Consider the following 57,671-nt stretch of genomic DNA (forward strand, 5'->3'; position numbering starts at 1 on the left):
CACGCGGGCGGAGGCGGCGCCGGGCGGCTATCGCTTGAACGGCCACAAGATCTGGACCTCGTTCGCCGACCGCGCGCAATGGTGCTTCGTGCTGGCGCGCACCGATGCGCAGGCGCCCAGGCACAAGGGGCTGAGCTTCCTGCTGGTGGACATGCGCAGCCCGGGCGTGCGGGTCGAACCGATCCGGCAGATCACGGGCGAGGCCGAATTCTGCGAGGTGTTCTTCGAGGATGTGTTCGTGCCTGAAGACTGCCTGCTAGGTGCGCCGAACCAGGGCTGGAAAATCGCCATGGCCGCGGCCAGCTTCGAGCGCGGCACCTACTTCATCCCGCGGCTGGTGCGCTTCGCGCAGGAACTGCGCCAGGTGCGCGAACTGGCGTTGCGCGCCGACGCCTACGGCCACGTTCCGGCGTCCTCGGCGGCGGTGCGCCATCAGTGGGCGCGGCTCGCGGCCGACAGCCATGTGCTGGCGTTGAAGTCGCAGCGCGCGCTGGCCGGCGCGATGCGCGGCGATCCGCCGGGGCCCGAGGGGTCTTCCACCAAGATCCATTGGAGCGAAGCGCATCAGCGGCTGCTGGAACTGTCGCTGCAACTGCTGGGCGAGGATGCCTGCCTGGCGGACGACGCGAGCGACGCGCATGCCGCCGAACTGACGCATGCCTATCTGTGGTCGCGCGCCGAAACCATATTGGCCGGCACCTCCGAAATCCAGCGCAATATCATCGCCGAGCAGATGCTCGGCCTGCCCAAGGCTTGAACCTCATGGATCTGCATCCGACCGAAGACCAGCGCATGCTGGACGACGCGGCCCGGCGCTTTCTGGCCGACCGCCATCCGCCCGCCACGGCACGCGCCGCGGCCGGCAAACCCTATGAAGCGCGCCTGGCGCAATGGCGCGAGATCGCCGCCCAGGGCTGGCCGGCGTTGCTGGCGCCGGCCGCGCAGGACGGACTGGGGCTGGGCATGCGCGAAGCCTGGATCGTGGCCGAAGCCGCCGGGCGGCACCTGTTGAGCCTGCCGCTGGCGGCCAACATGGCGATACTGCCGACCCTGTGCGCGGCGGGGCCGGCCGCGGGATGGGCTGCCGCCGTGATGGCGGGCGACACCTACTTTGCTGACGCTGCCGTGCGTCCCGACGGATCGGTCTTCATCGAAGGCGCGGGCGAGGGCGTGCGTGCACTGGCCGTGCGGCGCTTGAGCGCCACCGCCCTGCGCCTGGAGGCGCTGGCGCCCGTATCCGGCGAGGCGCGGCTCGATCCCACCATGCCGGTGGCGCGTGTGACCCGCCCGCAATTGCTGGACAGCGTCGATCTGGAGGTCGAGGCGGGAACCTGGGAGCGCCTGCGGACGCGCCTGCGCCTGTTGCGTTCGGCGGAGCTGCTGGGCGCTGCCTCGGCCGCGCTGGACATGGCGGCGGCCCATGCACGCGAACGCCGGCAGTTCGACCGCGCCATCGGCGCCAACCAGGCGATCAAGCACCGGCTGGCGGAAGACTGGATGGCCCTGGACGACGCCAGGCTGGCGGGCGTGGCAGCGGTTGCGGCGCATGACGCGGGCGCGGCTTCGGCGGAACGCGACAGCCTGTTCGCGCCATTGCTTGCGGTGGAGGCGGGCCGGCGCGCGGCGCAGAACGCCATCCAGGTCCACGGCGCGTTGGGCGTCACCTGGGAGTGCGATGCGCACCTTTACCTGAAGCGGGTGCTGCGGCTGGCGGCCGGCCTGCAAGCCGAAACGTCCCGCGCGGAACTGCTGGAACGCATCTGGGAGAGCGGGGACGGCCGGCTGGCCGCCTGACGCAGAGGCGGCGTCCGACCTACAATCGCCGCCATGCATAAATCGAACTTTCCTTCCGAGCTGGACCAGCCGACCCTGTCCGAGGTGGACGGCGTCCGCTATCTGCACTTCAACACCGTCTGGGTCCAGGGCGCCATGCGCATCAAGAACCCGTCGGAGCTGGTGCTCGAGTACACCGCCCAGATGATGGCCTGGCTGCTGTTCCTGGAGCCGCCCAAGGACGAAGCCATCGGCATGCTGGGCCTGGGCGCCGGCTCGCTGGCGCGCTACTGCGTGAAGCACACGCGCAGCCCCTTGCTGGCGGTGGAATGGAATCCGCGGGTGACGGCGGCTTGCCATATGTTCTTCCGCCTGCCCGGCGCGAACCGCCTCGAAGTCGAACACGCCGACGCCGGCGCCTGGGTGGCCGATCCGCTCAACGCGGGGCGTTGCCCGGTGCTGATGGTGGACTTGTACGACGCCATGGCCGAGGGACCGGTGCGCGACAGCGTCAAGTTCTACCGCGACTGCCGCCGCGTGCTGGGCGAGGTCGGCGTGCTGGCGGTGAACCTGTTCGGCCGCCACGAGAGCTTCGGCAAGAACATCGACAACCTGTCCAAGGCCTTCGACGATCGCATCGTGCTGCTGCCCGAGGTCGAGGCGGGCAACCAGATCGTGCTGGCGTTCTCCGGCCCGCGCCTGGAAGTCACCCCCGCCGAGCTGTTGGCCAGGGCCGAGGTGGTGGAGGCCAAATACGGCCTGCCGGCGCGCCGCTGGGCCCGCTCCCTGACCCGCCACGCGGTCGATGGGGTGCTGCACTTCTGATTTTGTCCCCTTTTTTCGGGATGAATCGAAGGGCCTCCGGATGCCGGAGGCCCTTTTTATTCCTAGGGTAGCTACCGAGGAGCAAGGGGTTTTCTTTTTCCCGCATCCAGCACTATCATGGTCTTATTCATAATTATGAATTACGGTGCAGTCCAGGCCGCTGACCCATGACCCTTCCCATCGTCCGGCAAGCCCTCTACCTGGAAGTCGCGGATCGCCTGCGCGGCATGATCCACGCGCGTTCCCTGCGCAACGGCGAATGGATAGACGAATTGCGCCTGGCGGGCGAGCTGGGCATCTCCCGCACCCCTTTGCGCGAGGCGCTCAAGGTGCTGGCCACCGAGGGGCTGGTGCGGCTGGAGCCGCGCCGCGGCTGCTTCGTCAATGAACTCTCGGCGCAAGACCTGGAAGACATCTTCCCGCTGATGGCCATGCTGGAAGGGCGCTGCGCCTTCGAGGCCGCGCGCAAGGCCAGCGATGCCCAATTGGCCGAGCTTGAACCCCTGCACGCGGCGCTGGCGGGCCATGCCCAGGCTGGCCGCATCGATGCCTACTACAAGACCAACTACCTGATCCACGAAGCGGTGCAGGCCCTGGCCGGCAACCAATGGCTGTCGGACATGGTGGGCAATCTGCGCAAGGTGCTGAGCCTGTCGCGCCACCGCAGCCTGTCCCAGCCCGGCCGCATCCAGCAGTCCTGCGCCGAGCACCTGGCCATATTCGAAGCGCTCAAGGCGCACGACAGCGAGGCCGCGCAGGCGCTCGCGCACAACCACCTGATGCGCCAGCTGGAAGCGCTGCGCGCATTGAGCCATGCGGACGCCGCCGATGCGGCGCCGTCCGATCCCATCGTCATCGAGGAGCCCGCCCATGTCCGCACCCGCCAATCTCGCGCCCGCGCGCGGCGCACGCACGCCTGAGCCCGAGGCCGAGGCCATCGATGAAGCGGCCGCCGCCGAAAGCGCGGGCCTGATGTCCCGCCTGGGCAAGCTGTGGGAACGCGGCCGGCTGCCCAGTGAATCCGAAGTCCGGCGCTTGTTCGAAGCGCGCCTGACCGACGTGGCCGCCAACAAGCTGGCCCGCCGCTGGTGCGAGCAGTACAGCGCCGCGGACGGCAAGGACCGCCGGCTGATGCTGACCGCGCTGGCGCAGGCGCGCGGCAGCTACGCTGGCGAAGGCGGCGAGGGCGCGCGCCTCTTCAAGCGCTTCAATGCGCAGCCCCAGGGCCTGCGCTTCCTGGTGGAGCTGCGCGCGGACATGCTGCGCTGGCGCAAGCAGGTGGCGGGCATTCAGATGCTGGACAAGGACCTCGAGGGTCTGCTGTCCGCCTGGTTCGACGTGGGCCTGCTGGAACTGCGGCCGCTGACCTGGGATTCGCCTGCATCGCTACTGGAAAAGTTGATCCTTTACGAAGCCGTGCACGAGATCACCTCCTGGGACGACCTGCGCCGCCGCGTTTCGCCGGACCGTCGCTGCTACGCCTATTTCCATCCGCAGATGCCGGGCGTGCCGCTCATCTTCGTGGAAGTCGCCTTCGCCAGCCAGATGGCCGACAACGTGCAGGTGCTTTTGGACAGCACCCTGCCGCCGCAGGACCTGGACAAGGCGCGCTGGGCCATCTTCTATTCCATCTCCAACACGCAACCCGGCCTGAAGGGCATCAGCTTCGGCAACTTCCTGCTCAAGCGCGTGGTGGAGCAGCTGCTGCATGAACTGCCCAAGCTGAAGTCCTTCGCCACGCTGTCGCCCATCCCGGGCTTCGCCGACTGGCTGGGCAAGCTGGACGCCGAGGCGGTGGAGGCCATCGTGCGCGAGGACAAGGTGCGCGCCAAGGCGCGCAAGCGCGAGGGCGTGCCCGACGGGCGGCGCTGGGTTGCGCGCCTGGCCAAGGCGGCCCAGGGCAAGGCCGCCGACGTGGTCAAGCGCGCGGGTTTCCGCCTGACAGCCAATTATCTGCAGTCCATGAAGAACGGCATGCCGGTGGACGCGGTGGCGCGTTTCCACCTGGGCAATGGCGCGCGCATCGAACGGCTCAATTGGGCCGCGGATACCTCGCCCAAGGGACTCAAGCAGTCCTGCGGCTTGATGGTGAACTACCTCTACGACCTCGACGAGCTGGATGACAACCTGGCCCGGCTGGGCGAGGGCAAGCCCCAGGTCAGCCGCGGCGTGGGGCGGGTGGCATAGGCGTCGCGCCCGCGGCGCAACTACATAAGAAAGAGGGCAGGAGACATGACGGACAACGTGGCCGGCCGCGTGCTGCTGGAACGCGAGGGCGATCTGGCGCGGGTGACGCTATCGCACCCGGGGCGCCTGAACGCGATTACCGTGGGCATGTGGCATGAACTGCGGGACGTATTCACGCGCATTGCGCAGGACGATACCGTGCGCTGCGTGATCGTGCGCGGCGAGGGCGGCAACTTCGCCGCCGGCGCCGACATTCGCGAGTTCCCCGCGCAGCGCGGCGACATGGCCGGCGTGCAGCGCTACCACCGCCAGGTGCTGGCGCCTGCCTTGCAGGCGGTCGCCCTGTGTCCGCATCCGGTCGTCGCGCAGATCGAAGGCGTATGCGTGGGCGGGGGGCTTGAGATCGCCAGCCAGTGCGATCTGCGGATCGCGGGCGAATCCGCGCGTTTCGGCGTGCCGATCAACCGCCTGGGATTTCCCATGGCGCCGGACGAAATGAGCGGCCTGCTGGCCTTGGTCGGACGCGCCGCCACCCTGGCCATCCTGCTCGAAGGCCGCGTGTTCGGCGCGGCCGAGGCCCGCGAGCTGGGCCTGCTGACGCGCGTCGTTCCCGACGACCAGGTGGTCGACGCGGCCAAACGCAGCGCCGAGCGCATCGCGGCTGGCGCGCCGCTGGCCGCCCGCATCAACAAGCGCCTGTCGCGCAGGCTCGCCGCCGGCGGCGCCTTGACCGAAGACGAATACCAGGATTATTTCTCGTACGCCGACAGCCGGGACCACAAGGAGGGCGTGCGCGCCTTCCTGGCCGGCGTGGACCCTTCCTTTTCCGGAGACTAGACAAGGTGACCAACGCTAATCTATATGCTGTCCTGCAAGGCGGCTTTCCCAAAGACCGCAGCAAAGTCGCGCTGGAAACGCCCGACTTGCAATACACCTGGGACGACATCGATCGCGCCACCGCGTGCCTGGCCAATCTGCTGACCTCGCTGGATCTGCCGGCCGGTTCGCGCGTGGCGGTGCAGGTCGAAAAGTCGCCCGAAGCGCTGCTGCTGTACCTGGCCACCTTGCGTGCCGGCCTGGTCTACCTTCCGCTGAATACCGCCTACCGCGAATCGGAAATCGAGTACTTCCTGGGTAATGCCGAGCCGGCCGTGGTGGTCTGCGCCAGCAAGAACCTGGACTGGGTGCAGCGCGCGGCAGACAAGGCGGGCACCGCGCACGTGTACACGCTGGATGAAGACCGCAGCGGCACGCTGCTGGATGCCGCGGGCGGCCTGCCGCAGACTTTCAAGACCGTGGCGCGCAAGCCCGACGATCTGGCCGCCATCCTGTACACCTCCGGCACCACCGGGCGCAGCAAGGGCGCGATGCTGTCGCACGGCAACCTCGCCGCCAACGCCCGCGTGCTGCACGACTATTGGGGTTGGCGCCCGGACGACGTGCTGCTGCACATGCTGCCGATCTTCCATGTGCACGGCCTGTTCGTGGCCTCGCATGGCGCCTTGCTGGCAGGGGCCAGGATGATCTGGCTGCCCAAGCTCGACGTCGAGCAGGCCTTGCACTACCTGCCGCAGAGCACCGTGATGATGGGCGTGCCAACGTACTACGTGCGTCTGCTGGCCGACCCGCGCTTTGACCGCAGCGTCTGCGCCAACATGCGCCTCTTCATCTCGGGCTCGGCGCCCTTGCTGGCAGAGACCTTCTCGGACTTCCAGAAACGCAGCGGCCACGCCATCCTGGAACGCTATGGCATGAGCGAGACGGTCATGCTTACCTCCAATCCCTATGACGCCAAGCTGGGCGAACGTCTGGCGGGTACCGTGGGCCGCGCTCTGCCGCAAGTGCAGGTGCGGGTGGTCGACGATGCCGGCATCGCGCTGGCGCCGGGCGAGATCGGCAACGTGCAGGTGCGCGGGCCGAACGTGTTCTCGGGCTACTGGCGCATGCCGGAAAAGACCGCCGAGGAATTCACCGCCGACGGCTGGTTCAAGACGGGCGACGTGGGCCGCTGGGGCGGCGAGTCCGCGGGACGCGACGTGCCCGCCGACTACCTGTCCATCGTGGGCCGCAGCAAGGACCTGATCATTTCCGGCGGCTTCAACGTGTACCCCAAGGAGATCGAAACGCTGATCGACGACATGCCCGGCGTGGCCGAATCGGCGGTCATCGGCGTGCCGCACGCAGACTTCGGCGAGGCCGTGGTGGCCGTGGTGGTGCCCAAGGACGGCGCGGCGCTGGACGCGGACGCGATGCAGGCCGAGCTGAAATCGCGCATCGCCAATTTCAAGGTGCCCAAGCGCGTGCACATCATCGGCGAACTGCCGCGCAACACCATGGGCAAGGTGCAGAAGAACGTGCTGCGCGAAACCTACAAGGCGCTCTGACGTACGCGCCGACCGCTCCCCGATCTGGGGAGCGGGTTTTCTTCAGGCCCAGCGTGTGATGCGCAGGCCATCTTTCAGGAGCGCTCGCCCCCAAAAAAACCGCAAGTCCCAGCAGCCCATTCCATACAAAAACTTTAAGAGACGAGACGCACATAACCGCGCCGTCCCCATGCTGCAGCAAGAGGAGACAATATGAAATATCGCACCACCACCGCGGCCGTATTCGCCGTGGCCGCCCTGGGCTTTGGCGGCGTCGCCGCCGCACAATGGCCCGAACGCCCGATCACGCTGATCGTCCCGTTCCCCGCAGGCGGCGGCACGGACACCTTTGCCCGTCCGCTGGCCCAGCAACTGACCACGCAGCTGGGCCAGCCCGTGGTCATCGACAACAAGGGCGGGGCGGGCGGAACCGTGGGCGCGGGCGTCGCGGCCAAGGCCAGGCCTGACGGCTACACCTTCTTCATGGGCGGCGCGCACCATGCGCTGGCCCCCTCGCTGTACAAGAACCTGAACTACGACATCCAGAAGGACTTCGTGCCGGTCGCGCTGGTCGCCCAGCCGCCGCAGGTCATCGTCATCAATCCGTCCAAGCTGCCGGTGAAGACGGTGCAGGAATTGATCGACTACGCCAAGAAGCGTCCCGGAGAAATCAACTTCGGCACTGCCGGCAAGGGCAGCACGCATCACCTGGCCGGCGAGCTGTTCGCCATGCAGACCGGCATCAAACTGGTGGACGTGCCCTACCAGGGCGCCGGACCCATGCTGTCGGCCCTGATCGGCGGACAGGTGGACCTGGCGTTCGACGGCCTGGGTTCGTCCGCCGGCCATATACGCTCCGGCACGATCAAGCCCCTGGCCGTGGCTGCCACCGAACGCTCGCAATCGCTGCCCGACGTGCCCACCGCCGCCGAGGCCGGCGTACCGAACTACGTGGTGTCGACCTGGTACGCGATCTGGGCGCCCGCTGGCACGCCCAAGGAAGCGGTGGATCGGATGAGCGCCGAGATCACCAAGGCCCTGAATGCGCCGAAGATCAAGGAAACCTGGGCCGGCAACGGCTCGGCCGTGCCCACCCTGACCGGCGCCGAGTTCGGCAAGTTCGTCGATAGCGAGGTTGGGCGTTGGGCCAAGGTGGTGAAGGACTCGGGGGTGAAGCTGGATTGATGGCCGCGAGTCAGGCGTGCGCCACGTGGCGCGCGCCCTCCCTCACCGCCATTCACTCGCCTGGCTCAGCTTGGCCAACTGATCATGCGTCAGCGCCAGGCTGGCCGCCTTGACCAGTTCGTCCAGTTGCTCGAGCGAGGTCGCGCTGACGATGGGCGAGGTGATGCCGGGTTGCGCGATCTGCCAGGCCAGCGCGGCCTGGGCGGGCGTGCAGCCGGCGTCCTCGGACACTTCGTCCAGCGCTTTCAGGATCCGGTAGCCGCGGTCGTTGAGATAGGTGTCGACGATCTTGCGTCCGCGCGGGCTCTTGCCCGCGTCCGCGGGGCTGCGGTACTTGCCGCTGAGGAATCCGCTGGCCAGGGCGTAATAGTTGATCGTGCCCATCTGCTGCGTCTTCACCAGGCTTTGCAACCCGGACTCGAAGGGTTCGCGGCGGTACAGGTTGTATTCCGGTTGGATGCTCTCGTAGCGCGGCAGGCTGTGCCGTTCGCTCGCGATCAGCGCTTCGGACAGCCGCACCGCGGTGTAGTTGGAGGCGCCGATGGCGCGCACCTTGCCGGACTCGATGTGCTTGGCGTATTCGGCCAGGGTGTCGGTCAGCGGTGTGTCGGGGTCGTCCTGGTGCGACTGGTAGAGGTCGATGTGGTCCGTCTGCAGCCGGGCCAGCGAGGCTTCCAGCGAACGGCGGATGTAGGCGGGCGCCAGGCCCTTGGCGTCGGGTCCCATTTCCATGCCGACCTTGGTGGCGATCAGCACGCGGTCGCGCTTGCCGGAGCGCTTCAGCCATTTGCCGATTAGGGTCTCGGATTCGCCGCCCTGATTGCCCGGAACCCAGCGCGAATACACATCCGCCGTGTCGATGAAGTTCAGGCCGGCGTCAACCAGCGCGTCCAGCAGCGAGTACGTGCCGGCTTCGTCCACGGTCCAGCCGAAGACGTTGCCGCCGAAGGTGAGGGGAGGAATCTGCAGGCCGGAACGGCCCAATGCGCGTTTGATCATGGTGAGGCCTCTGGATGCTGCGGTTGGCGGCGCGAAAGAAGTCCGGTTTCTGCGGATCCGGCCGCTGCGATTCCGGGCTTTTCAGTATATTGACGCCGCTGCGCCCCGCTGCGGGGCATGCTGTTGCGGCATGCACCATTTCAGGGATTCCCCCGAAACGCTTTGGGTGGGCGGCAAGTTAGACTATACGGCTTTATGGCTAGTCCGGCCGGCGGGGAGCCGCCAGCGGCGCCGTAATAATGAGCAAAAACAAGGGTTCAAGGAGCTTATCTATGCTGATCGGAAAAAAACATTTTCTGACGGTTGGCGCCATGGCGCTGGCGATGGCTATCGCCGCGCCTGTGTCCGCGCAGCAGAAATCCGTGGCGGTCACCGCCATCGTCGAGCATCCGGCGCTGGACGCCGTGCGTGACGGGGTGCAGGATGCCCTCAAGCAGGCCGGCTACGAGCCGGGCAAGAACCTGAAGTGGCAATACCAGAGCGCCCAGGGCAACAACGGCACCGCCGCCCAGATCGCGCGCAAGTTCGTCGGCGACAAGCCCGACGCCATCGTCGCGATCGCCACGCCGTCGGCACAGGCCGTCGTCGCCGCTACCAAGGACGTGCCGGTGGTGTATTCCGCCGTGACCGATCCGGTCGCTGCCCAACTGGTCGCCAGCATGGACGCCTCGGGCACGAACGTGACCGGCGTGTCGGATCTGCTGGCCCTGGACAAGCAGGTCGAACTGATCAAGAAAATCGTCCCTAACGCCAAGCGCGTGGGCATCGTCTACAACCCGGGCGAGGCCAACTCGGTCGTGGTCGTGAAGAAGCTGCAGGAAATCCTGCCGAAGTCTGGCATGAGCCTGGTCGAAGCGGCAGCGCCGCGCTCGGTGGACGTGGCTTCCGCCGCCCGCAGCCTGATCGGCAAGGTCGACGTCATCTACACCAACACCGACAACAACGTCGTGTCGGCCTATGAGTCGCTGGTCAAGGTCGGCAACGACGCCAAGATCCCCCTGATCGCTTCCGACACCGACAGCGTCAAGCGCGGCGGCATCGCCGCCCTGGGCATCAACTACCGCGACCTGGGCGTGCAGACGGGCAAGGTGGTGGTGCGCATCCTGAAGGGCGAGAAGCCCGGCGCCATTCCCTCGGAAACCATCTCCAAGCTCGAGCTCTACGTGAACCCGGGCGCTGCCGCCAAGCAGGGCGTGACCCTGTCCGATGCGATCATCAAGTCGGCCGCGGTGGTTGTGAAGTAATAATCAGCCGTACCCGCCCCGCCATGCCTACCCGGCGTGAGCGGGGCTTGTTTTATGTTCTGGTGTCTTGCCTTACCCCATGGTCTTCAGGGCGGCAGCATTCACAAGATGCTCGCGGCCCGGCGCAATGTGCTGGTCTTGAATGGCCGGCGGCCCGCCTTACGGCGTTGTGCCCGCCCGGCGTTTTTGCTCCCTGAATGGTCCTGCAGACTCATGCTGGCGGCCCGGCCGTCCGGCACGGGAAGGCTTTGGCAGGAAACCGGAGAAAATCCCTCGCAGGGAAACGTTTCTTGCGAAAGCTGGGGTAAAACTGACCCCGAAACGCAAGATATCCGACGCGGCAACTCTTTAATATGCTCGTTTCTTGCCTTCGTGCAAGTTTTTAATATGCCCGCTTCTTACTGATTGGATTTGACCCATGTCATTGTTCTCGTTGTTAGGTGCGTTGGAGATCGGCCTGATCTTCAGCCTGGTGGCTCTGGGCGTGTATATCTCGTTCCGCCTGTTGCGCTTCCCGGACCTGACCGTTGACGGCAGCTTCCCGTTGGGCGGCGCGGTCTGTGCCACGCTGATCGCCTCGGGCACCGACCCGTTCATGGCTACCGTCATCGCCACCATCGCTGGCGCCGCAGCCGGGCTGGTCACCGGCTGGTTGAACGTCAAGCTCAAGATCATGGATCTGCTGGCCAGCATCCTGATGATGATCGCGTTGTACTCGGTCAACCTGCGCATCATGGGCAAGCCCAATGTCCCGCTGATCACCGAACCCACCGTATTCACCATCCTGCAGCCTGAGTGGTTGTCGGACTACGTCGCCCGCCCGTTGATCCTGATCGTGATCGTGATCCTGGCCAAACTGGCGCTGGACTGGTTCTTCGCCACGCAGACCGGCCTGGCGGTGCGCGCCACCGGTTCCAACGGCCGCATGGCCCGCGCCCAGGGCGTCAACACCGGCCGCATGATTCTGGGCGGAATGGCGCTGTCCAACGCGCTGGTCGCGCTGGCGGGCGCGCTGTTCGCGCAGACCCAGGGCGGTTCGGACATTTCGATGGGCATCGGCACCATCGTGATCGGCCTGGCCGCGGTGATCGTGGGCGAAAGCATCCTGCCGTCGCGCAAGCTGGTGCTGGCCACGCTGGCCGTCATCATCGGCGCCATTGTCTACCGCTTCTTCATCGCCCTGGCGCTGAACAGCGATTTCATCGGCCTGAAGGCGCAAGACCTGAACCTCGTCACTGCGGTGCTGGTCACGTTTGCCCTGGTCATTCCCATGCTCAAGCGCCGCCTGGTCGGCAAGAAAGGATGAGGCCCACCCCCGAAGCGCCTGCGGCGCTTCCCCCTCAAGGGGGCGCCGCGCGCGGACCGGCAAAGCCGGCTCCGCGGCGGCCCCGATCGGGCTGTATGGAATTGATGTGGCCTGTGTGCTGCGATTGCACAATGGAGTACTGAAATATGTTGTCCGCAAAAGACCTCAAGATCACGTTCAACGCGGGTACGCCCATCGAAACCCGCGCCTTGCGCGGCCTGTCGCTGGAGATCCCCTCGGGCCAGTTCGTGACCGTCATCGGCTCCAACGGCGCCGGCAAGTCCACCTTCCTGAATGCAGTGTCGGGCGACCTGCCGGTCGACTCCGGCCGCATCGACATCAATGGCGTCGACGTCACGCGCCAGCCGGTGTGGGCGCGGGCGGGCCGTGTGGCCCGCGTGTTCCAGGACCCCATGGCCGGCACCTGCGAAGACCTGACCATCGAAGAGAACATGGCGCTGGCGCAGATGCGCGGCGCGCGCCGCGGCTACAGCCGCGCGGTCAAGGCCTCCATGAAGGAGGGCTTTCGCGAGCGCCTGGCCACGCTGGGCCTGGGCCTGGAAAACCGCCTGACCGACCGCATCGGCCTGCTGTCTGGCGGTCAGCGCCAGGCGGTCAGCCTGTTGATGGCGGCCTTGCAGCCCTCGCGCATCCTGCTGCTGGACGAGCACACCGCGGCGCTGGACCCGCGCACGGCGGACTTCGTGCTGCAGCTGACCGCGCGCATCGTGGCCGAAAGCCAGCTCACCACGATGATGGTGACCCACAGCATGCGCCAGGCGCTGGACGTGGGCGACCGCACCGTCATGCTGCATCAAGGGCAGGTGGTGCTGGATGTGTCGGGCGACGAGCGCCGCGGCATGGACGTGCCGGATCTGCTGGCCATGTTCGAGCGCGTGCGCGGCGAGAAGATCTCGGACGACGCCCTGTTGCTGGGGTAAGCGCCAGGCGCCGGTTGTGTGAACCACAGCCGGCGGCTTCCTGCCGCCCTAGATGAACCGACCCGGCCGGAAGGCCTCGTGGCGCGAGGCAGCGCCGCCATCACACATCAGTTCTCCCAGTATCCTGGCCGTGCCGGGCGCGGTGCTGAAGCCGATGTGCTGGTGGCCCAGCGCCAGCCACAGGCCGGGATGGCGCGGCGCTTCGCCTATCATCGGCCGGCTGTCGGGCAGCGTCGGACGCCGCCCCAGCCACGCCTCGGCGTCCAGCCGCCGGTCCAGCGGAAACGCCTCGCGGGCCCGCGCCTCCGCCAGGTCCAGCTGCAGCGGCCGGGCGGGCGCTTCGCAGGCGTCCAGTTCCACTCCCGTGGTCAGGCGCAGCCCGCGTGCCATGGGCGACAGCACGTAGCCGCCGCCGGTGTCGTAGACCGGGCGTGTCAGGCTGGCGCCGTCTGCGCCGCTGTAATGCATGTGGTAGCCGCGCTCGAACGCCATGGGCAGGTCTATGCCCGCCGTTTTCAAAAGGCCCTTCGACCAGGGACCCAGCGCCACCACCAATCGATCCGCAGCCACTGATCCGCCGGACCCCTGCGCGCCTTGCACGATCCAGCCCTGGCCCTCGCGGCGGATGGCGCTGGCGGTCAGGCGTTGGAACGCGCCGCCCGAGCGCCGGAACAGGGCGGCATAGGCCGCGACCACTTCGTGCGGGTCATCGACAGAGTAGGAGCCCTGGATCCACAGGGCGCGGTGGAAGATGGGCGCAAGCGCGGGTTCGATCTCCGCGAGTTCCGCGGGCTGCAAGACCTGGGTCGGCACCTGGTACTGGGCAAAGGTCTTGCGCGACAGTTCGCCGCTGTTCCAGCCCTGTTCCGAGCGGTACAGGAAAACCCAACCCGTATCGCGCAGCCGGTGCGCCGCGCCCGATTCGTTCAGCAGCCGCAGATGCTCGGGCGCCGAAAGCCGGATCAGGCCATCCAGCGCCTCCACGGTCTGCCTGAACACCGCCGGCCGGGCGTTGAGCAGGAAGCGGGCGGCCCAGCCCAGGTTCCGCGCCAGATAGCTCAGCTTGTAGCGGAACTGCACGGTGTCGTTCTTCAGCAGCCGCGGCAACTGCGGCCACAAGCCGGGGTGGTTGAACGGCATCAGCGAACTGCGCGCGATCACGCCGGCGTTGCCCAGCGAGGTTTCCAGGCCCGGCTCCTGCCGGTCCACCAGCGTGACGGACAGGCCGCGGCGCTGCAGTTCCAGGGCGCAGCAGACGCCCACGATACCCGCGCCTAGGACAACGACGTGCTTTCCCATGTCTTTTTATCTGAGTCCGGTCAGGAGGTGCCGTGATGCCCGGCAAGCTCGCGGAATTGTATTGCAGGCGGCCGGAGAAAATGCGGCGCGCGAACTTCAGGCCTGCGGCGGCTTCTGGCCCATGATCCGTCCTGCCGCGGCCACGCCCCACCACGAGGCCTCCTCGAATACGGAATAGCCTGAAAGGTCTGAGTGCGCGAACAGCACCGGACCGTCCACGTCGCGCAGCGCGGCCAATCCCCGATTGGACAGGTAGCCGCATAGCGGCGAGGCCATGGCGTGGCCGCGCACCGTGATTTCCAGCTGGCGCGCATGGCGCCAGAACTCCTTGCCGTAGGCCGCGACCAGGTCGGACGCGGCCTCGGCCCGCAGTTCTTCCGGACTGGCGCGGGCCAGCCACTCGCGCGCGGCCTGGGGCGTCCGCCCGCTGAGCGCGTGATACGCCGTGAAGACGCAGCGCGGCGTGCGGGCCACGCGCAGCAGCTGGTGCGTGGAGACGACATAGCCCAGCGCCTTGCCCTGGTAGACGACGTTGTCCCAGGACAGCGGTTCGCCCGGGGCTTCGGCCGGGTAGCCTTCCATGACGAAGTTCGACACCATCCAGGGCGCGTGCGGCGGCGCGTGCACCGCTGGATCGTAGCCATAGGAGCGGATGTCGGGCAGGATGCGCTGGGCCACGAACAAGGGCATCGCGCACACGGCGCGGCGCGCCTGCACCGTGTAGGCGCTGGAAGACGAGGCGAGGCAGGTGACCAGCGCGCCAGCAGGCGTCTCCTGTACCCGGACCGCCGTGCCGGCGGCCAGCCAGTCGGCATGGCCGAGCTTGTTCGTGATGGCGTCGCGCATGCGCTGCATCAACGTCGACAGGCCTCCAGGCCAGGTCAGCACCGCGCCTTCGCCGGCATTTTCGGCATGGCCGTCGCGGCTGGCAAAGTAGTGCAGGCCCGCCCAGGCCGAAATCGCGTCGTACTGTGCGCCGTAGTCGTCGCGGCAGCAATAGTTCAGGTACCAGTGCAGCGCGGGCGAGGTATAGCCCTCGCGGTCCAGCCATTGCTTGAACGTAACCGCGTCCAGCGCGCGCCAGGCCGGGTCCTGCGACGACAGCGTGAGCGGAATGCTGAAGACCTTGCGGCCGTCGTTGCCGGTCTGCGTGTGCAGACGATCGATCAGCGCAAGAAATTTGCGGTGCTGCGCCAGGTCCGCTTCCGGCAGCCCGCTCATGGGCAGCAGGTTCTCTTCCCAATGGCCGCCGCGCAGCAGACGCTCCTGGGGCGAGTGCACCAGCGCGGTCTCGTCGTAGTAGGGTCGGGGGGTACTTGCGCCGCGCTCGATGATGCCGAAATCGGCCAGCATTTCGCGTATGTGCGTGGAGGCCATCGAGGGCAGCGGCAGGTAGTGCGCGCCCAAGGGGTAGTCCAGGCCGTCGCGCTGGCCGGCGGCCGCGTTGCCTTCGAGTTCGGGGCCCAGCACCACCAGGAAATCCGTGTGCCCTTCGCGCGCCAGCTTCCAGGCGCAGGACAGGCCTGCCACGCCCGAGCCCAGGATCACGACGTCGCGCTGGCGGCTGGCGGAGGGCTGCGGCCAGGCCGCTGCGTCGCGCAAGGCATGGCCTGCCTGCATGCCCGGGTAATGGATTTCCGGCGTGGTCTCGACGATGCGCGAACGGTAGTACCCGGCGGTGCCGGCGACGGCGGCCGTGGCCGCGCCCAAGAGGAAGCTGCGCCGCCGCATCAGCGGATGACCTTGCGCCAGTCCTCGTCGAAGTAGCGCACGAGCGATTGCTCGTTCAGACGGTTCGGAGGCATCGCCAGCGCGGGCATGTCGGCAGGGAAGTGGAACAGTTCGCGCGTCGTGACCGGGTCCAGGTAGCGCGTGGGCACGGTAATCGTGGTGGGCGGCTCGTAGTCGCGGCGCTTGCTGGCCAGAATGAAGCCCCAGTCGCCAAAGGACGGCACGTAGGTATGGTACGGCCAGGTGTTCAGGCCGGCTTCCTTCAAGGTGGCGTCCACGCTCCAGAATGAGCGCGGCGCGAAGTAGGGCGAGGTGGACTGCACCACCATATAGCCGTTCTCGGCCAGGTGGCGCGCCATCAGGTGATAGACCGGGACCGAGTAGAGGCGGCCCAGGCCGAAGTTGGACGGGTCCGGAAAATCCACCACGATGTAGTCATAGACCTCGGCGTGGGTTTCCAGCCAGCGGCCGGCGTCGTCATTGATCACCGTGACCCGGGGATCCTTCAGCGACCCCTGGTTCAGCTTGACCAGCGGTTCGGAGCGGGAGAACAGGCCGGTCATGGCCGGATCCAGATCCACCAGCGTCACATGTTCGATATTCTTGTACTTGAGGATTTCGCGCACCGCCAGGCCGTCGCCGCCGCCCAGCACCAGCACATTGCGCGCCCAGGGCAGGGCTTGCAGGCCGGGGTGCACCAGCGCTTCGTGATAGCGGTGCTCGTCGCGCGACGAGAACTGCAGGTTGCCGTTGATGTACAGGCGCAGGTCGTCGTGCCAGCGCGTGACCACCAGGCGCTGGTACTGCGTGGTTTCCGCGTGCACCACGTCGTCGCCGTACAGGCCTTTCTCGGCCCAGGCCGTCATGCTGCCGGAATAGATGAAGCCCATCCCCAAAAACCCGATCACCACCCCAGCGCGGATGGCTTTTTCGCCGGGCCTGCGCAGTTCCGCGCGGAACAGCCAGGTGGTCCACAGCGCCACGCTGGCGTTCATGATGCCGAACAGGAAACTGGTGCGCAGCAATCCGAGCTTGGGCGCGAGCAGCAGGGGAAACACCAGCGACACGGCCAGCGCGCCCAGGTAGTCGAAGGTCAGCACGCGGCTGACGATTTCGCGGAACTCGGCCTTGCGCTGATTGAACACTCGCATCACCAGCGGAATCTCCATCCCGACCATCAGGCCGATGACGAAGACGCCGACATACAGGGCGGCGCGGAAGGGCGCGGAAAGCCAGGCGAAGACCAGGAACAGCACCGCGGCGGAGACGCCGCCCAACAGGGCGACCAGCAGCTCCACGTCGATGAAGCGATTCAAAACGTCTTCGTCTCTTACATATTTTGACAACCACGAACCTATGCCCATGGCGAAGAGATAGCAGCCGATGACGGAAGAGAACTGCAGTATCGAATCCCCCAGCAAATAGCTGGCCAGCGCGCTGCTGATGAGCTCATAGCCCAAACCGCAGGAGGCGACGATCAATACCGAAAGGATGAGAACGCGGTCGCGCATGAGGTGTCCGACACGAAAAATGCGTTCGCAGTATATCGAACGCGCCGTATATACTGCGCGCAATTAGGAGGGCGGCAATGGGAGAAGCAATGCATCCGGTGGTGACCTATCTTATCTACATGGCATCTGCGCTTGCCATGCTGGGTGTCTTCACCTTGGTCTACACGGCCGTCACGCGCTACAAGGAATTCGAGCTGATCCGCGAAGGCAATATCGCCGCCGCGCTGTCGTATGGCGGCGCGCTGGTCGGCTTCAGCTTCACCTTGTGCTCCAGCATCGCGATCCATGCCAGCTATGCCATGTTCCTGCTGTGGGGCCTGGTGGCCATGCTGGTGCAGCTGGTCGTGTACGTGGGCGTGTCCCAGACCGTGCGCGGCATGAACGAGGCCATCGAAGAAAACAACATCGCCATGGGCGGGCTGATCGGCTCGATTTCCATCGCCGCGGGCATCGTCAACGCCGCCAGCCTGACCTGACGCGGCCGCGCGCCGCACTCGATCTGACAGGAGAACGACTCATGAGTCTCGGTTCATTCATCCGCAAGCAGTTCATCGACATCCTGCAATGGAACGAGGACCGCGACGGCGTGCTCGCCTGGCGTCATCCCATGCAGGATTTCGAAATCCAGTACGGCGCCAGCCTGACCGTGCGCGAATCGCAGATGGCGGTGTTCGTCAACGAAGGCAAGGTGGCCGACGTGTTCGGCCCCGGCATGTACAAGCTGACCACGCAGACGCTGCCGATCCTGACCTACCTGAAGAACTGGGACAAGCTGTTCGAGTCTCCCTTCAAGTCGGATGTGATCTTCTTCAGCACGCGCCTGCAACTGGGCCGGCGCTGGGGCACGGCGCAGCCGGTGACGCTGCGCGACAGCGAATTCGGCATGGTGCGGCTGCGCGCTTTCGGCGTGTATTCCTATCAGATCTCCGATCCCGCCAAGTTCTACCGCGAGATCAGCGGCACGCGCGACGAATACACCGTCGACGACCTGGAAGCGCAACTGCGCAACATGGTGGTCGCGGCGATGACGACGGCGCTGGGCGGCTCCAAGGTGCCGTTCCTGGACATGGCCGGCAACCAGGGGCTGATGTCGCAAAGCATCGCTGAACAGCTGGCGCCGGTGTTCGACCGCTACGGCGTCAAGCTGGACAACTTCACGGTCGAGAACGTGTCGCTGCCGGAAGAGCTGCAGAAGGCGCTGGACACGCGGATCTCCATGGGTATGGCCGGCGACCTGGGCAAGTTCACCCAGTACCAGACCGCCACGGCCATACCGATGGCCGCGCAGAACGAAGGCGGCATCGCCGGCATCGGCGCGGGCCTGGCGGCCGGCGCGGCGCTGGGCCAGACCATGGCCGCGGGCTTGGCAGGCGCCCAGGGGCAGCCGCAGGCCGCGCCGCAGCCCGCCCAGCAGGCGCCCGCCGCCGCGGGCGCGGATCCGGCGCAACGGCTGCAGCAGCTCAAGGATCTGCTGGACAAGGGCCTGATCACGGCCGCGGACTACGATTCGGCCAAGGCCGAAGTGCTGAAGAAACTCACCAGCTAAGGCTCCATGCAGCAGGTTCTGTGTCCGCAGTGCGGCGCCCCAGTCAAGTTCACGTCCGCGGCATCGGTCATGGCGGTCTGCGGCGCCTGCCGCAGCACCTTGCTGAAGGACGCCGAGTCGGTCAAGCGCATCGGCGAGGCGGCCGAGGTCCTGGAGGACTACTCGCCCTTGTGCCTGGGCGCGGCCGGCACTTATGAAGGCAAGCGCTTCGACCTGATCGGCCGCGTCCAGCTGCGCTACGACGACGGCTTCTGGAACGAGTGGTACCTGTGGTTCGAGGACGGTTCCGACGGCTGGCTGTCGGACGCGTCGGGCCAGTACGCCGTGACCCGGCGGCGCAAGGTCAAGTCTACGCAGGGCATGCCGGCGTTCGACGACATCGCGCCCGGCGATGAACTGAAGCTGGACGGCCAGCGCTTCACGGCCGCCGACGTGCGCGCCTGCCAGGCGGGCGGCACGCAAGGCGAGTTGCCCTTCGTGCCGGGCGAAGGTTGGCTGGCCAAGGTGGCCGACTACCGCTGCCTGGACGCGTTCCTGACGCTGGACTTTTCCGACGGGCCCGAGCCCGAGCTGTACATCGGCAAGGCATTCGACCTGTCCGCGATGCAGGCGGCATCGCTGCGGACCAACGAGCAGGTCGAGGAGACCGCCGGCCGTTTCCGCGGCCAGATCAAGGCGCTGGACTGCCCCAACTGCGGCGGCCCGATAAGCTTCGTGGCCGCCATGGCCACGCAAGTGGTCTGCCCCTCGTGCGCCGCCGCGGTCGACTGCTCGGGGCCCACGGCCGAGGTCATCGAAAAGGCCCGCAAGGTCAAAGCCATCAAGACCACCTTGTCGCTGGGCGCGGTGGCCAAGATCGATGGCGCGTCCTATACGCTCATCGGCCTGATGAAGTGCGCCGATCCGGATCCCGAGGAACCGTCCGACTGGATCGAATACCTGCTGTTCAATCCCGCAAAGGGTTTCATCTGGCTGGTGGAAACCGACGAGGGCTGGGAGCGGGTGCAGGTATGCGACACCTGGCCCAGCCACAACAACGCCAGCAGCGTGCGCTGGCGCTCCAAGCTTTATCAGAAGCTGTACGACTACACCTCGCGCGTGGAACTGGCCCTGGGCGCCTTCAACTGGCGCGTCAAGGTCGGCGACAGCACCAAGATCACGGATTACAAGGCCGGCAACCTCAAGCTGACCCGCGAACTGAGCGAGTCCGAATTGGGCTGGTCCGCCTCGGGGCCGGTGGCGCCGGCGCAGTTGGCTGAATGGTTCGGCGATCCCGAACTTGCCAAGCAGAAGGCCATGCCGCTCAGTGGCAAGCCCGGGGGCTATCGCAAGTTCGCCTGGACGGCCATGATCGTGCTGGCCTTCCTGAATATCGACACCATTTTCAGTGGCGGCATCGTCCCGATCCTGATCGGCGCGGCGTTCCTGTGGATTCCGGCGGCGGTGGCGGACAAATTATCTGGCAAGGACGAATAACAGGATGGGCAAGCTCTTTTACACCGTCTACGCCATCGTGGTGGTGATTTTCGCCACCGGCTTCAACACCCCCGGTGCGCGCATGTCCAGCGGCGGCTCCAGCAGCAGCTGGGGCAGCAGTTCTTCGGGCGGATCGGGCTGGTCCTCGGGCGGGTCCCACAAGTGACCCCGCACGCCACACCCGGCCGCCACGTGCTGGCGGATTTCCGCGGCGTGCCGGCGGATCGCCTGACAGACGCGCAAGCGCTGGAACGCGACCTGATCGCCGCGGCGCAGGCGGCGGGCGCGCACGTGCTGAGCGCGCACTTCCATCATTTCGGCGAGGGCGCGGGCGTGACCGGCGTGGTCCTGCTGAGCGAATCCCACATCAGCATCCACACCTGGCCCGAGCATGCGTTCGCGGCGCTGGACATCTTCATGTGCGGCGCGGCGCGGCCCGAGCTGGCGCTGGAGCACCTGCAGGCGCGGCTGGCGCCCGATGCGGTGCACGCGACCACGGTGGCGCGCGGCTGAAGCCCGCGCCCGCCACTCCTTGATATTGCTCAATGCTCCCTGGGCAGCCAAATTGACGAGCGTTATATACCTATATATATTTCGTTACCGACTTAGCGATTTCCCCGGGAGAAGAACATGTTCCGCAAACGTCCGATCGTGGCGCTGTCCTTGGCGCTGGCCGCCGCATGGAGCGCCAACGCCACTGCCGGCGACCTGGTGGTGTCGGCCGCCGCCAGCCTGACCAACGCCTTCAAGGAGGTCGCGCAAGGCTACGAAAAAGAGCATGCCGGCACCAAGGTCATCCTGAACTTCGGCGCGTCCGACGTGCTGCTGCAGCAGATCGTCAAGGGCGCGCCGGCCGATGTGTTCGCCTCGGCGGACCAGAAGGCCATGGACAAGGCGGTCGAGGAAAAGGCCGTCAAGCCGGCCTCCCGCGTGGACTTTGCCGCCAATCAGGTGGTGCTGATCGTCCCGACGGACAGCAAGGCCAACATCACCGCGCTCAAGGACCTGACCCGCGACGACATCAAGCGCATCGCCTATGGCAACCCGGCATCGGTGCCGGTGGGCCGCTACACGCAGGGCGCGCTGGAGACGGCCGGCCTCTGGAGCGCGGTGCAGGCCAAGAGCGTGCTGGCCCAGAACGTGCGCCAGAGCCTGGACTACGTGGCGCGCGGCGAGGTCGATGCGGGCTTCGTGTTCGCGACCGACGCGGCCATCATGGCGGACAAGGTCAAGGTCGCGGTACGCGTGCCTTCGCAGACGCCGGTTACCTATCCCATCGCCGTCACCACCCGTGAAGCCGCTGCCAAGGAAGCCGAAAGCTTCGTTGCCTATGTGCTGTCTCCCGCAGGTCAGGCGATACTGTCGCGCTACGGCTTCCAGAAGCCCTGATATCCGTTGAATCGTAGGCATTGATGAGTGATCCGGTTTGGGTGCCCCTGCTGCTTTCCCTGAAAGTGGCGGGCTGGGCAACGCTGTTGGCGACCGTGGCGGGCACCGCCGCGGCTTATGGCCTGTCGCGCTGGCGCTGGCCGGGGCGCGACCTGCTGGACGCGCTGTTGACCTTGCCGCTGGTGTTGCCGCCCACGGTGCTCGGCTACTACCTGCTGGTGCTCCTGGGGCGCCGCGGCATCATCGGCGAGACGCTGGCGGGCTGGGGCATCGAACTGGTCTTCACCTGGCAGGGCGCGGTGATCGCGGCTTCGGTGGTGGCTTTTCCGCTGGTGTTCAAATCCGCCCGGGCCGCCTTCGAGAACGTTGATAGCCAACTGGAAAGCGCGGCGCGCGTGTTGGGCGTGTGCGAAGCGGGGGTCTTCTTCCGCGTCACCTTGCCGCTGGCCGCGCGCGGCATCGCCGCCGGGGTGCTGCTGGCCTTCGCGCGGGCGCTGGGCGAATTCGGCGCCACGCTGATGATCGCCGGCAACCTGCCGGGACGGACACAGACTCTGTCGGTCGCCATCTACGAGGCGGTGCAGGCGGGCGACGACGCCACGGCCAACATGCTGGTGCTGGTCACCTCGGTGACCTGCGTGGTGGTCCTGCTGCTGGCCGGCAAGCTGGTGCCCGTCAGCAGCGGCCGGCGCAACGGGAGCGCGCTATGAGCGTCAGCATCCAGGTGCGCAAGCAGATGGTGTCCGGCGACCGGCGCTTCGCGCTGGACGTCGCATTCGATTCGTCAGCCAAGCGTATAGCGCTGTTCGGCCCCTCGGGCGCGGGCAAGAGCCTGACCCTGCGCGCGGTGGCGGGCCTGCTGCGCCCTGACGCGGGCCGCATCGAGATCAATGGCCGCGTGCTGTTCGACACGGACGCCGGCGTCAACCTGCCGGCGCAATCGCGCCGGGTGGCCTACCTGTTCCAGGACTACGCCCTGTTTCCCCACCTGACAGTGGCGCAGAACATCGCTTTCGGGCTGCGCCGCGGCTGGCGCAACCCGCCCCGGCGCGAGGTTGGGCCCGAGGCGCAGCGCTGGGTGGACGCGTTCGAGCTGGGTTCCATCGTGGGCAGCTATCCCAGCGAGATATCCGGCGGCCAGAAGCAGCGGGTGGCGTTGGCTCGAGCCCTCATGCTGCGGCCCGACATCCTGCTGCTGGACGAGCCCTTTTCAGCGCTGGATTCGCAGTTGCGCGGCAAGATGCGGCTGGAACTGAATGCCTTGCAGCGCCAGCTGGACGTGCCGATGCTGCTGATCACGCACGACCCGGCGGATGTGGATGCGCTGGCCGACGAGGTGTTCGAAGTGCGCGAGGGCAGGGTGCGACGCCACGATGAAGACGTGGGCGTCTGATCGGCTCAGTCCAGCACGCCCAGAATCACGCTGGAAGCCTTGAAGATCGCCACCGCGTCGGCGCCTGCGTCCAATCCCAGGTCCTGCGCGCTTTCATTGGTGACGATGGCCGCCAGCGTCATGCCGCCGTCCAGTCCGATCAGGATCTCGCTATTGACGGCGCCCGGGCGCAATGCCGTGATCTTGCCCGGCAGCTGATTACGCGCCGACAGGCGCAGGCCGGGGCCGGGCGCGCCCACGATGACGGACGACGCCTTGATCAGCGCGATGGCTTCCTTGCCGGTCGCCAGCCCCAATTCCTGCGTGCTTTCACGGGTGATGGTGGCCGTGATGGTCAGGCCCCCCGCGATGCGCAGCACGATTTCGTCATTGACGGCGCCGGCGCGGATCTGGATGACGGTGCCTAGCAGTTTGTTGCGTGCGCTGGTCTTGAGCATGAAACGCCTCATGAGATCGATGTCGCCACTGGCGTTCACGCCAGCGCGGGTCAGGTTTTCCATGAACTTGCGGTGTTCGGCTTCCAGGGCGCGGAAGGTGCCGATCAGGCCGCGCGCGCGGTCCGTCAGGCGCGTGCCGCCGCCGCCCTTGCCGCCGGCGGCCCTGATCACCAAAGGCTCGCCCGCCAGATTGTTCATGGCGTCGATGGCGTCCCATGCGCCCTTGTAGCTCATGCCCACGGCGCGCGCGGCGGCCGTGATGGATCCCGTGGCGTCGATCTGCGCCAGCAGGTCTATGCGGTTTTTTCCGCCCCAGGTCTGGGCGCCGGAGCGAAACCAAATCGAGCCGTCGAGTTCCAACATCTTTGTCGTGCCGTGGTCAGGGTATGGGATAGCTGAAAGTGTAATGGACGGGGGCTGTGCCCGTGGTTCACGGCGGACGCGATGCGAATGAGATTCTGTTGAAATTTTGCAGGCTTCGCGGCACTATGTTCAGGCATCGGGCTCACGGAGAAAACGACATGAAAGCGTTCAAATTGCTGGCTGCGGGTTCCATGACGGCGTTGTTGGCGGCCTGCGCCACTGGCCCTGACGTCAAGAGCGACTACGATCATCAGGCAAATTTCGCGCAGTACCGAACCTTCGGGTACATGACGCCGTTGGGCACCGACAAGGCCGGCTACAGCACCTTGCTGACCGAGCGCCTGAAGAACGCCACGCGCGGCCAGATGGAAATGCGCGGCTATACCTATAGCGCAGCAAATCCCGACCTGCTGGTCAACTTCAGCGCCAAGCTGCAGCAGAAGGTGCAGGTCACTCCGGCCGCGCCGCCCATGGGTCCGTACTACGGCTATCGCGCCGGCTTCTATGGCGGCTGGCCCGGCTACGGCTGGGGCGATGACGTCTACCAATATACTGAGGGCACCTTGAACATCGACCTCGTCGACGCGCGCCGCAGGCAGCTGGTGTGGGAAGGCGTGGCGGTGGGCGAGGTCCAGCCCGATGCCAGCGCCTCGCCCGAGAACACGGACAAGGTGGTAGCGCAGATCTTCTCCAAGTATCCGTTCCGCGCCGGCGTGGCTGCGCCGCAGTTGCCGGACAAAAGCAAGTAGGGCGGTCCGCCGGCCCTGCCTAGAGGAAGCCGCATGAGTACTCGCCGCAAGGCTCCGAAGCAAGACACCGGCGATACGCCGCCCTATGAAGTCGTCGCCCTGGTGCTGCAAGGCGGCGGGGCGCTGGGGGCCTACCAGGCCGGGGTGTACCAGGGGCTGCACGAAGCGGGTATCCGGCCCAACTGGATTTCCGGCATTTCCATCGGGTCGATCAACGCGGCCATCATCGCGGGGTCGCCCGAGGACGAGCGCGTGGAGCGCCTGCGCGGCTTCTGGGAAGCCATCTGCCGGCCGGCGGGTTTCGCTTCGGTACCCTGGGGCGAGACGCTCGGTCCCATGTTCGAAGGCTTGCCGTTCGGCTTTGGTTCGCCGGTCATGAACGGGCATGTGTCAGCCTTCCAGGCCTTGTTCTCGGGCCAGCCAGGCTTCTTCAAACCGCGTTTTCCGCCGCCCTACCTGGTGCATGGCAGGGGCGCGGCGTCCACCAGCTTCTACGACACCACGCCGCTGGCTGCGACCTTGCGGGAGTTCGTGGACTTCGACCTGCTCAATAGCGGGGCCGTGCGCGCCAGCTTTGGCGTGGTCAACGTGCGGACCGGCAACTTCGCCTACTTCGACAGCCTGAAGGACACGCTGCGGCCCGAGCACATCATGGCCTCGGGCGCCTTGCCGCCAGGCTTCCCTTCCGTCGAGATCGACGGCGAACACTATTGGGACGGCGGCGTCGTGTCCAACACGCCGCTGGCACAAGTGCTGACCACCGACAGCATGCGGGACACGCTGGCGTTCCAGGTCGATCTGTGGCCAGCGCGCGGCGGCCTGCCGAGCAACCTGGAGGAAGTGGCCGAGCGCCAGAAGGATATCCAGTACTCCAGCCGCACCCGCCTGGTCACGGACCAGCTGCGGCGCGTGCTCAAGCTGCGCCACGGCCTGCAACGCCTGCTGGCGAAGCTGCCGGCGGCCGAGCGCAACGCGGCGGAGTTCGCCGAGATCCGCAAGCTGTCCCATACGCCGGCCACCAACATCATCAACCTCATCTACGAGTCCAAGCACCGCGAGCGCTTTTCCAAGGACTACGAATTCGGCACCGAGGCCATGCGCGAGCACTGGGAGTCGGGCCTGGCCGACATCCGCGCGACGCTCGCCAAGCCCGGGATCCTGGCCCGTCCGACCCAGGACAGTTGTTTCGTCACTCACGATATCCATCGCAACGGCAAGCGCACCTGAGCTGGCGGGCAGGGGGGCGAGTGCGGCACATCTGGACAAAGTCCGGACGGATTTCCTGCCGGATTGGTCTTATAGATGCCTTGCAATTTCAACGCCCACGGGTTCCAGCGGTAGGCTTTCGGGGCCAATTGCAACCTTGTTCCGGGAACCGGCCGCCACCCCGTGCGGCGCGGGCCTTCCTGGTGGAGATCCGTCGTGAATGCCCCCGCTCGCCTTGCACAGGTCGCGCCCGCCCGCGCGGCCGACACTTCTTACGCCATGGACGGCTGGTGGTCCCTGGTCTACCAGGGCTGGACACTGCTTACGCCCCATGGAGCCCGCATCGGCCTGACAGCCCTGGAGCGTACCTGCCTGCTTTGCCTGGCGGGCAATCCCGCCAGGGAATTGCGGCGCGATGAATTCATGGCGGTGCGCAAACGCACCACCATGCGCACACTGAATGTGGCGATCTGCCGCCTGCGCGGCAAGGTCCTGCTGGCCGGCGCCAGGCTGCCGCTGCATACCGTGCACGGCATGGGCTATGTGTTCCTGGGCAAGTTGCGGGAGCTTTCCGAGAGCTGATCTGTTGTATGAAATCCCCGCGCGCGTGGCATTTGAAGCACTAAAAATCAGTGATTTCCCCAATAACTGAGTTACATTACTGGGCTGATTACGTGCCTTGATGACGCATGCTTCTTATTTAACGTGGCCAATGCCGCGCTTAAATACTGCGATTACATGACGCGATTACGGTTAATTACGCTACGCGGGGGTTTCAATGCGGTTTTCGCCTAAACGTGTTTCAGGGCTGGCTTTTTCCGGCGGGGTCCTCGCACTGATATTGGCTGGTTGCGGCGAAAAGCCGCACATGAATCCAGGCATGCCCCAGGTCAGCGTCATTACGATCCAGCCGCAGCGCGCGCCCATCGTGTCCGAATTGCCCGGCCGCGTCGACGCCGTCCGGGATGCGCAGATCCGTTCGCGGGTCACCGGCATCGTCCAGAAGATCGCCTTCGAGCAAGGCGGTGACGTCAAGGAAAACCAACTGCTCTTCAAGATCGATCCGGCGCCCTACAAGGCTGCCTACGATCAGGCGACGGCGCAGCTCAAGCAGGCGCAGGCCAACCTGTTCAGCGCCAAGCTGCTGGCCGACCGTTACGCCCCGCTGGTCAAGGCCAACGCCGTCAGCAAGCAGGAATACGACAACGCCGTGGCTTCGTACCGCCAGGCCGACGCCTCCGTCGCCGCCGCCAAGGCGGCGCAGGACAATGCCGCCATCAACCTCGGCTACACCGACGTCACCTCGCCCATTACCGGCCGCATCGGCAAGCCGCTGGTCACCGAAGGCGCGCTGGTCGAGGCCACTTCGGCCACGCAGATGGCCACGGTGCAGCAGCTGGATCCGATCTACGTCGACTTCACCCAGTCCACCGCGGAACTCGCATCCTTGCGCCGCGCCTTCGCCAGCGGCCAACTGCAACAGGTCGGCAAGGATACGGCGCGCGCCACCATCGTGCTGGAAGACGGCTCCGAATACGGCCAGCCGGGCAAGCTGCTGTTCACCGGCATCACCGTGGATCCGACCACGGGCCAGGTGAACCTGCGCGCCGAAGTCCCCAACCCCGATGGCATCCTGCTGCCCGGCATGTACGTGCGCGTGCGCCTCGAGCAGGGCGTGGACGACAAGGCCCTGATGGTGCCGCAGCAAGCGCTGCAGCGTACCGCGGACGGTCTGCAAAGCCTGATGCTGGTCAAGGACAACAAGATCGAGCAGATTCCGGTCACCACCGGCGGCGCCCTCAAGAGCAACTGGATCGTCACCAGCGGCCTGAAGGCCGGCGACGTGGTCGTGGTGGAAGGATTCCAGAAGGTTCGCCCGGGCGCTCCGGTTCAGGCCAGCGAATGGAAGAACGGCACGCCCGCCCCGGGCGGCCAGGCGCCCGCGCAACCGGGTGCCAAGCCAGCGGAATCCGCCCCGCAGCCTGGCGCCAAGCCGGCCGAACCTGCGCAGCAGGACAAGGCCGCAGGCCAGAAATCTTAAGCGGCACGCGGCGCAAGCGCCGCGTTCCTCTTTGGTGAGCATCGCTTTCAGAGTCAGCCCACATGCCGCAATTTTTTATTGATAGACCGATTTTCGCCTGGGTAGTCGCCCTGTTCATCCTGCTGGCCGGGGTGCTGGCGATCCCGAACATGCCGATTTCGCAGTACCCGGACGTAGCGCCGCCCGCGATCACGATCACGGCCACGTACCCCGGCGCGTCGGCCAACGAAGTGGCCGAGCAGGTCACCAGTATCATCGAAGACCAGCTCAACGGCGCCAAGGGCCTGATCTACTACGAGTCGGTCAGCGATTCCTACGGCACCTCGACCATCACCGCGACCTTCGCTCCGGGCACCAATCCAGACTTGGCGCAGGTGGACGTGCAGAACCGCGTGTCCAACGTGGTCGCGCAGTTGCCCACCGCCGTGCAGCAGCAGGGCCTGCAATATGAGCAGACCAGTACCGGCTTCCTGATGGTGGCGGCGGTGTCGTCCACGGACGGTTCGCTGGACCAGACGGCGCTGGCCGACTACATCACCCGCAACATCAAGAACCCGGTTTCCCGCGTGCCCGGCGTGGGCCAGTTCCAGCTGTTCGCGGCGCCGCGCGCCATGCGCGTGTGGGTCGATCCCGCCAAGCTGGTCGGGTTCAACCTGAGCATGTCGCAGGTCAACCAGGCCATCGCCCAGCAGAACGTGGTGATTTCCGGCGGCAGCATCGGCGCGCCGCCCAACCCGGATTCGCAGCGCATCACCGCCACGGTCACGGCCAACGGCCAGCTGAGCACGGTGGAGGGCTTCGGCAAGATCGTCCTGCGCGCCAACACCGACGGCTCCAAGGTGCTGCTGCGCGACGTCGCCCGCATCGAAGTCGGCGCGGACAACTACCAGTTCGGCGCCCGCCTGAACGGCAAGCCGACGGCCGCATTCGCCATCGTGCTGTCGCCCAACGCCAACGCGCTGGCCACCGCCCAGGGCGTGCGCCAGCAGATGGAAGAGCTGTCCAAGTACTTCCCGGGCAACATCACGTACTCCATTCCGTACGACACGGCGCCCTACGTCAAGGTGTCCATCGAGCAGGTGGTCCACACCCTGGCGGAAGCCATGGTGCTGGTGTTCCTGGTGATGTACCTGTTCCTGCAGAATGTCCGCTACACCCTGATCCCGGCCCTGGTGGTGCCGGTGGCCATGCTGGGGGCGTTCGCGGTGATGCTGGCGCTCGGGTTCTCCATCAACGTGCTGACCATGTTCGCCATGGTGCTGGCCATCGGGATTCTGGTGGACGACGCCATCGTGGTGGTGGAAAACGTCGAGCGGATCATGTCCACAGAGGGCTTGCCACCCAAGGAAGCCACCAAGAAAGCGATGCCGCAGATCAGCGGCGCCATCATCGGCATTACGCTGGTGCTGGTGACGGTGTTCCTGCCGCTGGCCTTCATGAGCGGTTCGGTGGGTGTGATCTACCGCCAGTTCTCGATCGCGATGGCCGTGTCGATCTTCTTCTCGGCACTGCTGGCCCTGACCTTCACCCCGGCGCTGTGCGCCACCATCCTCAAGCCGGTGCCCAAGGGCCACCACGAGGACAAGAAGGGCTTCTTCGGCTGGTTCAACCGCAAGTTCGACGCCACCACCCACAACTACCAGAACTGGGTGTCGCGCATCCTGCACAAGGGCGGCCGCATGATGCTGGCGTTCCTGCTGCTGGTCGTGCTGCTGGGCTGGCTGTACCTGCGCCTGCCTTCGTCCTTCCTGCCCGAGGAAGACCAGGGCTACGTGGTCAGCAACATCGAGCTGCCCACCGGCGCTACCGCCAACCGCACGGTCGAGGTCATCGAGCAGGTCGAGAAGTACTTCTCGGACGTGCCCGCGGTCGAGAACATCATCGCCGTGCAGGGCTACAGCTTCAACGGCAACGGCCTGAACGCCGCTATCGCCTTCGTCACGCTGAAGGACTTCAGCGAGCGCAAGTCGCGCCAGGACTCGGCGGGCGCCATTGCCTTCCATGCCTTCGAAAAGCAGCTGATGGGCATCCATGACGCGCAGGTGTTCACCTTGGTGCCACCCGCCATTTCGTCCCTGGGCAACGCGACCGGCTTCGACTTCCGCCTGCAGGATCGCGGCGCGGCGGGTTCCGCCGCCCTGGCCGCGGCCACCGGCGAACTCATGGGCCTGGTCATGAAGAGCCCCGTGCTGTCGCAGGTGCGCATCACCGGCCTGGGGCCGGGCGCGCAGCTCAGCCTGACCATCGACCGCGAGAAAGCGGCTGCGCTGGGCGTGGACTTCAACGAGGCTGCCTCGCTGATTTCCACCGCGGTCGGCTCCGCCTACCTGAGCAAGTTCCCCAACCTGGGCCGGATGCAGAACATCTGGGTGCAGGCCGACGCGCCGTACCGCATGCAGCTCAATGACGTGCTGCAGCTGAACGCCCGCAACAGCCAGGGCGGCATGGTGCCGCTGTCCACCTTCGTCAAGGCCGAGTGGAAGCAGGGTCCGGTGCAGGTGGTGCGCTACAACAGCTACGAGTCCATGCGTATCGGCGGCGACGCCGCCCCTGGTTACACCACGGGCGAGGCGATGGCCGAGATGGAGCGTCTGGTGGGCCAGTTGCCGCAGGGCTTCGGCTACGAGTGGAACGGCCTTTCCTACCAGGAACGCCAGGCCGGCAACCAGGCTCCGATCCTGATGGGCCTGTCGCTGCTGGTGGTGTTCCTGGTGCTGGCCGCCCTGTATGAAAGCTGGGCCATCCCGATTTCGGTGATGCTGGTGGTGCCGCTGGGCATGCTGGGCGCGGTGGCGTTGATCAGCGCGCTGGGCATGTCCAACGACGTGTACTTCCAGGTGGGCATGGTGACCGTGATCGGCTTGGCGGCCAAGAACGCCATTCTTATCGTGGAATTCGCCAAGGACCAGTACGCCCGCGGCATGGGGCTGTATGAATCCGCGGTGGAAGCCGCGAGGCTGCGGTTCCGTCCCATCTTGATGACGTCGCTGGCCTTCATCCTGGGCGTGGTGCCCCTGGCCATGGCGACCGGCGCAGGCGCCGCCAGCCAGCGCGCCGTGGGTCTGGGCGTGCTGGGCGGCATGTTGGCCGCCACGCCGTTCGCGGTGATTTTCGTGCCGACCTTCTTCGTGGTGGTGCTGGGCCTGTTCAAGACCCGTCCGCGCCTGTTGGGCGCTGAACTGCGCGCCTTCGAAGAAGAGCAGGCGGCCAAGAAGGCCGCAGCCGGACAGGCTGCGCCGGACGCGCCCGCGCAACATCCCGCACAACCCAACGGTGGCCAGGAGGGCAAGGAATGAAAGCCCTGAAGTTCAAACAGACCGCCTTGTCCGCTTTCGTGGCGGTGGCGTTGGCCGGCTGCTCGCTGGCGCCCGATTACAAGCGCCCCGATGCGCCGGTTTCCGGTACGTGGCCCGATCAGCCCAAGGTGCAGTATGGCGGCTACGCCAAGCCCACCTCGCTGGGCACCCAGCCGTCCACCGCGGTCATGCCGCAGGACGGCACGCCGGCGGCCAATCTGGGCTGGCGCGAGTTCTTCCGCGATCCGCGCCTGCAAAGCCTGATCGAGCTGGCGCTGGTCAACAACCGCGACCTGCGCGTGGCGGTGGAACGCGTGGAAGAGGCTCGCGCCCAATACGGCATCCAGCGCGGCGCGCAATGGCCCAGCATCGGCGCCGGCATCCAGGGCCAGCGTCAGCATCTGCCCCAGAACATGCGGCAGCCCGGCGCGGGTTCGATCAGCAGCTCGTACCAGGCAGGCATCGGCCTGACCACCTTCGAGATCGACCTGTTCGGCCGCCTGCGCAACCTCTCCGAGGCGGCGTATCAGCAGTACCTGTCGACCGAGCAGGCGCAGAAGAGTGCGCAGATCACGCTGGTCGGCGCGGTCGCGCAGTCGTACTTCAACCTGCGCGCCGCCGAGGTCCAGCTGGACCTGACGCAGCGCACCCTGGCGTCGCGCCAGGAATCCTATGACCTGGTCAAGCGGCGTTTCGACGGCGGCGTGGCTTCGGAGCTGGACCTGAACCAGGCCAAGTCGCTGCTGGATACGGCCTCGTCCGATCTGGCTCAACTGGCCCGCGCCCAGGCCCAGGCCATGAACGCGCTGGTGCTGCTGGTCGGCACGCCCTTGCCGCCGGACCTGCCGGCGCCGGCCGTGTTCGGCCGCGACCAGCTTCTGGCGACGGTGCCAGCCGGCCTGCCGTCCGATCTGCTCGAGCGCCGTCCGGACATCATGGCCGCGGAAAACCAGCTGCTGTCCGCCAACGCCAATATCGGCGCGGCGCGCGCGGCGTTCTTCCCGACCATCTCGCTGACCGGCCTGCTAGGGGTGGCCAGCCCCTCGTTGGGCGACCTGTTCAAGGGCGGCCAGGGCTATTGGAGCTTCTCGCCGTCGATCACCACGCCGCTGTTTGCCGGCGGCAGCATCCGCGAAGGGCTGAACCTGGCCAAGGCGCGCGACAATATCGCCGTGGCGCAGTACGAACAGTCCATCCAGCAGGCGTTCCGCGAAGTGTCGGACGCGCTGGCCGGCGAAGCCACCTACGGGGCGCAACTGGATGCCCAGCGCGCCCTGCAGGACGCGTCCGGCCGCACGCTGGAACTGTCGAATCTGCGTTATACCAATGGTATCGACAGCTACCTGCAGGTGCAGACCGCGCAGGTGGACTTTTTCAATGCCCAGCTCGCCCTGGTCCAGACTGGCCTGGCCGCGCTGATCAACCGCGTGGAGCTGTACAAGGCCCTGGGCGGCGGCTGGGAAGAAACAACGAAAGTGCAATGATAGAACTTGGTGTAAACATCGATCACGTTGCCACGCTGCGGCAACAGCGCCACACGACCTATCCGGACCCGGTGCTCGCCGCGCTGCGCGCGGAGGACGCCGGCGCCGATCTGATCACGCTGCATCTGCGTGAAGACCGGCGCCATATCCAGGACAAGGACGTCTACGCCATGCGTCCGCAATTGCGTACGCGCATGAACCTGGAATGCGCGGTGACGGCGGAAATGCTGGAGATCGCCTGCGCGGTCAAGCCCAGCGACGTTTGCCTGGTGCCCGAAAAGCGCACCGAACTGACGACCGAAGGCGGCCTGGAAGTCGCGGGCGCCATGGGGCCGGTGTCGGATGCGGTGGGCCTGCTGGCCGAGGCCGGCATCCGCGTGTCGCTCTTCATCGATCCGGATCCCGTGCAGATCGCGGCCGCGGCCAAGGCCGGCGCGCCGGTGATCGAATTGCACACCGGCGCCTACGCCGAAGCTGAAGGCGAGGCCGCCGAGGCCGAACTGCAGCGCTTGCGCCTGGCCGTGACCGAAGGGCTGCGCCACGGCTTGCGCGTGAACGCAGGCCACGGCCTGCATTACGGCAACGTCAAGCCGGTGGCCGCGCTGGAAGGCATTTCCGAACTCAACATCGGCCACGCCATCGTGGCGCAGGCGGTGTTCGACGGCTGGGAAAAAGCGGTGCGCGACATGAAGGCGCTGATGGTGCAGGCCCGCCTGCAAGCGCTGCGCGGGCTGTGACCGCGAGCCCGTTATCCCGTTTTTTCCTGCGGCCGCGCGCTGATTCCCATGTCTGACGCTTCCCGCCCCGCTGCGCCCGCAGGCGCCATTGCCGGCATCGGCATGGACCTGCTGCGCATCGACCGCATCGAGCGCGCGCTGGCGCGCCACGGCGACCGTTTTGCCGAAAAGATCCTGGGCGTCGAAGAACTGCAGAAGTTCCACGCGCGCCGCGCCCGCGACCCGGTGCGCGGCCTGCGTTTCCTGGCTACGCGCTTCGCGGCCAAGGAGGCGTTTTCCAAGGCCATAGGCCTGGGCATGCGCATGCCCATGACGTGGCGGCGCGTGCAGACGCTGAATGCGCCCGGCGGGCGTCCCGTGCTGGTGATCGCGCCCGAACTGCTGCAATGGTACGAGCAGCGCTTTGGTGCGGCCCACGTTTCCATTACCGACGAATCCGACATGGCCGCCGCTTACGTGGTGGTCGAACGCAAGCCCTGATCGGCGGACTCGTGTCCGCCGCCGGCTTGCCAGACTTAGACAGAAGGACAGCCTGACATGGCCAAGAAGAAATCCAGGGCGGTCCTGCCGCCCGGCCCCGTGATGGTCGATGTGGCGGGATACTCGCTGACGAAGGCGGAGAAGAAGCGCCTGCGCCATCCGCTGGTGGGCGGCGTGATCCTGTTTGCGCGCAACTTCGAAAGCCGCAAGCAACTGACCGAGCTGACGCGCCAGATCCACAAGGCCCGCAAGGAGCCGCTCTTGATCCTGGTGGACCACGAAGGCGGCCGTGTGCAGCGCTTCCGCGACGACGGCTTCACGGCGCTTCCCGCCATGCGCGACCTGGGCGCGTTGTGGGACCGCGATCCGCTGCAGGCCATGCGCCTTGCGACCGAAGCCGGCTACGTGCTGGCCGCCGAGCTGCGCGCCTGCGGCGTGGACATGAGCTTCACGCCGGTGCTGGACCTGGACTACGGCGTCAGCAAGGTGATCGGCACCCGCGCCTTCCACCAAGACCCGCGCGTGGTCACGATGCTGTCGCGCGCGCTGATCCAGGGCTTGCAGCTGGCGGGCATGTCGGCCTGCGGCAAGCATTTCCCCGGCCATGGTTTCGTGGAGGCGGATTCGCACCACGAGATCCCGGTGGACCCGCGTCCGCTGGACAAGATCCTGCAGGACGATGCCGCGCCGTACGCCTGGCTGGGCGATGCAGTGCTGCCGTCGGTGATGCCTGCGCACGTGATCTATCCCAAGGTCGACAAGCACCCGGCCGGCTTCTCCAAGCGCTGGGTGCAGGACATCCTGCGCACCCGCCTGGGCTACGATGGAGTGGTGTTCTCGGACGACCTGACCATGGAAGGGGCCTCGGTCGCGGGCGACATCCTGGACCGCGCCAACGCGGCGCTGGGCGCCGGCTGCGATATGGTGCTGGTGTGCAACCGGCCGGACCTGGCGGACGAATTGCTCGAACGCCTGAAGTTCGAGCACGCGCCCGAGTCCGTGGCGCGCATCCGCCGCCTGATGCCGCGCTTTGACGCGCCGGACTGGGATACCTTGCAGGCTGAAAGCCGTTATCAGAATGCCCGACGACTTCAATCTCAAATCGTTCCTGGCTGACCTGCCGCATCTGCCGGGCGTGTACCGGCATCTGGATGCGGCCGGAGAGGTCATGTATGTCGGCAAGGCGCGCGACCTGAAGAAGCGCGTCTCGTCGTATTTCCAGAAAAACCTGGCCAGCCCCCGCATCGCCCAGATGGTGGCGAAGGTGGCGCGGCTGGAGGTGACGGTGACGCGCTCCGAAGCGGAAGCGCTGATCCTCGAAAACAACCTCATCAAGACCCTGAAGCCGCGCTACAACATCCTGTTCCGCGACGACAAGTCTTATCCCTACCTGCTGATCACCGGCCACGAATGGCCGCGCATTGCCTATTACCGCGGCGCTACCAACAAGCGCGGCCAGTACTTCGGGCCGTTCCCCAATGCCTGGGCCGTGCGCGAGACCATCCAGATCCTGCAGAAGGTATTCCGCCTGCGGACCTGTGAGGACTCGGTCTTCGCCAACCGTTCGCGACCCTGTCTGCTGCATCAGATCGGGCGCTGCTCGGCGCCCTGCGTCGGCGCGATCGAAGCCGCCGACTACGAGCGCGACGTGCAGCGCGCCGTGCGCTTCCTCAACGGGGAAGCCAAGGAGGTGATGGGCGAAATCGAAAGCCGGATGCAGCAGGCGGCCAGCGAACTGCGCTTCGAGGAAGCGGCGGCGCTGCGCGACCAGATGGGGTCGCTGGCGCGCGTATTGCACCAGCAGACCATGGAAAACGTCAGCGGCGAGGACACCGACATCATTGCGGTGGCGATCGCGGGCGGCAAGGTCTGCGTCAATCTGGCCATGGTGCGGGGCGGCCGCCATCTGGGCGACAAGCCGTTCTTTCCCACGCATGCCGAGGGCGAGGCCGCGCCGCAGGTGCTGGAAGCCTTCGTGGCCCAGCACTACACCGACAATGCCATGCCGCCGGTGCTGGTCTGTTCGCACGCCTTGCCGGATCCTGACCTGATCGGCCTGTTGGTGGAACAGGCGGGCGGACGCCCGTCGCGGGTGCTGACGCGTCCGCAAGGCGCGCGCCGCGCCTGGCTGGAGCAGGCGGCCAAGAACGCCGAAATGGCCTTGGCCCGCGCCTTGACCGAGTCCGGCGCCCGCGCCGCCCGGACACTGGCGTTGGCCGAGGCGCTGGACCTGGACACGGACGAAGCCGCGCTCGACGCGTTGCGCATCGAATGCTTCGACATCAGCCACACGGCGGGCGAAGCAACCCAGGCGTCCTGCGTGGTGTTCGAACACCACGACATGCAGCCGTCGCTGTACCGCCGCTACAACATCGCCGGCATCACGCCGGGCGACGATTACGCCGCGATGCGCCAGGTACTGAGCCGCCGCTTCGCCAAGGTGGCGGACGGCGAGGCGCCCATGCCCGGCCTGGTTCTGATCGACGGCGGCAAGGGCCAGGTGGAAGTCGCCCGCCAGGTGTTCGTGGAACTGGGCCTGGATATCCAGACGTTGGTAGGCGTGGCCAAGGGGGAAGGGCGCAAGGTCGGCCTGGAGACCCTGGTGTTCGCCGACGCCCGCCCGCCGGTGGCGCTGGGCGGCGAATCCGCCGCGCTGATGCTGATCGCCCAAGTGCGCGACGAGGCGCACCGCTTCGCCATCACCGGCATGCGCGCCCGCCGCGCCAAGGCCCGCAACGTTTCTCGCCTGGAAGAAATCGAAGGCATCGGCGCCCGCCGCCGCCAGCGCCTGCTGGCCCGTTTCGGCGGCTTCTCGGGCGTGGCTTCGGCCAGCATCGAAGACCTGGCCTCGGTCGACGGCATCTCCCAAGACCTGGCGATCCGCATCTATGAAGCCCTGCGGTAGCCGCCATGCATAAATGCCGGCGGTTACTCACCCTCTGCTCGGTTACAGACGCAGCAACCGGCGTAGCGCCCGCCGGGCCGCGCGGATCCGGCTCCGCCGGTCCGCAGCGGCGCCCCCCTGGGGGGGAAGCGCCTCCGGCGCTTCGGGGGGGCGTCTTACTGTTAGCATACGGACACTATGCCAATTAATGTACCCATTATCCTGACATGGCTGCGCATCGCCATGATTCCGCTGGTGGTCGGGCTGTTCTACCTGCCCGAAAGCTGGATGTCGGTCCCTGTGCGCGACACTTTCGCCGCCTGGGCTTTCATTATTGCGGCGCTGACCGACTGGTTCGATGGCTGGCTGGCCCGCCGCTGGAACCAGACCTCGGCGTTCGGGGCCTTCCTGGATCCGGTCGCCGACAAGCTGATGGTCTGCGCGGCCCTGATCGTCCTGCTGGACCTCAGCCGCGTCGACGCCTTTATTTCCCTGATCATCATCGGCCGTGAAATCACGATTTCCGCGCTGCGCGAATGGATGGCCAAGATCGGCGCCAGCGCCAGCGTGGCGGTGCACCGGCTGGGCAAGTTCAAGACGGCCGCGCAAATGGTGGCGATTCCGTGCCTGCTGTACAACCAGCCGATCTACGGCGTCAGCTCGCGCCTGCTGGGCGATGTGCTGATCATCGTGGCGGCGGTGCTGACGGTGTGGTCGATGCTGTATTACCTGCAGCGCGCGTGGCCCGCCATCCGCGAAAAGGCCATGTAGTCCAGAGTCCGTATTTTTGTTTGACAGAGCGGCGGCACGGCTCGCGCAAGGCGGCCGCCCTTACATACCAAGAGCGATCCGCCGGCGTGTCCGGGACGGCGCCTAGAGTCCAACGCCCGGAACATCCGGACGTTGCCGGAGACAACCCGCGCACCGCCGCATCGGCGCCGCGCCACCTGCCGCTGACCGCGGCCGCCTGCAATGAACACCGCTGCGAATACCCTGGCCCTGGACGCCGCCGCCCGCCGGCGCGACTGGAAGATCATTCTGCTGATCGGGGTCGCCCACGCTTCCTCCCACTTCTTCCAACTGGTCCTGCCCTCGCTCTATGTCTCGCTGGGCAACGAGTTCGGCCTGGACTTTGCCCGCCTTGGGCTGCTGGTGTCCACGTTCTATGTGGTTTCCGGCATCGGCCAGGCGTCCTCGGGCTTCGTGGTGGACCGCATCGGCGCGCGGCCGGTGCTGTGGTTCGGGCTGGCGTGCTTCGTGTTGTCCGGCGTGCTGATCGGATCGGCCAACGGCTACGCCATGCTGGTGGCGGCGGCTGTGGTGGGCGGCATCGGCAATTCGGTTTTCCACCCGGCCGACTATTCCATCATCAACCATCGCATTTCCGCGCCGCGCCTGGGACATGCCTTCTCCACGCACGGGCTGACGGGCAATCTGGGCTGGGCGCTTACCCCGGTTTTCATGACCAGCATCACCTTGCTCGCAGACTGGCGCGTAGCGGCCTATAGCGCCGCCGGGCTGGTGGCCTTGGTGCTGTTGTTGACGATTCTGGGTCGCGATCTGATCGGCGGCCCGTCGCCGCTGGAAGGCCACGCGGACGTGGAAGCCGGCAAGGCCGCTCCCAAGCCCGCGGCAAAGCCGCAGGAAAGCGTGCTGACGACGCTGACCACGCTCTTGTCCAAGCCGGCGCTGTGGGGCGCGTTCCTGTTCTTCGCCTGCACCTCCATTGCGCTGTCGTCGGTGCAGAACTACACCATCCCCTTGCTGGGCCAGCTGTATGACCTGTCCAAGGTCGCGGCCAGTTCGGCGCTGTCCGGCTACATGGTGGCTTCGGCCGTCGGCATGGCCGCGGGCGGCTTTCTGGTGTCGGCCAATCCGCGTACCGAACGCACCGTGATGGTGGCCCTGATCCTGGCGGGCCTGACGCTGGTGGTGCTGGCGCTGGGTTTGGTGCCGGCTGTGATGGCCGCACCGGTGGTGGCCCTGGCGGGCTTCTGCTCCGGCGTCGCGGCGCCGTCGCGCGACATGTTGATCCGCCGCGTCACGCCCAAGGGTTCCACCGGCTCGGTCTACGGACTGGTGTACTCCGGCATGGACGTGGGCTCGGCCCTGGGGCCGCTGGCCTTCGGCCTGCTGCTGGACGCCGGGCTGCGGCAGGGTCCCTGGGTGGGCGCGGGCGTCGCATTCGCTGCCGCCGCCTTCCTGGCGCAATGGATCGCGGTGCAGGCGCGGCGTGCGGAACCCGCCGCTGCGGCTTCGGCGGCTGTGCGTTCCTGATCATGGCGGGCCCTGCACGGGCCCGGCGGTTTGACCCGGCGCAAGGTTCGACCCGTTTCCCTCTGATGTAATGACCTTTATGGGATAAAGGTTATTCACAGGAGAAGCGAAATGAGAAGGGCAAGCGCGTTGCTGGCGGCCGGGGTCGCCTTGGGCAGTTGGATGGGTCTGGCCCAGGCGGCTTCGCAGGAACCGATACAGCCGGTGGAGCCGGCGGTCATCAAGGAGCCGGCCAAGGTCGAACTGGGCAAAAAGCTCTTCTTCGATCCGCGCCTGTCCCGTTCCGGCGCGATTTCCTGTAATTCCTGCCACAACCTGGGCATGGGCGGTTCGGACAATCTCAAGGCCTCGATCGGGCACAAGTGGCAGCAGGGCTCGATCAATTCGCCGACGGTGCTCAACTCCAGCCTGAACATCGCCCAGTTCTGGGACGGCCGGGCCAAGGACTTGCGCGAGCAGGCGGGCGGCCCCATCGCCAATCCCATGGAGATGGCGTCCACTCACGAACTAGCGGTGCAGGTGCTGAATTCCATTCCCGGCTACCGGGCGGAATTCAAGCAGGTCTTCGGCAAAGACGACATCACCATCGACGAGGTCACCGGCGCCCTGGCCGCGTTCGAGGAAACGCTGGTGACGCCTAATTCGCGCTTCGACCAGTGGCTGCGCGGCGACCAGAAGGCGCTGACGGTGCGCGAGCTGGCCGGCTACGAACTCTTCAAGAACAGCGGCTGCGTGGCCTGCCACAACGGCGTGGCGGTGGGCGGCAATTCGTTCCAGAAGATGGGCCTGGTCACGCCCTACGTTACCGAGAACAAGGCCGAGGGCCGCGCGGCGGTGACGGGCAAGGACGCCGACCGCTTCAACTTCAAGGTGCCGACGCTGCGCAACGTGGCGCTGACCTATCCGTACTTCCATGATGGCGAGGCAGCTACCTTGACGCAGGCCGTGGACGTGATGGGCCGGTTGCAGCTGGGCCGGACCTTCACGCCCGACGAGAACGCGCAGATCGTGGCGTTCCTGAAGACCCTGACGGGCGATCAGCCGGCGATCCAGTACCCGGTGTTGCCGCCGTCGGCGGACGATACGCCGCGGCCCGAGCCTTTTGTGAAGTAACGCGGTTTCCGGCGCCTACTGGCGGACGGTACGCACGTCCGCCGGCGGCCCGGCTTCGAAATTGCTGCGCCAGGGGTTGATGTCCAGCCCGCCGCGGCGCGTATAGCGCGCGTAGACCGTCAGTTGCTCCGGCCGGCAGGCCTGCATGATGTCGCTGAAGATGCGTTCCACGCAATGCTCGTGGAATTCCGCATGCTGGCGGAACGAGATCACGTAGCGCAGCAGCGACTCGCGGTCTATGGGCGCGCCACGGTAGCGGATCTGCACGCTGGCCCAGTCGGGCTGGCCCGTGACGGGGCAGTTCGATTTCAACAGGCGCGACGCCAGCGTTTCCTCGACCACGTCGCCCGCGCGGGTGCGCAGCACTTCGGGGGCGGGCTCGTAGGTATCGATTTCGATATCCAGCTTGTCTATATAGACGCCATCCATTTCGCCCATCTGCAATTCGGAGAAGCGCTGCGGCAGGAAGAAATCCAGCCCCACCGGCGCGCCGGCGGCGGCGCTCAGGTCGCGCTCCAGGCGACCGCGCAGGGCGGCCGAATTGACCAGGCGGGTCTGGTTGAACGAGTTCAGATAGAGCTTGAAGGACTTGGACTCGATGATGTTGGGGCTGTCGGCCGGCACCGAGAAGGTGGCCATGGCCACGCGCGGCTTGCCCTTGGCGTCCAGCCAGGACAGCTCATAGGCATTCCACAGGTCCACGCCGGTAAAGGGCAGCTTGCCGGCTTCCAGGTTCAGCGCCGCGCGATTGTGCGAACGCGCGATGGGGAAGAGTAGGGAGGGGTCGTATTGCGAGGCGTAGGCCACGCTCTGGCCCAGCGGGCCGTGGGACAGCGTCATAGCGGAGTCATCGGAAACTTGAAGAATGAACGCATTGTAGGCGGTCGAAAAAAAGGCCGATTTTCCACATTGTGAAATGTAACCTTCGTCATGTGAAAGCCACTGCTGCGCAGCAGCGGGAGCCCATTTCACAGATGATAATTGCGTTCCGCAATACGAAATCAAGTTTGCAATTAGTTGATTTATAAGAATAATATTTTTCGTCTTCTATAAGACATCAGTCCACATTGCTCCGCAGCAGAGGCATAGACTTTGTCCAACGATTCACGCAACGCAGGACGCGAATCTTTTGAAGTCTTCCCATCACTGACCAGGAGCATCAACATGAGCAACCGCGAAACCGAAATCCGCAATCTGCAGAAGGACTGGGCTGAAAACGCCCGTTGGCAAGGCATCAAGCGCGACTACAGCGCCGAGGACGTCATCCGCCTGCGCGGCTCCATCGGCGTGGAACACACGCTGGCGCGCCGCGGCGCCACCCGCCTGTGGGAATTGCTGCATAGCGAGCCTTTCGTGAATTCGCTGGGCGCCCTGACCGGCAACCAGGCCATGCAGCAGGTCAAGGCCGGCTTGAAGGCGATCTACCTGTCCGGCTGGCAAGTTGCCGGCGACGCCAACCTGGCCGGCGAGATGTATCCCGACCAGTCGCTGTACCCCGCCAATTCGGTGCCGCAAGTGGTCCGCCGCATCAACAATTCGCTGACCCGCTGCGACCAGATCCAGTGGATGGAAGGCAAGAATCCGGGCGACGAAGGCTACATCGATTTCTTCGCCCCGATCGTGGCGGACGCCGAAGCCGGCTTCGGCGGCGTGCTGAATGCGTTCGAACTGATGAAGGCGATGATCGAGGCCGGTGCTTCGGGCGTGCACTTCGAAGACCAGCTGGCTTCGGTCAAGAAGTGCGGCCACATGGGCGGCAAGGTGCTGGTCCCGACCCGCGAGGCCGTCGCCAAGCTGGTGTCGGCGCGCCTGGCGGCCGACACGATGGGCACGCCCACCGTGCTGCTGGCCCGCACCGACGCTGACGCGGCCGACCTGGTGACCAGCGACGTCGACGAGAACGACCGTCCCTTCATCACCGGCGAGCGCACCGTCGAAGGCTTCTTCCGCACCAAGGCCGGCATCGACCAGGCCATCTCGCGCGGCCTGGCCTATGCGCCGTACGCCGACCTGATCTGGTGCGAAACGTCCACGCCCAACCTGGAATACGCCCGCAAGTTCGCCGAGGCCATCCATCGCCAGTTCCCGGGCAAGCTGCTGGCCTACAACTGCTCGCCCTCGTTCAACTGGAAGAAGAACCTGGACGACGGCACCATCGCCAAGTTCCAGCGCGAGCTGGGCGCCATGGGCTACAAGTTCCAGTTCATCACGCTGGCCGGCTTCCACGCGCTGAACTACGGCATGTTCGAACTGGCCCACGGCTACGCCCGCCGCCAGATGAGCGCCTTCGTCGAACTGCAGCAGAAGGAGTTCGCCGCCGCTGAAATGGGCTTCACCGCCGTGAAGCACCAGCGCGAGGTCGGCACCGGCTACTTCGACGCCGTGACGCAGACCATCGAAGGCGGCCAGTCCTCGACCACCGCGCTGACCGGTTCGACGGAGGAAGCGCAGTTCGAACACGGCAAGGAACAGAAGGCCGCGTAAGCACCGCAGGAGAGTTATGCAGTTGTAGTTGCTGTTGTAGGGTGGATTCGGGTGCCTTCGGGCACCCTTTTTTTTAGAGCCCGAAGAACGCCGAATACACCAGCCTTTCCTCCACCACGCGACGCTGCTGGATGGCGCCGGCGCGCCGTTCGGGCACGGCGTTGTCGGTGTAATAGCGTTCATACTCGCGCACCGCGATGCGCGCGGGCTTGCCGCCGCGGTCGGGCAGCGTGACGCTGGCGGACCAGATGACCGGGTCCAGCAGTTCGCCCAGCAGAGGCCCCTCCAGTACCGGCGGAAAACGCACCACCGGGCCGACCGCCACGTTGCCCAGGCGCGATAGATCGGCCAGCGTCGCGGGCGTGGCGGTTTCCAGGATGGGCAGTTCGCGCATGCGGTCTATCAGTATGGGGCCAGGTATCGGGCCGGGCGGCTGGGGCGCCGGCCCGGACGGGTCCAGCAGGCCCGACGCCAGCACGGCGGCGTCGCTCCAGGCCAGGTCGCTGTCCAGCGCCGGGTCGCGCGTCTGCAGCACCAGCTCTACGCGGTTGCGGCCGCTTTCGGCGGTCTGGCCTATGCCAGGGATGAAGGAGATGTTCAGGTACTCGGAGTCCAGCGGGAACTTCATGGGCCCATGCTTGGGCACCACGCCGCGCAGGCTGAACGCCAGCCGGCCGCGCTTGACCTCGAACACCGCGCGGCGGCGCGGCAGCACCTGGGAGAACTCGGCCTGCACCACCCGCGACAGCTTGGCCGAACCGATGGCGTTGGGCTGATAGCGCGCCAGCGCCAGGCGCACGAAGGGCATGTAGGTCCGGCCGGGATCGAGCTCGATGTCGCAATACCAGCGCGCGCGTTCCTCGCTCCAGCGCACGCGGTGTCCGACCACGTGGACCAGCTGGGCCGGGATTTCCTGCAGATAGACCTGCTCGTCGGTGACGCGCGCCGAGAAGTCCGACACGCGCGCCTTGTGCTTGGGCGGGGGCGTCTCCCAGAGCGGATCCATGCCCCATTGCGTCACCAACGGCGTCAGCGGGTTGGTGATGTCGGTGAAGTTCTGGCCGTCGCCCGCGATCACCACGCCCAGCAGCTCGCCGTCGCCGGAGGAGAACCAGGGCCGCTCCAGCCAGACCCGCAGGCCGTTGCCGAGTCGCGTCACGTCCAGCTTGCCGTTGCTCGCCGTTTCCTCCCAGCGGAAGGTCGGCACGACGTAGGTCAGGACGGGGGCGTCCGGCGGCGCGCTGGCGCGCACGATGGTGTTCTGCGCCGTGCCGTCGCGCCTGAGCACCGGAGCGCCCGGGTCATCGTCCGCTCCTGTTTCCACCAGCGGGCCGTCGGCAACGGGCCCCAGCCGCGTGACCTTGTCCGTCTGCGCGTACAGCGAGGGCGGCAGGTATTCGCGGAACCGCGTGGCCGCGCGCAGGCGGTAGCGGATGAGGCGAAAGCGGGTGTCGCCGAATTCATGGCGGTCGCCGCGCGCGCGCAGCTTGCCGTCCGCGTTCAGTTGTTCCTTCACCGCATTGCTCAGGGTGAAGAGGTTTGCGTAGTTCTCGGACAAGGGAACCTCCGCCAGCACGCCATGGCCGGCCTGGCGTTCCGGACGCGGCTTCTGCAGGTCATCCACCCATTCGTGCCAGTCGGCCTCGATCTCGACCTTGCCGGTGGTGGGGCCGTGCAACCGCACGCGGGCATACAGGTTTGCATGGGCATCGCCAGGTCCGCGCTGCGGTTCCTCGGCCATCAGCAGCAGGGGCTCGCAGATCGGCTGCTGGGTCGCATGGACCAGCACCAGCGAGCGGTACGGCGTGACCATCCAGCAGCCGCCCAGCACGGACGACAGGCGCAGCGTCGCGCGCTCGCCTTCGTTGCTCGCCCAGGCGGGGATGCCGAAGGTGTTGGCCAGGCCGGGATTCACAAAACTGGAATAGCGCAAGCGGGCAATGCGCCCTTTGGGCAGGTAGAAGGTCAGGACCCGCTTGGCTTCGTCCCAGCTTGGGAGTCCGTCGTCGAGGAAATCCTCCGAGCAGGGCGGATCGGCCAGGGTGGCGCGGCGCTCTTCCAGTACGATGCGCAAGCCCAGCGTGTCCGGCCACTTGGACGCATGCGCCACCAGCAGCACAAGTTCTTGCGCGGGCGTCAGCGCGATCACCGCGCTGGGTCCCAGCACCTTCGGTCCCGTGACGCCGGGCAGGGCATGGCCGGGCTGGGCGCGCAGCGCGATGCCGCCCGCAGCGGGGTCCGGCAAATAGGGCGTGAGCACCTGGGCTTCGCGGTGGATGACATATTGCCCGGCGGCCAGGCGCTCGCCGGTGGGGTGCTCGGGCGAGGGCTCTTTCGGCGGCACCTGTGCGGTGGTGGCGACCTGGTCCAACGCCTGCGGCGTCACGAGTTCTATGTCCGTGCCTGGCCCCTGGTCGTAGAGCGTGCCCGCGTCGCGGGCCGAGATTTCATAGGCCTGCTTGATGTTGGCGGGGTTGCCCATCATGCCGTCGAACAGGCCGTGTGTTTCGCATTGCAGCTGCGAGGCCTTGGGCGGCACCACGTGGCGTTCATTGATGGCGGTATACGCGTAGTCCTTGGATGCGTCCTCCTGGCGTGCAGCCTTGAAATCGGGGCTGTCGAGGTAGGCCGCCGGGTCCATGCCGGTATTGCTGCGGATCACCATGCGTTCCAGCGATTCGCCTTCGCTGAGGCGGGCGCGCTGCACCAGTGCGGGCGGATCCACCGGTTCGAAGCGCCAGTAGACGACCGGCTGGGTGGCGTTGTCGTCGCGCTCAAGCGATGGATCGTCATGCGCCAGGCTGTTGCCGGCCAGGTCCACCAGGCGCGCGCGGAAGCGGTAGGGCATGCCGAAGCGCAGGCGCGGCAGGCTGCCCTTGGCCGCCGCGAAGCTGACCGCCAGGCCGTTGCCTTTTTCCGTGGCCGTGTCCTGCACGTCTTCCGGCGTTTCGCCCTGCACGCCGCTGTCCGGATCCACGCGGTCGCGCAGGGTGCGTCCCGGACGCGGCGCCACCAGGCTCCAGCCAGTCCAGCGGAACAGGGATTCATGCAGGTATTGGTCGTCCGGATTCTCACCGCCGCTGGTGGAGGCGCCTTTCACATAGCCCTCGTCATCAGGAAATTGCAGCGGCGCGCCGCCGTCCGTGCAGCGGTAGGTGCCGGCGCGCTGGCACAACGAGCGCCATTTCGGGGAATCGCCTGGAGCCTGCGCTTGCGCATCCACGCGATAGCCGCGCAGCAGATCCTCGGCATAGAGCACGATGCTGCCCGGCGCGCCCGACAGGGCGGCATTCTTCAGGGCCGCGGCCGCCGCGTTCTGCGCCACTTCCCAGGCGCGGCCGCGCCGCGCCACGCCCAGGCCGCCCGAGCGCAGCGCGGCCACGCCCTGTTTGTCGCCGGTGGTGTAGGTCACCGCGCCGTCGGCGCCCAGCGCCAGGCTCCTGGCGATCAGATTTTGTGCGCTGAGCACGAAGTCCACAGTCTTGAGCGCCGCGCCGTCGGCGTCGACCTGGTAGACGTCGAACGGCGTGCGGGGTTCGTACAGGTTCCAGCTGTCGTCGGCGCGGCGCAGCTTCAGCATGCCGCGCTCATGGTCGGCGGGGTTTCGCGGACGCGTGGTGAAGCGTTCCGCGTCGCCCGTCCAAGCGGTGGCAGGGCAGGCGTCATCGCCGGCGTCGTGCCCGTCCTCCCACCGCAGGGTCAGGAAGAAATAGCCCTGCGCGGTGGGCGCCGCCGCCAACTGCTGCTCCAAGGCCGAGCCCGCCGGGACCAGGCAATCAATGACCAGTCCGAGCTGGCGCAGCAGCGCCGGGTAATCGCCGTAGGACGCCACGATGGCGTGGAAATCCATTTCCGGCTGGACGGGCGGCGCGGGTACGTTCTCGCCGTCCGGCCGCCGGATGCTGCGCTGTTGCGCCGTGGGCGGATCGCGGCGATAGAAGCGGTTGGCCTGGAACAGGGTGTACTCGGCCTGTGAGTTCCATAGCTTCATCAGGTTCTGGTCGGGGCCGGCGAGCCCGCCGTCGTTCCAGCGGGTGGGTAGGGCGCGCAGCGGAAAGCTCACCCCGGGCTGGGGATTGCCTTCGGCGTTCACGCCCGGCGCGGCGGCGTGGCCTTCGTAGACGCTGTGCGGGCCGTAGACCTGCGAGCGCAGCACGCGCTCGGCGCCGTCGCCGCCGTCGTCGAAGAAGCGGTCGAAGCCAGGCAGCGGCATTTCGACGCGCCGGTCGCCCAGCGAGATGAAGGTCGTGCGCGTGCCGCAGTCGCCCAGCATGTCCTTCAGGCCCGGATGCGCGTCGCGCCAGGGCAGCAGGGTGGGCGGCGTGCCGGTGGCCTGCACCGCCAGCCTGCCGTAGTGCTTGCGCGCCAGGCCCAGCACACCCGCCACCGAATACGAGAACAGGTTGACCTTGCTCATGTCGCGGAACACGAAGCCGGCGACCGGCGTGGTCTTGGGCAGCAGCCGTTCCCAGAGCGCCGCGTCGGCCTGCGCCTGCGGCTCCAGTTCGATCTCCGCCGCGCCGGTGTTCAGCGCAAAGCGCACGCGCTCCAGCGTGCGCGGCCAGTTGACCCAGTCGGCGAACGCGTGCAACTGCTGCTCGTTGACGGCCTGCGGCGTCAGGCGCGGCGAGGCCACGATGGAGATGCGCAGCCGGCCGGCGTCGGGGCCGGCGGGCACGCGGCCGTTGGGGATCGCGGTCCAGACTATCGTTTGCTTGGCCATGGACGTTCCTCAGGCAAAGGCTTCGGCGTATTCGCGCCAGGCGTACTCGCTGCTGTCGTCGATCTGCGCCAGTTCCTGCGCCAGCGGCAGGTCGGGATGCGGCCCCATCAGGTCGCGGAAGCCGGGGTCGCCATTGGACCCGGCGAACTTGCGTTCGCATGACAGCGACACGCTCATCGAGAACATGAAGACTTCGATCTCGACGGTGATGGTGGCGCGCCCCGCGCATTTGCCGCTTTCGAACTCGTAGCGCAGTTCCAGGTAGATCTCGATGGAAATGCTGACGATGCCGAGCACGCTGACGCAGCCGCCCATGCGGAAGTAGCCGGCCAGCGAGCAGGCGTTCTTTTCCATGCGGAAGTAGATGCCGGCCATGACGTGCACGCCGCCGGAGGCCACGCCCAGATTCACCGACACGCTGGCGCCGAACTCGAAGGCCGCTTCCATCAGCTGGATGCCGCTGGGATCCAGGGTGATGCCGAAAAACCCGCCGCCGCCGAACATGCATACCGACAGGTTGAAAGGCTGTTCGCGCGTGCAGAAATTGAAGCGCACGGACAGGGGCTGGCCGATGAAGGGCACGGTGAAGCCCGCGCCCAGACTGAGGTTGGACAGATTGAAGACGCCGATGGCGACGGCCGGCAGCGCCAGGTCGAAACCGGCGTCCACGCCCTTGGCCGAGATATCCAGATAAGGCGGATCGGAGAATCCGTCCAGCGGGATCAGGTCGCGCAGCGTTTCGACGAAGGACAGCGGGCCCACGAACTTGATGTCTGTCAGCAGCACGTCCACGTCCATCTTCGCGGCCGTGTCGATGCGGAACTCGATCTTCTCGAAGTTCAGCTCCATGAAGCTGGCAGGCGCGATCAGGACCAGGTCGAAGTCCTTCAGCGAGCAGACCACCGACATCTTGGGCGCGCTCTGCCCGTTCTTGCGCACACGCGCTTCCACCGCCACGCGAAAGCCATGCGTATCGTTGACGCGGAACAGCGGCGGGTCGCCAGGCTTGATCGACCAGCTCTTGATCACCGGATTCCAGTCGAAGCGGAGGGTGAGCTCATCGCCGGTCAGCAGTTCCAGCAGCTCCGCGCTGGCCAGCACCGCATCGACCGCCAGCTTGACCGCCTGCAGCGCTGTCTGCGCGATCTGGCGCGGCGCGCCTTCCAGCAGGCGTGCGCCACCTATGGTGCCGGACAGCGGATCGACCGCGGCCGTGATGGCCTGCAGACGCGGCCTGAGCGTCGCGGCGTCGGCGAACAGGTCGTCCAGCTGGTCGGGGTGGCCCACAACCGCGTCGAGCGCGTCGTACAGCGCCTTGCCCTGCACCAGCAGCGCCGGCACGACGCCGACGCTGTCCAGGAGCGTCTGGGCGGTGTTGGCGGCCTGGCGCAGCGATTGCCGCAGGCCATCAGGCAAGTGCGCGCCGTTCACCTGCGCGTCCGCCGCGGTGCTCAACGCCCGCGCGGCATCGCGCGCGGCGGTGAGCACGGCGGGCAATCCCGGCAGCGCGGGCGCGGCGTCGAAGGACAGTCCGGCCAGCAGCGCGACCTGCGCGCGCACGGCGTCCAGCGCGGCGATCAGATCGTTGACGCGGGCCTTTGCGTCCTGCACCAGGTTCTGCGCGTAGGCCTGCGCCTGGCCGAGCAGATCCTGCAAGGTGTCTTTCAACACCTGCAACGCGGCCTCGGCGATGCGGCCTGGTTGCTGCGCCAGGTCCGCCACCAGGGCGTAGAGCCGGCCCATTTCGTTGACCAGGCTTTCCAGCTGGGAGCAGGCTTCCGATACGAAGCGCGGCACCCGCTCCGGCGTGCCGGCGGCGTTGGACACCGCTTCAATCACGTCGCCCAGCGGTATGCAGCCGAACAGCAGCGGAAAGGGCAGGTCCGAGGACATGACCTTGGGGAAGATATCCGGGCCGCTCATCTTGCCGGCGACGAAGTCCGAGACCTTGCCGCTGACCGGACCCGCCATGCGCGACAGCGCCGTGGGGCGCAGATTCGGCTGGACGAAGCCGCCCGCGCGGTCGCCCTGCGCGGAGAAGTTCAGCACCGCGTCGCCGCGATAGCCGGGCTCGGCGTCTATGTTGCCGAAGACCTGGCCGACGTTGCCGGAATCGAATCCGAACCGGAGGTAATGGTCGTTCCAGCTCAGCACGCTGTTGCTGTCGCTGCCGGTCAGTTCAGCCAGCGCGGCGATGCGGATCTCGGCGCGCTTGATGCCGGGATAGAACAGCGGGCCGTTCAAGGAGTCGCTGTAGGCGCGCAGCTGGGTATTGCCCGGATCGACCAAACCGTCGAACTCGATCGTCTCCGCTTGCGCGGCGGTATCGCCGGGCTTGAGCGGGGAGGCGAACGTGACGCGCTGCTGCTTGAACTGCGCGGTGCGGCGGCCGGATTCGGCATCGCGCCAGGCCTTGCGCGTCTGCTTCGCGAAAATCTCCGCGTTCACGTAGTCCGGCGTCAGCCATTGGCCGCTGAGCTTGCGCGGGCAGGCATGGCCGCCGTCCATGAAGATCATGGGCAGGTCGAACTGCACGATGCGGCCATCGATGTCGGTGGCCGAACAGGCGAAGCGGAAGGGGGTTCCGCCTATGCACGGCCAGAACAGCAATTGTCCCAGGCCATCGATGTTGCTGGCCTGGGAGGTAGGGGCATCCAAACTTGGCGTGACGGTGGTCAGGATGCGCACGCTGGAGAATGGCATCTGCCGATGCAGGAAGATCATGTTCCCCGAGTCGTCCCGCGCCTGCAGCTGCGGATCGGCATACACGCGTTCGCGCTGGCGCACGATGATGAACAGGCGTTGGCGCAGGTAGGCCGGGTTACCCGCCCTGGCCGTATGGAACTTGCGTTCGCTGACCTTCACCAGCGAAGCGCGGTGGCCGAAGGGGAACAGCAGGCCCTTGTAGACCACGCGGACGTAGTGGTCGCGGCCCATGGCGCCGCGATGCGTCCATTCTTCCAGCGACAGCCCGGGCGCGTCCCAGTTGCCGCGCGAGTCCAGCCAGGCGCCCAGCGCGGACAGCATCAGCAGCTTGGCGTCCACCGGCTGCGGCGTGTAGTTGGCGACGGAAAAATTCGACGACAGGTGCGCGATCTGGAACCGGTCGAAATCGTCCATCGGCATGCGGAAGGGCGAGGTGTTCGGTTGCGGCAGATAGGTCGTCGCCGGCACGGGAAACGCTGCCTGCATGGGCTTGGTCGTGCCTTCGCCGCCCAGCGCCCAGATGGCGCGCAGGGTCGGCTTGGGATCGTCCGCCTGCGGCGCCGTTGCGCTGTTCTCCGGCTGCGCGGCCAGCAGCTGGGTATGCCAGAGCTCGGTGTGCTGCGTGGCGGCGGAAGTCGCTGGCGCCTTGGCGTGGCGCCAGCGTTCGTCCGCATGCGGGCTGAGGATCAGCCGCCACGGCAGTTCTATCGCCGTCTGCTGCGCGGCGGGCAGCGCGGGTTTGGGGCCGCGCCTGAGGATTTCGATCAGGGCGCTGGTGCGCTGAACCTCACGGACCGGCGCGCCGCCGCCCAGGCGCAATGCGCGCAGGCCTGGCGCGCCGCCGGCCTGCCGCAGCAACAGCGCACCGGGCGCGTTCTGCTGCGTGGCGATGCGTGCGCTGCGCAGCGCGAAGCTCGATAGCGCGGCGCGTTGCACCGGCGAGAGCTTGTCGATGCGGGTGTCGAACAGATCGCGCAGGTTCAGGCGCGGCGCGCTGGGCCCGGGCGGGCGCGCATTGGCGGCCACGGTCAACGGCAGCGACTCCATCGCGGCCAGCACGCCTTCCAGCGTGTAGGGCACGTCGAAGCCGTCGGGAACGTCAAAGGCCAGCCGCGATTCGCCGGCGATGCGAGCGCGCACCGGCGGACCGGTGGGATCTTCCACGCCGCCTGGTTCCGGCTTGCCCGGCGTAGGACGGGGCGGCGGCTGGTTGGCAGTGCCGGGAGGCGGACGTTCGAAGAACGTCTCTTCGCTGATCGACTGCGGCGGGAAGTGGACGATGAGCGCGGCGGCCCCGTCGCCAGCCTTTTTCAGGCGAGGAGGTTGGCCCGGCGTGACCGTCAGGTTGCGCAGCTCCAGCCGCAAGGCCAGCAGATCGGCCGGGCGCAGCACGGCATGGCCGGGGCGGGTGCCGTCGAAGAAATTACGGTTGGGATTGGGGGCCAAAACAGGAATGTTCAGCCTTCTGGTGACCATGCCAGTTCTCCTGCAAATAAGGAAACCCAGGAACGAAATCCTGCACGTCCAGCTACCTGCGAATCGAACTGCCAATGTGGCGAAAATTATCGTTGTGTTGCGTTAGTAGTCAACAACGCACGAGCATGCGGCCGCCGTCGCCGCGGCCGCGCCGGCTTGAGAATCCGGATGTGGCTGAAAGATGTAGGAGAGGCATGCTTACGCGGGGGAAGTTCATGCTTTGCATGAGACTTTTGCCACCATCCTCAGCCACGCGAAGTGCTGCGGCGGTACCTGTCCGTGTGGGGGACGGGTGGCCGTCAGCGGAATTTATTTTGTACGAATGCGTAACGGCTACGGCCCCGGAAATTACGCCATCCGCGGCCGCGCCAGGATCTCAACTGGCGACCGCGGGCGCACCGCCCAGCGCCTGCAGGCATTCCGCCAGCGGAGGAATGGCGCTGGCCAGGGCCTGGACGGTTTGCGCGTCGACCCGGGCCAAGGGCGGAATCTCGGCCAGCACGCGGACGTCGCCAAAGCGCTCGATGGCTTCCTTGTTGCCCGCCGAAAGCGGTCCGCTCATGATCACGCCCAGAACCGGAATGCCGCGGCGCTTGAGGGCCTCCAGGCTGAGCAGGGTGTGGTTGATGGTGCCCAGTCCGCTGCGGGCGGCCAGCACCACCGGCATATCCAGCCTGGCGATCAGGTCGATCATCATGTGGGTGTCGTCGATCGGCACGTAGAGGCCGCCCGCGCCTTCCACGATCAGCGGCGCCTGCGTGGCCGGCGGGACGATGCTGGTGGCGTCGACGATGGTGTCTTCCAGCGTGGCCGCGGCCCAGGGCGACAGCGGCGCCTGCAGCACGTAGGCGGGCAGGTGCAGGCGTTCGGGCGGCAGCCCGGCCAGTTGCGCCACGGTCTCGGTGTCGCCGGGTTCTTCCGCCACGCCCGTCTGTACGGGCTTCCAGTAGTCGGCGTTCCAGGCGCGCGCCAGGATCGCGGACACCAGGGTCTTGCCGATGCCGGTATCAGTGCCGGTCACGAAAACGCCGGCGGGGGACTGGTTCGATTTTTTCCACATACCGTAGGCCAGGTGATAGGTCACCCCGGCTCCTTGTTCGTCAAACGCCGCCAGCACCCGCCGCAGTTGCGCCGCGCTCAGCGGCGCGCGTCCTGGAGCGGGCGTGGTGGCGCCTATGCCTTTCAGGGCGCGCAGGAAATGCAGCCCGTCAGGATGATTTTGTATCAGCCGTTCGCTGCGCACGTCACCCGCCAGATTGCCCCTGTCCGGATGGATGGAGGCGGCGGCCGGGTAACGCGGCGTGGCGGCGGCAAGCCCTGCCGCAGCATGGGCGGCCTGCCATTCCTGGAATGTGCCGTTCGCCAGCGTCGCCACGGCCAGGCAGCCGCCCGGGGCGAGCAACGCGGCCAGCCGGCCCAGCCCGGCATTCAGGTCGGAAAACCATTGCACCGCCAGGCTGGAGCAGATCAGGTCGTAGCCGCCTTCGAGCCCAGCGGGGTGCTCGCCGTCCAGCAATTGATAGCGGGCCTGGCCTGGCAATGCGGGGCCGCGCTGCGCGGCCGCGAGCATGCCGGCAGCGATGTCGGTGACGGTCCAGTCGGCGGGACCGATGCGGCGCGCCAGCGCCTGGGTCAGCAGGCCGGTGCCGCAGCCGATCTCCAGGATGCGCGGGCGGGATGGCAGGGGCAGCAGCGCGATATCGCCGGCCAGCCGCTCGGCTGCCAGCCGCTGGACGGACGCGTGGTTTTCATAGGCGGGGGCGGCGGCGCCAAAGCGCGCGCCGACGCCAGCGTTGCGGGGAGCTTGCGTCATGCGGCGTGCGCCAGTCTGGCAACGAAGGCGCGGATCCGCTCCGCGCACCAGGGCGCATCCGACGCCGGCAGCAGGTGGCCGCCGCCAGCCCGCTCATGGATCTCCGTGTCGGCCTTGCCGGCAAAAACTGCCTGCGTCATGGCCGGGGGCACGATGAGGTCGTCCGCGCCAGCCAGGACCAACAGCGGCACGGGCAGCGCCGCCAGGGCCTCGCGCCGGTCTTCGTCGCGCAGGTCCTGCAGGTCGCGCGCCAGCGGCGCCAGCTGCGGCTCGCTGAAATCGGTCGCGTCGCCGCAGCGCTGGCGGAAGTCGCCCAGCACCGCCGCGGGGTCGGAGGACAGGCGCCTGGACATGCGATCCAGCACGCGCGGCGCCACGCCGGCCTCGAAGCCGGGGCCGGCGGAAAAGCGGGCGAAGCCGTTGATCGACACCAGGCCGAGGCAGTCTTGCGGCAGTTCGCGCAACAGGCGCAACACGCCCAGCGAATGGCCGATGGCGATCACCGGGCCGGCCATGGCAGGCTCCTGCGCCGGCCCGAAGTAGCCCGCGTCGAAGGCGGCTTGCGGCCAGTCTGCGAGTTCGGCGCGCAGCGGCGTCCAGACCGAGGCGTCGAAGGCCCAGCCGTGTACGAACAGCAGGGTGGGACGGGGCATGCCGGCTTGCATGGGAACGGCGGCCATCACGCCAGCGCGGCGGCGAAACCGTCGATCAGCCGCGCCACGTCCACGTCGCGGTGCGCGGCGCTCAGCGTGACGCGCAGGCGGCTGGTGCCGGCGGGGACGGTGGGCGGGCGGATCGCCACGGCCAGCAAGCCGCGCTGTTCCAGTCCCGAGGCCAGCGCCAGGGCGCGGGCTTCGTCACCCACGATGGCCGGCACGATCTGGGTGGAGGATGCCCCCGTGTCCAGCCCCATGCCGCGCAGCGCGGCGCGCAGGTTGTCGCCCGCGGCCGCCAGGCGGGCGCGTTCGGCGTCCAGCGTGGGCACCAGGTCCAGTGCCGCGTCCATGGCGCCCAGCACCGCGGGCGGCAGCGCCGTCGTGTAGATGAAGCCCGAGCAGGCGTTGACCAGGTAGTCGCACAGCGCGCGCGAACCGGCGACGTAGGCGCCGAATCCGCCCAGCGCCTTGCTGAACGTGCCCATGGCCAGGTCGATGCGGCCGGGCGCCAGCCCTGCCAGCCCCATGCCGCGGGGGCCCAGCACGCCGGTGGCGTGCGCTTCGTCCAGGTAGACGAAGGCGCGGTAGCGGTCGGCCAGGGTTGCCAGCCGTTCCACGTCGGTCCGGTCGCCGTCCATGCTGAACACGCTTTCGGTGACGATGAATCGCGATACGGGCTGGCCGGCCGCGCTGTCCGCCCTGGCGGCCAGCAGGCTTTCCAGATGGTCCAGGTCGTTGTGCCGGAAGCGGATCTGCTTCACGCCCGCCGCCTGGCAGCCATGGTGCAGGCTGGCGTGGTTGAGCTTGTCGGCATACAGCTCGACCTCGCCCTGGCTGGCGGCCGCGCGCAGCAGGGCGGGCAGCACGGCGGCGTTGGCCTGCCAGCCCGAGGCCAGCAGCAGCGCGGCTTCGGTGCCTTTCAGCCGGGCCAGCTTGGCTTCCACCTGTTCGTGCAGGTCCAGGTTGCCGGTCACCAGGCGCGACGCCTGGGCGCCCGCGCCGTGGCGGGCTGCCCATTCGCGCGACCGCTCGACCAGCAGCGGATGCCGCGACAGGCCGAGGTAATCGTTGCTGGAGAAGTTCAGGACCGGCTCGCCCTCGAGGACGAGGCGTCCCGGGGCGGCGGCGGAGGCCGTGCGCAGGCGGCGGCGCACGCGGCGCGCTTCCGCGCGCGCCAGCTCGGAGGAGAAAAGCGGATCCAGCTTGGACATCTATATTTCCGGCAGCGGCCGGGCAGGGGGAGGCCGCGCCAGGCCGTAGAATGCGGGCCATTGTAGTGGAGGCGGACGCTGCCCCCGTTCCGGCCGGATGCGCCGGGCGGACCCGGCTCGCGCCGCCGGTATCGAGAGGTGAATCATGCACACGCCCGACTGGTTGGCCCAGGGCCAGCCCCATATCTGGCTACCCTATGCCCAAATGAAGACGGCCACGCCGCCGCTGCCCGTGGTGCGCAGCCATGGCAGCCGGCTTGAGCTGGCCGACGGCCGCAGCCTGATCGACGGCGTCGCGTCCTGGTGGACGGCCTGCCACGGCTACAACCACCCGCACATCGCCCAGGCGGTGCGCGCGCAGCTGGACGCCATGCCGCACGTCATGTTCGGCGGACTGACCCATGAACCCGCACTGACCCTGGCCCGCCGCCTGGCCGGCATGCTGGGGCCGGGACTGGACCGCGTCTTCTATACCGATTCCGGCTCGGTGGCGGTGGAAGTCGCCATGAAGATGGCGTTGCAGTTCTGGCTCAACCAGGGCGAACGCGGCCGCAGCCGTTTCCTGGCGTTCCGCGGCGGCTATCACGGCGACACCTTCGGCACCATGGCGGTGTGCGATCCTGACGAGGGCATGCACAGCCTGTACCGCGGCATGCTGGCCGAACACGACATCGTCGACCTGCCGCGCGGCGAAGCGGAGCTGGTTGCGCTGGAGGCCCACCTGGAATCCCATGGCTCGCGGCTGGCCGGCATCCTGGTCGAGCCGCTGGTTCAGGGCGCGGGCGGCATGCTGCTGCACGACCCGGAAGTACTGCGCCGTCTGCGCCGTTTGGCCGACCGGCACGGCCTGCTGCTGATCTTCGACGAGATCTTCACCGGCTTCGGCCGCACTGGCTCCATGTTCGCCTTCGAGCAGGCCGGCATCCGGCCGGACATCGTGACCTTGTCCAAGGCGCTGACCGGAGGCACCCTGCCGCTGGCCGCCACGGTGGCCAGCAGCCGGGTATTCGAGGCGTTCTGGTCCGACGATCCTTCGCACGCGCTGATGCACGGCCCCACCTTCATGGGCAATGCGCTGGCCTGCGCCGCAGCCAACGCCTCGCTGGATCTCTTTGAGACCGAACCGCGGCTGGCCCAGGCGCAAGCGATCTCCGCGAGCCTGACGGCCGGCCTGGAACCGTGCCGCGAGCTGCCCTGGGTGCGCGACGTGCGCGTGCTGGGCGCGATCGGCGTGGTGGAACTGGACGGCATCGCCGACCGCGAGGGCCTGAAGCGGCGCCTGGTCGAAGCCGGCGTGTGGGTGCGGCCGTTCGGCAATGTGGTCTACCTGACGCCGGCGTTGACGATCGCCGACGGCGAACTCGCCAGCCTGATGCGGGCGGTAGTGGACGTGCTGCGCCGCCAGCGTCCCTGAGCCGGATCGCGCCCGGTCGGCGTTGCCGGGGCAAACCCGCCAGATCCGCCTTGATCCAGATCAAGGCGGCTTTGTAACGCGCTGAGTAACATCGGCGCATGCGAGCAAAATCGATCTTCGCCGTCCCGGCCGGCCTGTCCGACGCCGACCGCCAGCAGCGCCGCCATGCGCTCGTGCGCCTGTCGCTGGCGTGGCTGGCGATGATGCAGGTGATGATGTTCGCCTGGCCCGGCTACCTGCGGCATGAAAGCATGCCCGCCGATGCGCTGGAAACGCTGGACTGGGCCATCGTGCTGATGAACTGGGCCAGCTTTGCGCTGACCGTGCCGGTCGTAGTGTATTCGGCCTGGCCGATCTGGCGCCACGCCGGCGACAACCTGCGCCATGGCCGCGCCGGCATGGACGTGCCGGTGGCCCTGGGCATCGTCGCCGCCTTCATTCCCAGCGTCCACGCCACCTACACGGGGCGCGGCGAGGTCTACTTCGATTCGGTCACGATGTTCGTGGCCTTCCTGTTGACCGCGCGCTACCTGGAACTGTGCGCCCGCCAGTCCTTCGGCGGCGCGGCAGGCGGCTTGCGCCACGAGCGCGTGGAGGTGCAGCGCCTGGAACTGGGCGCGCGCGCCGACCGGCTGGCCTCGCGCTTCGTCATGGTCCAGGTCGCGCTGGCGCTGGCCGCCGCGGCCGCCTGGGCCTACATCGATCCGGCGCACAGTATCCCGGTGATGGTGGCGCTCCTGGTGATGAGCTGTCCCTGCGCCATGTCGATGGCGGTGCCCACCGCCATGGCCTCCGCCCATTCGGCGCTGGCGGCCCATCCCAACATGTCCGATGCGGCGCTGGACGAACTGCTGGGCGAGGCGCGCCGCCGCGCTCGCCAGAACCTGAACGGATCGGTGGTCTGGCACCTGCTGATGACCCCGCTGGCGTTGGTCGGCTGGGTCACGCCATGG

Annotated in this window: 46 protein-coding genes (2 of these 46 cut by a window edge); 35 read left to right on the forward strand and 11 right to left on the reverse strand. The window is 67.1% G+C overall.

All coding sequences use genetic code 11. The features are described from left to right. The 8 genes from HV766_RS21150 to HV766_RS21185 form a co-directional block, all read left to right on the forward strand. On the forward strand, window positions 1-757 hold the 3' portion of the coding sequence (locus HV766_RS21150; protein ID WP_175181784.1) for an acyl-CoA dehydrogenase family protein. The gene continues 431 nt to the left of window position 1, outside the view; the window shows 757 of its 1,188 coding nt (coding positions 432-1,188); its start codon lies beyond the left edge, outside the window; its stop codon occupies window positions 755-757. 5 nt (window positions 758-762) lie between these two features. After that, window positions 763-1,794 (forward strand): acyl-CoA dehydrogenase family protein, encoded by a 1,032-nt coding sequence (locus tag HV766_RS21155; RefSeq protein ID WP_175181785.1) that lies wholly within the window; start codon window positions 763-765, stop codon window positions 1,792-1,794. 33 nt (window positions 1,795-1,827) lie between these two features. Further along, a complete protein-coding gene (locus HV766_RS21160) occupies window positions 1,828-2,598 on the forward strand; it encodes a class I SAM-dependent methyltransferase (RefSeq protein WP_059372341.1) in 771 nt (256 codons plus the stop codon). 167 nt (window positions 2,599-2,765) lie between these two features. After that, window positions 2,766-3,518, forward strand: a complete 753-nt coding sequence (locus tag HV766_RS21165; RefSeq protein ID WP_175163182.1) for a GntR family transcriptional regulator — start codon at window positions 2,766-2,768, stop codon at window positions 3,516-3,518. Then, entirely contained in the window at window positions 3,469-4,785 is a 1,317-nt protein-coding gene (locus HV766_RS21170) for a malonyl-CoA decarboxylase domain-containing protein (RefSeq protein WP_175181786.1), read from the forward strand. Before HV766_RS21165 ends, HV766_RS21170 begins: the two co-directional genes overlap by 50 nt. A 45-nt stretch (window positions 4,786-4,830) precedes the next feature. Then, a complete protein-coding gene (locus tag HV766_RS21175; protein ID WP_119449998.1) occupies window positions 4,831-5,622 on the forward strand; it encodes an enoyl-CoA hydratase/isomerase family protein in 792 nt (263 codons plus the stop codon). 5 nt (window positions 5,623-5,627) lie between these two features. After that, window positions 5,628-7,169 carry a malonate--CoA ligase gene (locus tag HV766_RS21180; protein WP_175181787.1) on the forward strand — a complete coding sequence of 514 codons (1,542 nt, stop codon included), beginning with the start codon at window positions 5,628-5,630 and terminating at the stop codon, window positions 7,167-7,169. Window positions 7,170-7,361: 192 nt separating this feature from the next. After that, window positions 7,362-8,333 (forward strand): Bug family tripartite tricarboxylate transporter substrate binding protein, encoded by a 972-nt coding sequence (locus tag HV766_RS21185; RefSeq protein ID WP_175181788.1) that lies wholly within the window; start codon window positions 7,362-7,364, stop codon window positions 8,331-8,333. Between the two features lie 42 nt (window positions 8,334-8,375). Here the strand turns inward: HV766_RS21185 and HV766_RS21190 are convergent, their stop codons facing one another. Beyond that, window positions 8,376-9,332, reverse strand: coding sequence for an aldo/keto reductase (locus tag HV766_RS21190; RefSeq protein WP_119449995.1), 957 nt, complete (start codon window positions 9,330-9,332; stop codon window positions 8,376-8,378). A gap of 272 nt (window positions 9,333-9,604) precedes the next feature. On the opposite strand from HV766_RS21190, the gene HV766_RS21195 reads away from it, so the two are divergent. The 3 genes from HV766_RS21195 (at window position 9,605) to HV766_RS21205 (ending at window position 12,823) form a co-directional block, all read left to right on the forward strand. Then, a complete protein-coding gene (locus tag HV766_RS21195) occupies window positions 9,605-10,576 on the forward strand; it encodes an ABC transporter substrate-binding protein (protein ID WP_054452924.1) in 972 nt (323 codons plus the stop codon). A gap of 418 nt (window positions 10,577-10,994) precedes the next feature. Next, the gene (locus HV766_RS21200) at window positions 10,995-11,882 is read left to right on the forward strand and encodes an ABC transporter permease (protein ID WP_054452922.1); all 888 of its coding nucleotides are present in this window, start codon (window positions 10,995-10,997) and stop codon (window positions 11,880-11,882) included. 146 nt (window positions 11,883-12,028) lie between these two features. Continuing rightward, complete coding sequence (locus tag HV766_RS21205; protein WP_013395026.1) at window positions 12,029-12,823, forward strand: ABC transporter ATP-binding protein; 795 nt, start codon at window positions 12,029-12,031, stop codon at window positions 12,821-12,823. 48 nt (window positions 12,824-12,871) lie between these two features. Here HV766_RS21205 and HV766_RS21210 read toward each other — a convergent pair whose 3' ends face one another. From HV766_RS21210 to HV766_RS21220, 3 genes are all read right to left on the reverse strand, one after another. Beyond that, window positions 12,872-14,122, reverse strand: coding sequence for an NAD(P)/FAD-dependent oxidoreductase (locus HV766_RS21210; protein ID WP_175181789.1), 1,251 nt, complete (start codon window positions 14,120-14,122; stop codon window positions 12,872-12,874). A gap of 96 nt (window positions 14,123-14,218) precedes the next feature. Next, window positions 14,219-15,853 carry an NAD(P)-binding protein gene (locus HV766_RS21215; protein ID WP_175181790.1) on the reverse strand — a complete coding sequence of 545 codons (1,635 nt, stop codon included), beginning with the start codon at window positions 15,851-15,853 and terminating at the stop codon, window positions 14,219-14,221. Continuing rightward, complete coding sequence (locus tag HV766_RS21220) at window positions 15,853-17,364, reverse strand: polyamine aminopropyltransferase (protein WP_054452916.1); 1,512 nt, start codon at window positions 17,362-17,364, stop codon at window positions 15,853-15,855. The genes HV766_RS21215 and HV766_RS21220 overlap by 1 nt, the downstream gene beginning before the upstream one ends. An 89-nt stretch (window positions 17,365-17,453) precedes the next feature. On the opposite strand from HV766_RS21220, the gene HV766_RS21225 reads away from it, so the two are divergent. The 8 genes from HV766_RS21225 to HV766_RS21260 all read left to right on the forward strand — a co-directional run bounded on the left by HV766_RS21225 (window position 17,454) and on the right by HV766_RS21260 (window position 23,168). Next, window positions 17,454-17,840: a DUF350 domain-containing protein gene (locus HV766_RS21225; RefSeq protein WP_054452914.1), complete on the forward strand. Its 387-nt coding sequence runs from the start codon at window positions 17,454-17,456 to the stop codon at window positions 17,838-17,840. A gap of 41 nt (window positions 17,841-17,881) precedes the next feature. Further along, window positions 17,882-18,910 carry an SPFH domain-containing protein gene (locus tag HV766_RS21230; protein ID WP_054452912.1) on the forward strand — a complete coding sequence of 343 codons (1,029 nt, stop codon included), beginning with the start codon at window positions 17,882-17,884 and terminating at the stop codon, window positions 18,908-18,910. Between the two features lie 6 nt (window positions 18,911-18,916). Beyond that, window positions 18,917-20,386, forward strand: coding sequence for a DUF4178 domain-containing protein (locus tag HV766_RS21235; protein WP_119449992.1), 1,470 nt, complete (start codon window positions 18,917-18,919; stop codon window positions 20,384-20,386). Window positions 20,387-20,390: 4 nt separating this feature from the next. After that, window positions 20,391-20,552 (forward strand): hypothetical protein, encoded by a 162-nt coding sequence (locus HV766_RS21240; RefSeq protein WP_175163941.1) that lies wholly within the window; start codon window positions 20,391-20,393, stop codon window positions 20,550-20,552. Beyond that, the gene (speD, locus tag HV766_RS21245) at window positions 20,549-20,899 is read left to right on the forward strand and encodes an adenosylmethionine decarboxylase (RefSeq protein WP_175181791.1); all 351 of its coding nucleotides are present in this window, start codon (window positions 20,549-20,551) and stop codon (window positions 20,897-20,899) included. Before HV766_RS21240 ends, speD begins: the two co-directional genes overlap by 4 nt. Before the next feature lie 117 nt (window positions 20,900-21,016). Next, window positions 21,017-21,775 carry a molybdate ABC transporter substrate-binding protein gene (gene modA / locus HV766_RS21250; protein ID WP_054452906.1) on the forward strand — a complete coding sequence of 253 codons (759 nt, stop codon included), beginning with the start codon at window positions 21,017-21,019 and terminating at the stop codon, window positions 21,773-21,775. Between the two features lie 23 nt (window positions 21,776-21,798). Beyond that, window positions 21,799-22,485 (forward strand): molybdate ABC transporter permease subunit, encoded by a 687-nt coding sequence (gene modB / locus HV766_RS21255; RefSeq protein WP_054452904.1) that lies wholly within the window; start codon window positions 21,799-21,801, stop codon window positions 22,483-22,485. Further along, window positions 22,482-23,168, forward strand: a complete 687-nt coding sequence (locus HV766_RS21260) for an ATP-binding cassette domain-containing protein (RefSeq protein ID WP_088153547.1) — start codon at window positions 22,482-22,484, stop codon at window positions 23,166-23,168. The genes modB and HV766_RS21260 overlap by 4 nt, the downstream gene beginning before the upstream one ends. Before the next feature lie 5 nt (window positions 23,169-23,173). Here HV766_RS21260 and HV766_RS21265 read toward each other — a convergent pair whose 3' ends face one another. After that, the gene (locus HV766_RS21265) at window positions 23,174-23,968 is read right to left on the reverse strand and encodes a TOBE domain-containing protein (protein ID WP_054452900.1); all 795 of its coding nucleotides are present in this window, start codon (window positions 23,966-23,968) and stop codon (window positions 23,174-23,176) included. A gap of 158 nt (window positions 23,969-24,126) precedes the next feature. On the opposite strand from HV766_RS21265, the gene HV766_RS21270 reads away from it, so the two are divergent. From HV766_RS21270 to HV766_RS21330, 13 genes are all read left to right on the forward strand, one after another. Further along, window positions 24,127-24,717, forward strand: a complete 591-nt coding sequence (locus HV766_RS21270) for a DUF4136 domain-containing protein (RefSeq protein WP_054452898.1) — start codon at window positions 24,127-24,129, stop codon at window positions 24,715-24,717. 33 nt (window positions 24,718-24,750) lie between these two features. After that, window positions 24,751-25,944: a DUF3734 domain-containing protein gene (locus tag HV766_RS21275; RefSeq protein ID WP_054452896.1), complete on the forward strand. Its 1,194-nt coding sequence runs from the start codon at window positions 24,751-24,753 to the stop codon at window positions 25,942-25,944. 195 nt (window positions 25,945-26,139) lie between these two features. Next, complete coding sequence (locus tag HV766_RS21280) at window positions 26,140-26,505, forward strand: winged helix-turn-helix domain-containing protein (protein WP_054452894.1); 366 nt, start codon at window positions 26,140-26,142, stop codon at window positions 26,503-26,505. Between the two features lie 196 nt (window positions 26,506-26,701). Next, on the forward strand, window positions 26,702-27,964 hold the full coding sequence (locus tag HV766_RS21285) for an efflux RND transporter periplasmic adaptor subunit (protein ID WP_054452892.1): 1,263 nt from the start codon (window positions 26,702-26,704) through the stop codon (window positions 27,962-27,964). Window positions 27,965-28,026: 62 nt separating this feature from the next. Beyond that, a complete protein-coding gene (locus tag HV766_RS21290; protein ID WP_054452890.1) occupies window positions 28,027-31,260 on the forward strand; it encodes a multidrug efflux RND transporter permease subunit in 3,234 nt (1,077 codons plus the stop codon). Then, window positions 31,257-32,744 carry an efflux transporter outer membrane subunit gene (locus HV766_RS21295; RefSeq protein ID WP_054452888.1) on the forward strand — a complete coding sequence of 496 codons (1,488 nt, stop codon included), beginning with the start codon at window positions 31,257-31,259 and terminating at the stop codon, window positions 32,742-32,744. Before HV766_RS21290 ends, HV766_RS21295 begins: the two co-directional genes overlap by 4 nt. Next, the gene (gene pdxJ / locus HV766_RS21300) at window positions 32,741-33,481 is read left to right on the forward strand and encodes a pyridoxine 5'-phosphate synthase (RefSeq protein WP_054452886.1); all 741 of its coding nucleotides are present in this window, start codon (window positions 32,741-32,743) and stop codon (window positions 33,479-33,481) included. Before HV766_RS21295 ends, pdxJ begins: the two co-directional genes overlap by 4 nt. 48 nt (window positions 33,482-33,529) lie before the next feature. Then, on the forward strand, window positions 33,530-33,961 hold the full coding sequence (gene acpS / locus HV766_RS21305) for a holo-ACP synthase (protein ID WP_054452884.1): 432 nt from the start codon (window positions 33,530-33,532) through the stop codon (window positions 33,959-33,961). Between the two features lie 57 nt (window positions 33,962-34,018). Further along, on the forward strand, window positions 34,019-35,077 hold the full coding sequence (nagZ, locus tag HV766_RS21310; RefSeq protein ID WP_175181792.1) for a beta-N-acetylhexosaminidase: 1,059 nt from the start codon (window positions 34,019-34,021) through the stop codon (window positions 35,075-35,077). Next, window positions 35,040-36,866 (forward strand): excinuclease ABC subunit UvrC, encoded by a 1,827-nt coding sequence (gene uvrC, locus HV766_RS21315; RefSeq protein WP_054452880.1) that lies wholly within the window; start codon window positions 35,040-35,042, stop codon window positions 36,864-36,866. The genes nagZ and uvrC overlap by 38 nt, the downstream gene beginning before the upstream one ends. 177 nt (window positions 36,867-37,043) lie before the next feature. Beyond that, a complete protein-coding gene (gene pgsA, locus HV766_RS21320; RefSeq protein WP_119449989.1) occupies window positions 37,044-37,616 on the forward strand; it encodes a CDP-diacylglycerol--glycerol-3-phosphate 3-phosphatidyltransferase in 573 nt (190 codons plus the stop codon). 201 nt (window positions 37,617-37,817) lie between these two features. Beyond that, the gene (locus tag HV766_RS21325; protein WP_175181793.1) at window positions 37,818-39,122 is read left to right on the forward strand and encodes an MFS transporter; all 1,305 of its coding nucleotides are present in this window, start codon (window positions 37,818-37,820) and stop codon (window positions 39,120-39,122) included. Window positions 39,123-39,233: 111 nt separating this feature from the next. Then, window positions 39,234-40,235, forward strand: a complete 1,002-nt coding sequence (locus tag HV766_RS21330) for a cytochrome-c peroxidase (protein WP_054452876.1) — start codon at window positions 39,234-39,236, stop codon at window positions 40,233-40,235. A 15-nt stretch (window positions 40,236-40,250) separates the two neighbouring features. On the opposite strand, the gene queF is transcribed toward HV766_RS21330, so the two are convergent. Further along, entirely contained in the window at window positions 40,251-41,075 is an 825-nt protein-coding gene (queF, locus tag HV766_RS21335; protein WP_054452874.1) for an NADPH-dependent 7-cyano-7-deazaguanine reductase QueF, read from the reverse strand. A gap of 324 nt (window positions 41,076-41,399) precedes the next feature. Here queF and aceA point away from each other — a divergent pair, with 324 nt between their 5' ends. Then, the gene (aceA, locus tag HV766_RS21340) at window positions 41,400-42,719 is read left to right on the forward strand and encodes an isocitrate lyase (RefSeq protein ID WP_042794353.1); all 1,320 of its coding nucleotides are present in this window, start codon (window positions 41,400-41,402) and stop codon (window positions 42,717-42,719) included. 73 nt (window positions 42,720-42,792) lie between these two features. On the opposite strand, the gene HV766_RS21345 is transcribed toward aceA, so the two are convergent. The 5 genes from HV766_RS21345 to HV766_RS21365 all read right to left on the reverse strand — a co-directional run bounded on the left by HV766_RS21345 (window position 42,793) and on the right by HV766_RS21365 (window position 55,304). Next, window positions 42,793-47,442: a hypothetical protein gene (locus HV766_RS21345; RefSeq protein ID WP_175181794.1), complete on the reverse strand. Its 4,650-nt coding sequence runs from the start codon at window positions 47,440-47,442 to the stop codon at window positions 42,793-42,795. A 9-nt stretch (window positions 47,443-47,451) separates the two neighbouring features. Next, on the reverse strand, window positions 47,452-51,624 hold the full coding sequence (locus HV766_RS21350) for a hypothetical protein (protein ID WP_175181795.1): 4,173 nt from the start codon (window positions 51,622-51,624) through the stop codon (window positions 47,452-47,454). Window positions 51,625-52,000: 376 nt separating this feature from the next. Further along, window positions 52,001-53,437 carry a dethiobiotin synthase gene (gene bioD, locus HV766_RS21355; RefSeq protein WP_175181796.1) on the reverse strand — a complete coding sequence of 479 codons (1,437 nt, stop codon included), beginning with the start codon at window positions 53,435-53,437 and terminating at the stop codon, window positions 52,001-52,003. Continuing rightward, window positions 53,434-54,090 carry an alpha/beta fold hydrolase gene (locus HV766_RS21360; RefSeq protein WP_254593343.1) on the reverse strand — a complete coding sequence of 219 codons (657 nt, stop codon included), beginning with the start codon at window positions 54,088-54,090 and terminating at the stop codon, window positions 53,434-53,436. Before HV766_RS21360 ends, bioD begins: the two co-directional genes overlap by 4 nt. A 26-nt stretch (window positions 54,091-54,116) precedes the next feature. Beyond that, a complete protein-coding gene (locus HV766_RS21365) occupies window positions 54,117-55,304 on the reverse strand; it encodes an aminotransferase class I/II-fold pyridoxal phosphate-dependent enzyme (RefSeq protein ID WP_054452865.1) in 1,188 nt (395 codons plus the stop codon). Between the two features lie 145 nt (window positions 55,305-55,449). On the opposite strand from HV766_RS21365, the gene HV766_RS21370 reads away from it, so the two are divergent. Further along, window positions 55,450-56,718 carry an adenosylmethionine--8-amino-7-oxononanoate transaminase gene (locus tag HV766_RS21370; protein ID WP_175181798.1) on the forward strand — a complete coding sequence of 423 codons (1,269 nt, stop codon included), beginning with the start codon at window positions 55,450-55,452 and terminating at the stop codon, window positions 56,716-56,718. A 98-nt stretch (window positions 56,719-56,816) separates the two neighbouring features. Then, window positions 56,817-57,671: the 5' portion of a P-type ATPase actuator domain-containing protein gene (locus HV766_RS21375; protein WP_175181799.1), read on the forward strand. It continues 120 nt past the right edge of the window; only the first 855 of its 975 coding nucleotides appear in the window; its start codon is at window positions 56,817-56,819; its stop codon lies beyond the right edge, outside the window.

The organism is Achromobacter aegrifaciens, assembly GCF_902859735.1.
GTDB classification, from domain to species: Bacteria; Pseudomonadota; Gammaproteobacteria; order Burkholderiales; family Burkholderiaceae_B; genus Achromobacter; species Achromobacter aegrifaciens.

Coding starts and splice junctions, on each gene's coding strand:
- HV766_RS21155 (WP_175181785.1), top strand. CDS start 763: ATGGATCTGCATCCGACCGAAGACCAGCGCATGCTGGACGACGCGGCC.
- HV766_RS21160 (WP_059372341.1), top strand. CDS start 1,828: ATGCATAAATCGAACTTTCCTTCCGAGCTGGACCAGCCGACCCTGTCC.
- HV766_RS21165 (WP_175163182.1), top strand. CDS start 2,766: ATGACCCTTCCCATCGTCCGGCAAGCCCTCTACCTGGAAGTCGCGGAT.
- HV766_RS21170 (WP_175181786.1), top strand. CDS start 3,469: ATGTCCGCACCCGCCAATCTCGCGCCCGCGCGCGGCGCACGCACGCCT.
- HV766_RS21175 (WP_119449998.1), top strand. CDS start 4,831: ATGACGGACAACGTGGCCGGCCGCGTGCTGCTGGAACGCGAGGGCGAT.
- HV766_RS21185 (WP_175181788.1), top strand. CDS start 7,362: ATGAAATATCGCACCACCACCGCGGCCGTATTCGCCGTGGCCGCCCTG.
- HV766_RS21190 (WP_119449995.1), bottom strand. CDS start 9,332: ATGATCAAACGCGCATTGGGCCGTTCCGGCCTGCAGATTCCTCCCCTC.
- HV766_RS21195 (WP_054452924.1), top strand. CDS start 9,605: ATGCTGATCGGAAAAAAACATTTTCTGACGGTTGGCGCCATGGCGCTG.
- HV766_RS21200 (WP_054452922.1), top strand. CDS start 10,995: ATGTCATTGTTCTCGTTGTTAGGTGCGTTGGAGATCGGCCTGATCTTC.
- HV766_RS21205 (WP_013395026.1), top strand. CDS start 12,029: ATGTTGTCCGCAAAAGACCTCAAGATCACGTTCAACGCGGGTACGCCC.
- HV766_RS21210 (WP_175181789.1), bottom strand. CDS start 14,122: ATGGGAAAGCACGTCGTTGTCCTAGGCGCGGGTATCGTGGGCGTCTGC.
- HV766_RS21215 (WP_175181790.1), bottom strand. CDS start 15,853: ATGCGGCGGCGCAGCTTCCTCTTGGGCGCGGCCACGGCCGCCGTCGCC.
- HV766_RS21220 (WP_054452916.1), bottom strand. CDS start 17,364: ATGCGCGACCGCGTTCTCATCCTTTCGGTATTGATCGTCGCCTCCTGC.
- HV766_RS21225 (WP_054452914.1), top strand. CDS start 17,454: ATGCATCCGGTGGTGACCTATCTTATCTACATGGCATCTGCGCTTGCC.
- HV766_RS21230 (WP_054452912.1), top strand. CDS start 17,882: ATGAGTCTCGGTTCATTCATCCGCAAGCAGTTCATCGACATCCTGCAA.
- HV766_RS21235 (WP_119449992.1), top strand. CDS start 18,917: ATGCAGCAGGTTCTGTGTCCGCAGTGCGGCGCCCCAGTCAAGTTCACG.
- HV766_RS21240 (WP_175163941.1), top strand. CDS start 20,391: ATGGGCAAGCTCTTTTACACCGTCTACGCCATCGTGGTGGTGATTTTC.
- modA (WP_054452906.1), top strand. CDS start 21,017: ATGTTCCGCAAACGTCCGATCGTGGCGCTGTCCTTGGCGCTGGCCGCC.
- modB (WP_054452904.1), top strand. CDS start 21,799: ATGAGTGATCCGGTTTGGGTGCCCCTGCTGCTTTCCCTGAAAGTGGCG.
- HV766_RS21260 (WP_088153547.1), top strand. CDS start 22,482: ATGAGCGTCAGCATCCAGGTGCGCAAGCAGATGGTGTCCGGCGACCGG.
- HV766_RS21265 (WP_054452900.1), bottom strand. CDS start 23,968: ATGTTGGAACTCGACGGCTCGATTTGGTTTCGCTCCGGCGCCCAGACC.
- HV766_RS21270 (WP_054452898.1), top strand. CDS start 24,127: ATGAAAGCGTTCAAATTGCTGGCTGCGGGTTCCATGACGGCGTTGTTG.
- HV766_RS21275 (WP_054452896.1), top strand. CDS start 24,751: ATGAGTACTCGCCGCAAGGCTCCGAAGCAAGACACCGGCGATACGCCG.
- HV766_RS21285 (WP_054452892.1), top strand. CDS start 26,702: ATGCGGTTTTCGCCTAAACGTGTTTCAGGGCTGGCTTTTTCCGGCGGG.
- HV766_RS21290 (WP_054452890.1), top strand. CDS start 28,027: ATGCCGCAATTTTTTATTGATAGACCGATTTTCGCCTGGGTAGTCGCC.
- HV766_RS21295 (WP_054452888.1), top strand. CDS start 31,257: ATGAAAGCCCTGAAGTTCAAACAGACCGCCTTGTCCGCTTTCGTGGCG.
- pdxJ (WP_054452886.1), top strand. CDS start 32,741: ATGATAGAACTTGGTGTAAACATCGATCACGTTGCCACGCTGCGGCAA.
- acpS (WP_054452884.1), top strand. CDS start 33,530: ATGTCTGACGCTTCCCGCCCCGCTGCGCCCGCAGGCGCCATTGCCGGC.
- nagZ (WP_175181792.1), top strand. CDS start 34,019: ATGGCCAAGAAGAAATCCAGGGCGGTCCTGCCGCCCGGCCCCGTGATG.
- uvrC (WP_054452880.1), top strand. CDS start 35,040: ATGCCCGACGACTTCAATCTCAAATCGTTCCTGGCTGACCTGCCGCAT.
- pgsA (WP_119449989.1), top strand. CDS start 37,044: ATGCCAATTAATGTACCCATTATCCTGACATGGCTGCGCATCGCCATG.
- HV766_RS21325 (WP_175181793.1), top strand. CDS start 37,818: ATGAACACCGCTGCGAATACCCTGGCCCTGGACGCCGCCGCCCGCCGG.
- HV766_RS21330 (WP_054452876.1), top strand. CDS start 39,234: ATGAGAAGGGCAAGCGCGTTGCTGGCGGCCGGGGTCGCCTTGGGCAGT.
- queF (WP_054452874.1), bottom strand. CDS start 41,075: ATGACGCTGTCCCACGGCCCGCTGGGCCAGAGCGTGGCCTACGCCTCG.
- aceA (WP_042794353.1), top strand. CDS start 41,400: ATGAGCAACCGCGAAACCGAAATCCGCAATCTGCAGAAGGACTGGGCT.
- HV766_RS21345 (WP_175181794.1), bottom strand. CDS start 47,442: ATGGCCAAGCAAACGATAGTCTGGACCGCGATCCCCAACGGCCGCGTG.
- HV766_RS21350 (WP_175181795.1), bottom strand. CDS start 51,624: ATGGTCACCAGAAGGCTGAACATTCCTGTTTTGGCCCCCAATCCCAAC.
- bioD (WP_175181796.1), bottom strand. CDS start 53,437: ATGACGCAAGCTCCCCGCAACGCTGGCGTCGGCGCGCGCTTTGGCGCC.
- HV766_RS21360 (WP_254593343.1), bottom strand. CDS start 54,090: ATGCCCCGTCCCACCCTGCTGTTCGTACACGGCTGGGCCTTCGACGCC.
- HV766_RS21365 (WP_054452865.1), bottom strand. CDS start 55,304: ATGTCCAAGCTGGATCCGCTTTTCTCCTCCGAGCTGGCGCGCGCGGAA.
- HV766_RS21370 (WP_175181798.1), top strand. CDS start 55,450: ATGCACACGCCCGACTGGTTGGCCCAGGGCCAGCCCCATATCTGGCTA.